This window comes from Nostoc sp. 'Peltigera membranacea cyanobiont' 213, assembly GCF_002245975.1.
GTDB lineage: Bacteria > Cyanobacteriota > Cyanobacteriia > Cyanobacteriales > Nostocaceae > Nostoc.
The window spans coordinates 1-57,671 of the sequence record NZ_NOLI01000003.1 but is presented as its reverse complement, the minus strand read 5'-3'; the positions used below and the strand labels follow the sequence as shown (position 1 = coordinate 57,671).

The window sequence follows — 57,671 nt, the reverse complement described above, 5'->3', positions numbered from 1 at the left end:
CTACGGTAAGCTATGCGTTAGCATAACTTCATAAAAGAAATTTATAATCAATTGCAGAAACTTCTCTTACGCCAGTCAATAAAAGCAAAAAAGGCAGACGCTTTATCTGCCCTCAAGACCTTAGAGTTAAACTCTTACTTTTAGACCTTAATAGCGGCGAGAGGAACCACCATCACCACCTCGTCTACCGCCAGAGGAACCTCCATCAGTCTTGGGTTTAGCTTTATTAACTTTTAAGCTCCGACCCATCCACTCAGCATTATCAAGGGCTTCAATTGCTGCTGTTTCTTGTGCGTCTGATTCCATTTCTACAAAGCCGAAACCTCTCATTCGACCTGTTTCTCGGTCGATAGGCAATTGAACATTTTTTACCGTTCCGTATTCTGCAAAAACGTGCCGGAGGTCATCTTCTTTAACCTCGTAAGATAGATTACCGACGTAAATTGACATATAATGTCTCCAGAATCAGAGGGTGTAGAGATTTAGATGCGGAGAGGTCTGTAATACAAGTATATATAAAAACAAACTACACAGCCGAATTTAATCTTCTATGCATACTTTATCATAAATTGAAAACTTATGTTCATAAGTAACATTATACTTATCTGTTGAGTTAAATATTCCGACAGTTGACGAAATTATTTTAAAATCAACCTACCAGCGATCGCACGAAATTTGAGGTAACAAAAAAATTCAATTACTGACTGATTTCTCTTCCAATAATACTAGTACTTTTTAAATTTTATTGGCTCAATATTTCGAGAGAGGGTAATTAAATAAAACCAGTGCGATCGCTTGTAACGTAAAATTAGTTTTCATCCGGCTTTTGCTCACACCTTGACACCCATGTATTGCGACTACCTCATCCAAATCCTGACTGCCCGTGTATATGATGTTGCCCAGGAAACACCTCTGGAGTATGCGCCAAATTTGTCTGCGCGGCTAAATAATCAACTCCTGTTGAAACGTGAGGATATGCAGTCAGTATTTTCCTTTAAACTGCGGGGTGCTTATAACAAGATGGTGCAACTACCACCAGATGTATTGGCGCAGGGTGTAATTGCAGCATCTGCGGGGAACCACGCTCAAGGAGTTGCCCTTGCAGCTAATCGCTTGGGAACCAAAGCGATTATCGTCATGCCAGTAACCACACCCCAAGTCAAGGTAGACGCGGTGAGAATGAGGGGCGGGGCGGTTGTGTTACATGGAAACACTTACGACGATGCTTATAGCTATGCCCGTGAATTAGAAGTGGAAAAAGGATTGACTTTTATTCATCCCTTTGACGATCCCCATGTAATTGCTGGACAGGGAACCATCGGCATGGAAATTTTACGGCAATATCAGCAACCCATCCATGCAATTTTTGTCGCAATTGGAGGAGGCGGTTTGATTTCTGGGATTGGGGCTTATGTGAAACGATTGCGTCCTGAAATCAAAATTATTGGCGTTGAACCTGTAGACGCTGATGCTATGTCTCAATCGCTCAAAGCTGGACATCGGGTGCGCTTATCCCAAGTGGGGTTATTTGCTGATGGCGTGGCGGTGCGGGAAGTAGGTGAAGAAACCTTCCGTTTATGTCAGCAGTATGTAGATGAAATTATTTTGGTGGGTACAGACGATACTTGTGCTGCGATTAAAGACGTGTTTGAGGATACGCGATCCATTTTAGAACCAGCTGGTGCATTGGCGATCGCAGCTGCCAAAGCATACACAGAACGAGAACAAATCGAGGGACAAACCTTAATTGCTGTTGCTTGCGGTGCAAACATGAATTTCGATCGCCTCCGCTTTGTGGCAGAACGGGCACAATTAGGCGAACGCCGCGAAGCCATCTTTGCAGTCACAATTCCTGAAGAACGGGGAAGTATTCGCCAGTTTTGTGAATGTATTGGCAACCGTAATCTTACTGAGTTTAATTATCGCATTGCTGATAAAAAAACAGCCCATATTTTTGTCGGCGTGCAAATTCAAAACCGTGCTGATGCTGCAAAGATGGTAGAAACCTTTGAAGCTCAAGGATTTGAAACCCTTGATTTAACAGATGACGAACTAACAAAATTACATCTGCGGCACATGGTGGGTGGGCACTCTCCTTTGGCTCACAATGAATTACTCTACCGTTTTGAGTTTCCCGAACGTCCTGGCGCATTGATGAAATTTGTGACTTCCATGAGTCCCGATTGGAATATTAGTCTTTTTCACTACCGCAACAATGGCGCAGACTACGGACGAATTGTTGTCGGTATCCAGGTTCCCCCCCACGAGATGGGAGAGTGGCAAGCTTTTCTCGATAACCTGGGCTATCGCTATTGGGATGAAAACAAGAATCCAGCATATAAGCTGTTTTTGGGATAGGTGGGTAGTGGGGAAGAGGCAGAGGGGCAGTATAACAATGTCCAATGCCCCATGCCCTATGACCAATTTATTTAACGAGAACTACCCTTCAAGATCAGATTGGAGTCCAAAGTATAGAAGCCAATTTGGTTAGGAACCCTAGAGAATCTACCTGTCCGATAGCCTCTAGATAGTTCATTCAGCACCTTATTTTTGATCTCTCTAATTTCCTGGGAATCTAGTTCTCCATAAATTCCGGCGATGACTTCAGCAACGCTGAAAACTTTACCTGGATTTTGTCGTAATAGAGAGGTGAGAGCATCAATTAAGAATTGACCCTCAAAGGCTTTGAGCATTGGTACTGTTTTTATCGGGGGTACGAAAGGCTTCTTATTTTTGTTTTTGATACTCCTAGAAGCACCATTGCGATTACTGGGGGCTACCAAACTTAAATCCAGAGTATAACAACCTGGCTCATCGGGAATAGTTACCCAATAATTCCTTTCTCTACCTTGGGTAAGGGAAGATTGAACCCTACCTTTAACAACTTTGAAGAGATTGGCATCTAACTCTCCATAAAGCGATCGCACGATAAAATCGATATGACAGACAGTACCTATCTGCTCTTGCAATAGCTGTTTGATGGCTTCCATTCGGGAGATCGCGTGATTATATTGGGGTAGCATGGGAATTTCCGCTACCTTCGTTGAACTATCGTTGTTCTCTGGCGCAATCTTTGCATCTGACGATGTACTGGGAAGTTTTTTGTCTTTTGTATCAACAGCAGCAGAAAAGGAATTATCGATCTCAACCCGATCTAATGTGACTTCTGACTGTAGAGACTCTTCCAAGTTGATTTCGTGGATGTCATCAAGCGGTGATAAAAACCGCAGAGAGCCTTCTTGGGAAACATTTGAGATTTCATCAGCCGCCGTCAGTCTTGATATCTGCTTATTGCTATCAGAATAAGACCAGTTAGACAACAACGCTTCTACATGATCGAGTTGCGATCGCGCCTGCACAAAGAGGCGTTCATACTCTTCTGTGAGGCGAGCATAATAGTCTCGTAATTCCAACAATGGTGAGAGAAAAGTGCCCGGAGGTGGTTCTAGTTGTCCATTTTGAGTCATAAGGCTTTTATCAATTTAAATCGATGTCACTTTTGTAAGACATTGCTCTGGGTTTTGCTTTGTGAGATGTTGGCTGGGATTTCTTCGGCGGTTGGGGAGGCCGACATCTCTCACAATATAAAGGTCGAGGGCCAAAAGTCTCACGCTTTGTCAGATCGTTACACTCTTTACAGACAAACTGGAAAACACGAGTATGAATCTGTCTTTTGTGCGCCCTGACAGTATATTCCCTAACATCAATGAATTTACTTGCCATAATCAGGATTGTGAATTGCCGTCGAATCAATGTCCTATCAATATAGCTATTCAAGCAAATCAAAGTGCATCAGTGTGTGTTTATGTAGAAGTTTTATTCAAATCAGTGAATTTGACATCTAGCATAAAATCCAGATGAACAAATTGAGAGTTATCCCTTGACTATCCTTTCAGCATATAATCGGTGATGAGCAAGCACTAAGACTATTTCTTAGGCGCAGGCAATTTTCATCCCCCTCATCAGAGAAATTGCGAATGGGAAAGTAGAGAATTATTTACAACTATTGATTAGCACATAGTATGTCTAACTGCCCATCATAAAATTACTGCACTCCTCATGGTAGAAGGGTAATGCTTAAGAAAGCCATGATTTATGCCTAAAAAACAACCGCCTCCTAAAAACAGGAAGCGGTGGGCGATCGCTAATCAAAGTATGATTCCAGTAAGTTTTCTCGCTCTACTGCTGACTAGGAGCAGTAGATGGAGCAGCAGGTTGCGATTGAGGTTGTTGGCGTAAACGGCGCAAAGAGTCCCGTAACTTGTTCTGGCTAGTGTTGTTATCTCTTCGCCGCCGCTGATTTGTAGTTGGTTGTGGCTTTGGTGATGAATCGGTAGCCGTTTGCTCGCGCCGGATGCGGCGTAAAGACTCTCTAGCGCTTCCTTGAGTGCGAGTTGTACTAGAGCTTGGAGCAGAATTTTCCCCTCTTTGAGGTTCCAACCGTCTACTTAATCCAGATATTGCCGGTTTTGTGGCTCTAGCTTCGGCTGGTTTTGTAGCTGTAGCTTCATTAGATGAAGGTGCCAACTCTCTGCGCCTACGTCTTGGATTTTCTGGTGTGGAGTTTGCAGCCGTTGTCTGCTGGGTTCTCTCTTGTGCTTGTCTTTCTGCTTGCCGTTCTTGAACTTGGCGCGATCGCCTCGAACCCTTTATTGCAAATTCAGTGGCGATCGAGACTCCTTGTCTGCCTCCTTCTACGGGTTTTAATTTCCACTCACGCGCTTGTCTGGCGGTTTCTTCATCTAAGTCGCGGTTTCCACTAGAACGGGCAATCCGCACATTAGTCACATTGCCTTGGGCATCAGTATCGACAGCTACTTCTACTCTCCCTTCAACACCTCGCCGTCTTGCTGCCTCTGGATACTTAGCATTACATTCGCGGCAGGCTGCACGACCATTACCATTACCTGAAGTGTTAATTTTTGGAGGTGTTGGCGCTATTGGCGCTGTTGCTACTGGCGGACGTTTTTCTGTTTGGTTGCCAATTCCATTACCAGTGCCACTGCCAATGCCACTGCCAATGCCAGTCCCAGTACCACTGCCAGTACCACTGCCGATGCCAGTCCCAGTACCACTACCAATGCCGCCGCCAGTACCAGTCCCAGTTCCTCCACCAGTGCCAGTACCACTGCTTGTACCTACAGCAATACCACTACCTGAACCTAAACCAACACCAGAGCCGCCACCGCCACCACCACCTTGAGGAGCAACAGTTGTCACAGGGACTGCTGGCTTGGGAGCAATTTCCCTGTTAGCTGGCTGTGGATTTTGAATAGTTTGTTGTGGTTGTTGAACTGGCTGTGGATTTTGAATAGTTTGTTGTGGTTGTTGAACTGGCTGTGAATTTTGAATAGTTTGTTTTGGTTGTTGTTGAATTGGCTCAATTTTTGGTCTTTCAATAAATTCTTGTACTGGTTTTTGTACTTGTGGAGCTTCTATAGACTGTTTTTGAACAACTTCGGGTTCTTTCTTGGGTTCTTCTGGAATTTTTTCAAGTGGTTTTTCTGGTTCCGCAGTCGGAGAATCGACGATCGCTAACTCTATCGCTTCATTTTCTTCTTTAGGTACTCTCGTCAAATAATTACTTATGCCTGATGACAGTACGCCGATATGCAGCGCCAGTGAACCGATCAGACTGTAAGTCAGAAAAGACTTGAGAGCCTCAACTTCTTTGGAACGTTGCTCGACAGTAATGCCAGAAAAGCTCATAGCTATTGCTACCTATTCTCACTAATTTAGATATCTTAGAATGCAAGGTTACAAATATCAAGTCAAAAATTAAAATTATTTTGGATAGAGTTACCGAACCCCGAATTAGCAAAAACATCTTTTTGAACCACCATTATCATGATTTTTGGACAAAATTAATTTTTGTTTCAATCAAATTAAATTAATTTATATAAGACAAACAAATAATTAAATAAAAATCATGACCATGATATTTGAAAAAATTATCATTATATTTTATATTTTATTGAGAAAAAGTTTCAGCCTTGAGCTAGATTCTGGTAGTCTGATTTTGTATTGTGGATGAAGTTATAGAGGCACTACATGGGAATTCATAATTTGTTTGCAGCAGGCGGTGTGGTCATGTGGCCCTTGTTGGTGTTTTCGGTATTGGCAGTGGCATTGATGATTGAGCGTGTTAGATTTTGGGTAAGGGTAAATCAGCGTCAAAGCCGTGTGGTGCGGGATGTTTTGAATCTCTACCGACTCGATAATGTTGTCGGTGCAATGGATAAACTTCAGAAAAACGCAGATTTACCACTAGCACGGATTTTTCTTGCCGCTTTGGAATTGGAAGAGCCAAATCCAGAGGAATTTCGTTTGGCATTAGAAAGCGAAGCTCAGGCTGAAATCCCTGTACTCAAACGCTTCCAAAACATTTTTGAGACAATTATTGGACTAGCACCATTGTTAGGTCTTCTCGGCACTGTGTTAGGATTGATAGCTTCCTTTGCCTCCCTAAACCTTGGTGATGTGGGAGGTACTAAAACAACTGGTGTTACATCTGGGATTAGTGAAGCTTTGGTTTCAACTGCATCAGGATTGATAGTTGCGATCTTTACACTCTTGTTTGCCAATACCTTTCGGGGACTGTACCAACGGCAAATTGCACTAATTCAAGAGTATGGGGGACAGCTAGAATTACTCTACCGCCGTCGTTATGAACGAGGAGAAAAAACGTATGCGTCTACAAGATGAGCCAGAACTTCCGTTACAGATCAACATCGTGCCGATGATTGATGTGATTTTTGCGATTTTGACATTTTTTATCATGTCAACTCTGTTCTTAACCCGCTCAGAAGGTTTACCAGTAAATTTACCGAAGGCCAGCACAGCGAAACAACAGCAAGTTCCCACTAAAATTACCATTACGGTAGATGACAAAGAACAGATAAGTCTGAACCGTAAACCAATTGCAGTTGATGATGTGACAGAGCAAATACGTGCTTTAGTTGGTTCTAATCCAAACGTGTTGGTGATTATTAATGCTGATGAGAAAGTTGATTATGGGCGGGTAGTAGCGGTGATGGATCGGGTTCGTAAAGTTGAAGGGGCAAAGTTAGCGATCGCTACCCAAAAATAAAAAGTAGAAATATTTTACATCAGAAGTTCAGAGAGTCAGGAAAATTCTATATTCTGACTCCTAACTCCTTTTTATCTCATGACTACTATCAGCTACGCTTACGCATCTGCAATTCTTGAGATATAAGTTTAAATAATAATTCTTGGTGGGAATGGATAAAAAAGTGGTCGCCGTTGAACTCATGTAATGAGAAAGCAGCGATTGTCTGTTCTCGCCATCCTTGCAAAGCTTCATGACTAACGTCTTGGTCTTGCAAACCACCAAAAGCAGTAATAGGACACTCCAGTGGCTGTTTTTGAGTGTAAATATAAGTTTCTAGAACTGCAAAGTCTGCCCGCAAAATCGGTAGAAATATCTGCATTAGTTCCTCGCTTTCTAACACTGCTTTGGGTGTACCGTTGAGGCTGCGTAGCTCCTTCTGCAAATCAGCGTCTGATAAGATGTGCAGGGGTGGTTTTATGGGTGGCAATTGCGGAGCGCGACGAGCAGAGATGAAGAGGTGAAAGGGAGTAAGACTATACTGAGAGCGAAGTAGACGGGTTAACTCAAAGCTAACTAATCCGCCCATACTATGACCGAAGAAGGCAAATGGCTTGTCTAAGTATGGTAACAGAACTGGTGCGATCGCTTCCACAAGAGGTTCTAATCGCGTCAAAGGTGCTGACTGTATCTGTCTTCCCCGTCCCGGATATTCCACAGCGCAGACTTCGACATTACTGGGTAGATTATTAGGCCAAGTGCGAAAAATTGCCGCGTTACCACCAGCGTAAGGGAAGCAAAATAAACGCAAGTTTGCTTGAGGATTTGGTTGGGGACAGATAACCCAGGAATTGAAGCTTGGTGTAGTTGTCATAAGAGAGCTTAGAGTTGGATAATACAACTTTGCTTTAATTTTTTAAACATATTCACTGATAATCTTATGACAGGAATGGAACCTTGGGCGATATCAGTCGTTAGCGGTGTAGCAGTTCCGATTTTCCAAATCCTTTGTGGAAGCGGTGGTAAGATTCTAGGAATGTTTGGTAAAAGCCTAGACGAAAACACTAGGGAGATAATTTTTGCCGCATCAAAACAATATGTCCAGAACTACGAAGAACGGCATGGTATTCTCAAAGTATTGGGAATGCGCGATCCTGTAAGGTTGGAATCGATCTATACAGCAGTTCAGTTTTTAGATAATGATGCTATCCGTAATTTTGAATCTATTGAGAATTTAGAAGAAGTTTATCGCCAAGCTAAAAGCCGAGGTTTTCAATCTCATGATGGTAAAAAACAAGCAGGAATAAAAGTTGCTAACGATAAACAATATCTGATGGTGCTGGGTGGCCCTGGTGCAGGAAAGTCTACATTTGTGCGGAAGATAGGACTAGAAGCGCTCAAAGGTAAAAAAGGAGGGTTTAAACACGCTTGCATTCCAGTTTTTATCGAATTGAAAAGGTTTGCATCTGGCAATATCGATATTAAAGCATTTATTGCTGAAGAGTTCCGTATTTGTGGTTTTCCATCACCAGATAAATTTACAGTTAAAGCTTTAGAAGAAGGTAAATTACTAATTTTGCTGGATGGGTTAGATGAAGTACCAACAAAAAATTTGACTGAGGCAATTAGCGAAATTCAGAACTTTGTTGATAAGTACGATAAAAATCGTTTTATTTCCTCCTGTCGCACGGCGGCTTATCGCAGCAGTTTTCGCCGCTTTAGCGATGTGGGAATGGCAGATTTTGACGACGATCAAATTCAGCAATTTATTGATAACTGGTTTCATTGTGAAGCAGACAAACAAGCAAAGACAGGCGAGAAATGCTGGGAATTACTGCAAAAACCAGAACATGAAGCTGCAAAAGAGTTGGCGCACACACCTTTATTGCTGACATTTATATGTTTAGTTTATGACCGTTCCCAAAACTTTCCAGATAATCGCAGTGTTCTTTACCGAAAGGCACTACGGATATTGCTAGAAGAGTGGGCATCAGAAAAACGAATTCTCAGAGATGAGATTTATCAAGGACTGCATACAGAATTAGAAGAGTTATTACTATCAGAGATTGCTTATACAGGTTTTGAATCTGACAGGCTATTCTTTTCACAGCGCGATATAGTTGGGCAAATTAAAACATTTTTAGCAAGCAATCTGAATGCACCTCAGCATTTAGATGGGGAATCAGTGCTGAATGCGATCGCAATTCAACAAGGAATTTTGGTAGAACGAGCCGAGGATGTCTTTTCCTTCTCTCATCTAACGCTACAGGAATATTTAACAGCACAATATATTGATGACCATCGTCAAATTGAGAAATTAGTTACTGAACACCTGACAGATAAACGTTGGAAAGAGGTGTTTTTGTTAGTAGCTGGGTTAATGCGCGGTGGTGCAGATGGTTTGCTGCTGCTGATGGAAAAGGAAGCGCAAAAGTATATTAACACTCCGAAGTCACAAGCTTTATTAAACTGGGCAGAACAGGTAACAGTTGGATCGTCAGGGGATTTTAAACCTGTGGGTAAACGCGCAGTTGCTATTGCTATGGGCGACATTATTGCCTATGCCAATGCCATCATATATGACTATCCTATCCCCAATTCCAACGCTATGGCCTATGCCAATGGTATCGCCATTGATAACGCAATCGCTATCGATAACGTCTTCGCCTATGCTATCGCTATTGTTGAAGCTACTAATGGTACTATTGGCGATGCTATCCAATACACTTACAATCTTGAGAAATTAAAAATATTCAATAACATCAAATTTACTGTGCTGATTGCTCAAATGGAAGTACTGAAAGCTAAAGCTCCTGATGAACACAAATCACAAGAAGTACTTGGGGGATTTGCTAAACATCTCCAACAAGCCTTACTTAATGCTTTCAATCTCACCACAAAAATGATCGATTTATCTGAGGAAGAAGCCAAAGCACTCGGCGATTATCTCTATGCAAATCACCTCATCATCCAGTGCAAACAAGCAGCAGTGCGGGTGTCGCCCCAAACCTGGGAAGCGATTGAGGCGCGGATGTTGTTGGTTCTATAGGAATCCGGTTTGATTTCTGAAAAGATACGTAGGGTGTGTTAGCGACAGCGTAACGCACGAAACCCTTGATAGTGGTGTGTTACGAACTTCGTTCTAACACACCCTACATACCTAATTTTGTTCAAAAATCAAATAGGAGTCCTATAGGTGATTAAGCAACAATAGAAAAATGAAAAGCTAGCCAAATAAATAACAATGCAAGCCGATGCATTAACAATGCAAGCCGATGCATTAACAATGCAAGCCGATGCATTAACAATGCAAGCCGATGCATTAACAATGTAAGCCGATGCATTAACAATGCAAGCCGACGCATTAACAATGCAAGCCGACGCATTAACAATGCAAGCCGATGCATTAACAATGTAAGCCGACGCATTAGTATTGTAGGGTATTGCCAAATTAATTAATGAAATGCTGTACTAAATTCTGTCGTTATAAATGCACAAGCTGTTGTTTTCTCTCTTCACCCATATATATCTCATCTTCTCTGTGAATGAACACTTCTGACAATGCCTGATAAGCTTCACTCCAAGCCGCCATCACTTCTTCTGTAGCAGCTTCTCCCAAAACATCTTTCATCGCTTGCAGTAAACTTTCCCCGACAATAGGATATTGCTCTGGTGTAACATGAGTCTGCACATGACGACAGACAATCTTCTCTACCATCGACTTTAAAGCAGGCAAATTATCAATTTGATTGGCATAGCTATAAACTGCTGTAGCTAATCTCGCAGGCTGAGAACCATCTGCTTGAGCCGCCATACTAAATTGTTCTCTAACCTCTGGATGATTTTGAAACATAATTTCATACATCCGAGTTGTGATTTGCTCACCGTTCTTTTTCAAAACAGGTGCTGTAGATTTGACGATATCTATTGTTTGTTGGCTAACCATAGTTTTTCAACCACTTGGAATATTGATTGACTTCACTTTAGTGATTATTCCTATTGGTTACTATGAGCTAGCTCAGTTAAGGAGTAATAAATGAAAATGTAAGAATGCAGGTATGTACATCGATAATTTATCAAGCCGCACCTTAGATGCATACTATCACTATAAAGTCAACAACAAAAGCCTGGGCAGGTGCGATACCTTCTCTACGAGAGGCTACGCCAACGGTGAACTTTCCTGCGGAACGCTGCGCGAACGCTAACGCAGAACCAGCTACAGAATTTCCCTCTACGCAATTGCCAATTATCTCTGGTAAAATCCCAGATGGCTTGCGTGGCACGCTTTACCGCAATGGTCCCGGACGGCTAGAACGCGGTGGCATTCACATGGGACACTGGTTTGATGGAGATGGGGCAATTCTGGCTGTAAATTTTACCGATGCAGTTGCAACCGGAGTTTATCGCTACGTGCAAACCTCTGGCTATCAAGAAGAAGCAGCAGCAGGTAAACTACTCTACGGCAATTATGGGATGACTGCACCAGGGCCAATTTGGAATCAATGGCAAAAGCCCGTTAAGAATGCTGCCAATACCTCAGTGCTAGCACTCCCAGATAAACTTTTGGCACTGTGGGAAGGTGGTAAACCCCACGCCCTCGATTTACAAACTTTAGAAACTTTGGGCGAAGATGATTTAGGGGGATTAACTAAAGGATTAAACTATTCCGCGCATTGTAAGCGTGACAAGCAAACAGGGGAGATTTTTAACTTTGGTATTAGTCCTGGAAAAAATGCGACGCTGAATATTTACAAAAGCGATTCCACTGGACGGATTATCCAACAAGCCGCATACCAGCTAGATGGTGTACCATTGGTGCATGATTTTGTTTTAGCAGGACAGTATATTGTATTTTTCCTTCCGCCAGTGCGGTTGAATGTCTTACCGGTGCTAATAGGAATAAGCAGCTATAGTGATTCTCTAAAGTGGCAACCTAAATTAGGAACTCAGATTTTAGTTATTGACCGAGAAACTCTATCTGTAGTCAGTCGTGGAGAAACCGAACCTTGGTATCAATGGCATTTTGCTAATGGTTATGTAGATGCTAGCGGTTCAGTAATTGTGGATATTGCCCGTTATGAAGATTTTCAAACTAACCAATATCTCAAGGAAGTAGCAACAGGTGAGACTCACACTCCAGCTAAAAGCACACTAACGCGAGTTCATTTGCATCCCCAAACTGGCAAAGTTACGTCAATTCAGCAACTATTAAACGAAAATTGTGAATTTCCGACAGTACCACAGCAAAATGTGGGGCAAGCTTCTCGGTACACATATATGTCAACATCACGTTCGGGAACAGATATTAGCCAAGAAATGTTAAATGCGATCGCTCGTTTCGATCGCAAAACCGAAACTCTCACCGAAGCAGACTTTGGAGAGAACCGTTATCCTTCAGAACCCATCCACGCCCAAGATACCCAAAACCCCGAACAAAGTTGGCTGCTAACCGTCGTCTACGATGGTAATTCTCATCGTAGCGAAGTTTGGGTATTTGATAGCGATCGCCTGGATGCCGAACCAGTTTGCAAACTAGGATTACCTACCGTCATTCCCCACAGCTTCCACGGCACTTGGAACCCAGCTAAATAAGCCTTTCCGTTCCTCCTGCATTAAAACAACAACACTAAGTAAAAACCCATAGCATTGAGCAGACATAATTCATCGCATCCGTTCAATTGAGCGATCGGGTGCGATTAATTATGCGATCGTTATTCACTTACTTTTTATACTGGCTTGTATGCAATATTGCAGAAAACTGTATTGTACTTTGAGGGATGTTTTGCAAAAATTGCAATACGGATAAAAACAGTCAAGCAAATTTAGATTTATTCCGTCCACTAATGACAGCACATGAATCGAGACGAAAAACTGCCTACACAGACTTAGTTTGATATAATCCCAGACTCACAATGTTTTAGCGCAACGGCTGGAACACTCTCATTGCATAAGATCCATCTACAAAGGTTGATTGCTGCAAAGAAATATGCTTAAAAATCGGTTCGTGCTGATAAATTTATGAGAAGTCAATATTTACCTCCAATCACCACTCATGAAAATCTTACTTATTGATGACCACCAATTAATTTTAACTGGAACCTTTAACCTCCTCCAACAACAATATCCAAAAGCCGATATTGTCAAGGTCAAAACGGTATATGATGCTCTAGAAGAGATTGCCACTTCTTCCTTTGAATTGATTTTCATGGATTTATCAATACCAGAAAAAGCAGGGACGATCGCCCAAATTGATACAGGGATAAACCTCCTTCAAAAATTACTCCAGAAATATCCCCAGCAGAATTTTTTGGTGCAAAGTAGTTATGTAAAAGCATTAGTCAGGATAAAATACGAGATTGATGAGCATCAAGGCGGATTTGCGATCGCAGACAAAGGATTATCAGAACAGGAAATGTTAACTCGTGTCTATATAGCAATTCAAGGTGCAACCCACACACAAGACATCAAAAATGGCTTAGAACTAAAGCCAGAGTGGTTAGAAGTTTTGAAATTGGCATTCGAAAAAGGATTAACAGATAAACTAATCTCCGAACAGATGTATAGGTCTGAACGTGCAGTGCGTACATATTGGACAAAAATTCAAGATGTTCTCGGACTTTATCCAGAAGATTGCAAAAAACAGGGAAAAAATATCCGTATTCAAACAGAGATTCTGGCTAGAAAAGAAGGATTAATTGATTAGTTATTTGTGAGCTAGGGTGGAAATTAAAACTAAAAAACCTGCTTATGGTATGGATTAATCGAAGAATAATTCCGGCTGAAATCAAAATTCTGCTCCTAGCATCACTTCCAGGAACAGTATTTTTGATAATTGTAGTAATTGCCCGGTTATGTGGTTTATTGCAAAATTTTGAATTGATGACGTTGGACACATTTTTGCGTTTGCGTCCTCTGGAAAAAACTGATGATAAAGTTGTAATTGTGGGTATTGATGAGAAAGATATCCGCAGTTTAAAAAACTATCCAATTTCAGATAGAGAACTTGCCAAACTGATTAAAAAAATCCAAAAGTATAAACCTATTGCAATTGGTCTTGACATAGTTCGAGATTTATCTGTTGAACCTGGTCATAAAGAATTAGTCCAGGTATTTCAGGACTATAAAAACATAATTGGCATCGAAAAAATATTACCTCCAGATCCAATTTTTGCACCGCCACAACTACCGCCAAAACAAATAGGTTTTTCTGACATAGTAGCAGATAAAGATAGTCAATATCGCCGCTACTTACTTTTGACACCATCACCTCAAAACCCCAACAACCCTCAACAATATAAATATTCTTTTGGACTTCAATTGGCAAAAGCTTATTTATCTGCCCAAAATATTAATATTGAAAATGGGATAATTGACGAATCGACAATCAGATTTAAAACAACAGAAATCACTCCTTTCTCATCTAATTCTGGAGGATATGTCAACGAAGACGATAGCGGATTAAAGATATTAATTAACTTTCGCAATAGTAGTAAACCATTCAATATTTTATCATTGAATGATATTAAAAATGATAATTTCAATCCTAATTTACTACAAGATAAAATCGTTTTAATTGGGATCGTGGCTACCAGTGTTCCTGATTTAGTAAATACTTCTGCAATTGCTACTCAACAAATTAGCGGACAAATCTATGGAGTAGAATTTCATGCTCATGCTTGTTCTCAGATAATTAATGCAGTGATGAACGGACGACCATTGTTAAAAGTTTGGTCGGACGAGTGGGAATATTTATGGATAATAGTTTGGGGTTGTTATCCAATAATTATTTTTTGGTTAACACAATCTTTATGGAAGAATTTATTAGCTGTAGTTGTAGTAACTTTTGCCTTATTTGGTATAGGTTACTTGCTTATTTTATCCGGTTGGTGGATTCCCATAGGAGCGAGTTTATTGACCTTAACAGTAAATGGGTTAGGGTTGAGTGGATTCGCATTCGCTTTATATCAAAACAACCAAGTATTTAAAATTAAAATGAACGAACGCCAGCATACAATTGAATATGCATTTACTGTGATTCATAATGGCCCTCTACAAACTTTAGCAAATGTCTTGAGACAGATGCAGGCTCAAGATTGGTCACATGATGAATTAAAATCACAGTTAGAAAAACTTAATTATGAAATTCGAGAAATTGGCGAATATTTAAAGCTGGAGACTTTATCTCAAGAAGAAAGTCTTCGTTTAGGTAGCGGGTTAAAAATTGACTTAAAAAGCCCGATACATGAACTTTTTTATGTAGTATATTCTAGTACCCTAGAACGATGCGATCTAGAATACTTAAAAAATATTAAGGTGAAAATTCGTATATTTGAACCAGTAGATGAGAAGTATTTAAGTGTTCAGAATAAACAAGAGCTTTGTTTATTTCTGGAAGAAGCTTTATGTAACGTAGGTAAACATGCTAAAGATGTCAAACGCATCGAAGCTATTGGTAAAAAAGATAATGATTCGTATACTCTTAGGATTCAAGATAATGGTTCTGGATTGATTTCATCTTTAGAAAGTAAAGGAACAAAACAACTAAAAAATATTGCCAAAAACTTGGGTGGTAATTTTAAGCGTGAAACCCTCTCTCCCAAAGGAACGGTCTGTGAAATTACTTGGAAGTTAGCAAATACTAAAAGTAGTAATTAGATGCTTTGCAATACTTCTCTGTTAAGACAAAAATAAGGTAGATTACTTTTATGCCCCAATAGGCGATCGTTAAGAGACCATTTATAAAGTAAACCTTAAATTGTAGGGTGTGTTAAAGCAGCGCGTAACGCACCTGAAAATATGGTGCGTTACGGCTGAATTAGACTTTCTCAAACCCTCAAATTATTACACAGCCGTAACACACCCTACTTCATATTTACTTTATAAATAGGCTCTAAATCGGTGCATCTCAAAGAATTCTGCTGTATACAATATTTGTTGGGTGGGCATCGCCCACCCAAAATTATTATCCAGTTACCTCAGCAGTCTTCTTCTTATCCAACTTGAGAATCAACACTCCCAAAGGTGGCAAACACAAATCCAGCGAATAGGGACGACTGTGCAAAGACCAATCATCCGTCCACTTACCACCTAAGTTGCCCATATTGCTGCCGCCATACTGACGCGCATCACTATTGAACAACTCAGTATAAAATCCCTTTTGTGGTACACCAATGCGGTAGTGAGAATGGGGTTGCGGTGTAAAATTGCAAACCACGATCGCAAAATCATCCGAATCCTTGTCACGTCGCATGAAAGAAACTACACTATGACGGTTGTCGCTACAGTCAATCCACTCAAACCCAGGTTCAGCAAAATCCTGAGTGTATAAAACTGGTTCAGAACGGTAGAGATGGTTCAATTCCCGGAAAAACGTTTTTAACTGTTGGTGAGCTTCATTCTGCAATAAATGCCACTCCAAATCTGCCCAAGCATTCCACTCACTCCACTGCCCAAACTCCATACTCATAAACATGGTTTTCTTGCCTGGGTGAGCAAACATATAGCTAAATAAACAACGTACATTAGCTAACTTCTGCCATGTATCCCCCGGCATTTTACCGATGATATTGCTCTTGCCATGCACCACTTCATCGTGAGACAGGGCCAGCATGAAGTTCTCACTGTGGTTGTACCACATACTAAAGGTGATATTGTTTTGGTGGAACTGACGAAACCAAGGGTCCATGCTGAAATAATCCAGCATATCGTGCATCCACCCCATATCCCACTTCAAGTTAAAGCCTAATCCGCCTGTGTAGGTGGGCCAAGATACCATTGGCCAAGAAGTAGATTCTTCAGCAATTGAGAGAATGCCGGGGAAATAGCTAAAGATAGTGTGATTTACCTGACGCAGAAAATCTGCTGCTTCTAGGTTTTCTCTGCCACCATACTGATTTGGCAACCATTCTCCTGGTTCGCGGCAATAGTCGTTATAAAGCATTGAGGCAACAGCATCAACACGAATCCCGTCAATATGATACTTGTCAAACCAAAAGAGGGCATTTGCTGCTAAGAAATTACAGACTTCATGGCGACCGTAGTTGAACACCAAAGTACCCCATCCTTTGTGTTCGCCTTTGCGGGGGTCAGCGTGTTCGTAGAGGTGGCTACCATCAAAGAAAGCTAAACCATGCCCATCTTTGGGGAAGTGGCCAGGAACCCAATCTACAATTATCCCTAGCTCGTTTTGGTGACATTTGTCAACAAAATACATGAAATCTTCAGGGCTGCCAAAACGGGAGGTAGGGGCATAGTACCCAGTTACTTGATAACCCCAAGAACCATCAAAGGGATGCTCCGCAATAGGAAGTATTTCTATATGGGTGTATCCCAATTCTTTGACATAAGGAATAAGTCGCTCGGCTAGTTCCCGGTAGGTAAGGAAACGTGCGCCCGGCTTAAGTTCAGAAACAACAACTACCGGTTCAGTTTCACCATTTGGCAGTTTAGCAGGTTCAGCACTGGAAGCGTGTAGCCAAGAGCCTAAATGCACTTCATAAACTGAGACGGGCTGGGTAAGTGGTTCGGTGCGCCGCCGCTTTGCCATCCAGTTTTCGTCATCCCAACTGTAGGAATCTAAATCAGTGACAATAGATGCCGTTTTCGGGCGGGGTTCCTGCTGGAAACCGTAGGGATCGGATTTTTCGTAAATGTGTCCTTCAAAATTTTTGATTTCATATTTGTAATGCTCTCCCACACCGATTTCAGGAATAAACAACTCCCAAATTCCGGTGGGGCCTTTACGCATTTGGTGTTTCCGCCCATCCCAGAGGTTGAAATCTCCGAGCAATGAAACATTACGCGCGTTGGGTGCCCAAACTGCAAAATAAACGCCTTTAACACCGCCTATTTCCGTGGGGTGCGCTCCCAATTTTTCGTATATTCGGTGATGGTTCCCTTCACTAAACAAATGCAAATCAAAGTCTGTCAAGTTGGGGGAACGGAAAGCGTAAGGATCGTAAGTGACACGCTCATGTTCCCCTTCTTTAATCCGTAACTGGTAGTTTGCCAGTTCTGCGGTTTCAATAGTGCATTCAAAAAAATGGGGATGATGCACTGCTTGCATTGGGTATTCTTTCCGTTGTTCAGGAATAACCACCCACACTGCACTTGCATTTGGTAGGTAGGCCCGCACAGCCCAGACAGTTTTGCCGTCTTGTTGTATGGGATGAGAACCTAGTATTTCAAAGGGATCGTTGTGCTGATTCCAAACGATGCTGTTAACCTGTTCAGGGGCGATCGTGGTCATGGACATGAAGCTACCTACGTGAAATAACGTGATTGACTAAATCTACTTTTTTAATATCTATATATATTCTTTACATTTATTTGCAATTTTGTCGCCACCGTTATCCTACCTCAGAATGGGATTTTGGGTATGGGGCATTGGGAACAGGGAATTGGGAACGGGGAATTGGGGAAATATCTTGACTTTTGAGCCTTGAGTAATTACTAATTTATCAAAAATTTAAAAACGGGAAAAACTGAAATAATGTTTTACGTAGGCGAAGCAAGAAAATCTGTTCCCGAATTTTGGGGTCTAGTTTTGGTGGTGGGACTTCTTGTAGCTGCGCTTGTAATTGAATATATTCGGCAGCTGTTAGGAATCTTCCATCAATTGGCGATCGCGCTTCTATGATAATCTGTGTCCGTAATATTTCTTCTGGTGTATCCTCTGGTGGGGGTAATGCTATGACTACTGACGATCCCCAATAGCCACTCAACACAAAAAAACTTGCAACGATCGCAACTAGACCCAGAAATTTTACCGTTTTTTTCGCTTTAACTCTCCCCATTTCTTGAACTGCGTTCACAACGCAGCATGAAAATCTGTTTTCCCTATGCCCCATTTATATTCCCAATAAAAATCTGGCAATATCAAGGGACATGACCAGGCCTCTCTTAATAGAGAATAGACTACAGGGAATGCTCTTGAGCAATTGCCAGCGATCGCAATAATGTATTTATGTCCTCTCAAAACTCAGGAGTGTAAGCCAATTCTAAACGCTAAATCTGGCTTAGATTTACGGAATTAAACTCCCTTTTACTCGGAATAAGGTTCGGTCAGGCGAGAATTTCAGGCGGACACTTGGTTGAGGGGTAATCCTCATCACCAGTGTCCTTTACTTGCTGCCCTACTTAGCTAATGGCTGATATTTGAGCAAACTCTAGGCTCTGATACACCAATAGGGAGATAAAGGTTTCTAGATGAACCTAATTGATTCAACCTATATGGTGACGAGCGTTGTTACTAAACTGTTTTGGGCATGATTTAAACTAAAGTTTAAAATGCCTTATTTAGGAGTAGCAGTAGGAGTAGCTGCGGGAGTAGCAGGTGTAGTAGCAGGAGGTTTAGCTCCAGCAGGAGGTGCATCAGTTGGTTCACCTGTAGCAGCTGGAGTACTAGTACCACCACCAGCATCACCACCACCGCCTTCACAGGCTCCGAGAATTGTAGCTAGACTTAAGATTACAGCCAAACCAAAGATTTTTGTTTTCATAACTCCTCTTTCACCAATTGTGGCTAGAACAATTTTTCGCCTGTTGAATACGATACCGTATTTATTGCTTTTTTTTAATGCTGTGAGATTACATGCTTAAAAAAACAATCTTTTGGGGTATTCTTTTTCGGATTACGTATCATACAGCCATCTGATTAGTTTCTCTTAACTCAAGAGCAAAAGGGAAATTACCAAATTTTTTAGCAAACCGAGTTATCATAGCAAAAAATTTTATTTTTTTCACGGAGTATTGCACCTTGCTGCCCCGCGTTGCCATACTTTAGGTGCAATACCTAAAGGGCAAGCTGTCCAGTTTCTAATCACTGATTGCAAACATTGGTACAGCTACCTATCAGAACACTTAAAAGGGTGTAGTCTGTTATGTGTGCTTGTTGCACAGAAGTTAATTTTAAACTCAGCAAAAACATCCAATCAAGAAAATCAATCTAAAGTACAGTATTTCCCATCTAAAAAAAATTATGGTAGTTGCTCGTAAATCTGCTGTTTCTACAAGGGGTAATTGGTTCCGGCGAGATTCTATTTTTCCTTTAGGTAGGCGACGCTCTAAGTCTGTGGAGTCAGCAGCACGGAGTGCTTCTACACCAGCTACCCAAGCTACACCCATATCCTCTCAAAGACAACAGCATTCCTCGAAAAATTTAGCGGCTTCTTCCACAAATAAGGTAGTTATGCCCAAATCGTTGAAAGAGTTGGGTAGACAACAAGTGCCAAATCTCAATCAGCAGTCCAGTGCGACTCAAAAGAGTTCAGGGGGAGATTTTCTTCGCCTTCCCACCATGCCTAATTCGGGGGCAGCACCTTTATGGTTGTTGCGCTTGTATACTTTTCATCGTTATTCAACAGTTTTGGCGTTTTTGTTAGTAGCATCGACACTTGCTGTTTATGGATGGACGGTATATTCCCAAGAGCTTTGGAGTAAGTCATATCGCAGACTGCAAAACCTCCAACGTCATGAGCGTCTGCTAACGGCAACCAACGCCACGCTGAAAAATAAAATGGCTAAGGAAGCAGAACAATCAACAGCAGGGCTGGTGTTACCAACTCCTCAAGGGATGATTTTCTTACCTCCAGCATCTCATACTCCTAAGCCAGCATCGTCTAACACAACGTCAAATTCTGAAACGCAACAGCAAACGCTCTCACCACTGGGATATTAAGGTTAAGAGTTAGGAGTTAGAAATTATGGAGTAACTAACTTTATTGGACTTTTGACTCCAAAAAGCAATTTGCTACTGAGTAGGCAATGCAAAAATTACCAAGTAAAACAAAATTCAGAAAGTTTCGGAATCCGGCATTCCAAAAACGACAGAAAGGTTCTAAACGAGGGTTGTTGGAGACACTTGCCTCTAATATCCAAGAACAAACATCCAATACCAAGTCTCGACTGTTCATAGTATGGGGCGCATTAATGGCAGCAGGGTTAGGGTTGGGTATCAACTTGTATAACCTGCAAATTGTCAAGGGGCAAAAGTTAACAGAGCAAGCACGAAACCAGCAAATGGTGAATTTGCGACCTTTTATGCCCCGTCGTCCGGTGGTAGATCGCAATAGTAATCTGTTGGCAATTGACCGTCCTGTATATACTTTGTACGCTCATCCCAAGCTATTTGATAAGTCTAATGAAGAGATGGCAGAGCAACTTGCCCCAATATTGGCAAAAGATCCTGCTGAATTAGTGAAAACTTTTCAAAGCAAAAGAAGTGGAATTATCCTTGCCCCAGCTTTACCAGAAGAAATTATCGATCGCGTGACTTCTTTGCGCTTAAATGGCTTGGAGTTAATTCAAAAATACTCCCGATTTTATCCGCCAGACGATTTAGTTTCTGATGTGGTGGGTTATGTGAATGTTGACCGTCGTGGTCAAGCAGGTGTGGAATATTCTCAAGAGAAGTTATTAGAACGTCCTGTGCAAACGGTGCGGCTCAGTCGCTCTGGGAATGGGGCTGTGATGCCCGATCGTGCGCCTGAAGGTTTTCTGCACTTTGATGATTTGCGGCTGCAACTCACTATCGATAGCCGTCTGCAACGGATTGCTAGCCTTGCGCTCAAACAACAGATGGATAAGTTTGACGCTAAACGTGGGGCAGTAATTGTGATGGATGCGTTGGATGGTTCCTTACTCGCCCTCGTTTCTCAACCTACCTATAACCCTAATGAATACGCTAAAGCTAATATCTCACTATTTAAAAACTGGACGGTAGCGGATCTTTATGAACCGGGATCGACTTTTAAGCCTTTGAATGTGGCGATCGCTCTGGAAAATGGCATCATCAAACCAGATGATATGTTTAATGACTCCGGTTCTATTCGAGTAGCTAATTACACCATCAAAAATGCGATGAATAATGGTAATGGGCGAATCAGCATCGCTCAGATTTTACAATATTCCAGCAACATTGGCATGGTGCAAATTATCCAACGCTTAAAGCCTTCAATCTACTACAACTGGCTAGAACGCTTGGGGCTAGGACAAAAAGTTGATACAGATTTACCTTTTGAAGTTGGCGGTCGCCTCAAAAGTCAAGAAGAATTTATCGCTTCGCCAATTGAACCAGCTACTACTTCCTTTGGGCAAGGCTTTTCTATGACACCGTTACAGCTAGTACAAATGCACGGTGCTTTAGCCAATGGCGGTAAGTTGGTAACACCCCATGTAGTTCGAGGGCTGATTGATAGCAAAGGGCAGATGCATGATTCACCCACTCATACCATCCCCCGCCAAATTTTCTCAGCCGCAACAACCCAAAAAGTTGTGGAAATGATGGAAACTGTTGTTAATGAAGGCAGTGGTAAGGCGGCACAAATTCCCGGATATCGCATTGCTGGTAAAACTGGTACAGCCCAAAAAGCTAGTCCTAATGGCGGCTACATCAAGGGTGCTAGAATGACCAGCTTTGTGGCTATTTTACCAGTGGAATCTCCTCGCTATGTAGTGTTTGCACTGGTGGATGAGCCAAAAGGAGAAAGTGCTTATGGTTCTACTGTCGCCGCACCAATTGTCAAGTCTGTAATTGAAGCGCTGATTCCTCTTGAAGAGATTCCGCCTAGTAAGGCATTTGAGCAACAGCCGAAAGCGCCATAGAGAGTGGGGAGGGGGACAAGGGATTAACAATTCAAAATTCAAAATTCAAAATTCAAAATGAGGCTCTCTACGAGACGCTAAAAGCGAACGCGGACTCGCTTGCCGCCGGCGCTAACAAAATTAAAGACAGTTTCAGATGGGGATTCAATATAATCAGCACCCAGTGCGTAGGCATAGCCCGCCGCAGGCATCGCTAATTCATAAGCAGCTAAAGTATGTTCTGGACGATAGCCGCTCGCGCCTCGGTGGGCAATGATAATTGGAGATGTTGTACTAATAGCCACTGACATCAACTAATCGATATCCTTCACCAACCAGTTTGTCAAAAGTCGCTTGATACTGGGCTGAAGTCAATCCATGTCGCGCTTGCCAAGCTGAACCACCAGACTTTTCCCAAATAGCGGCGTATCGGTTTTGTCCGTTGACATTATAACCACTTACGTCAACTAATCGATATCCTTCACCAACCAGTTTGTCAAAAGTAGCTTGATACTGGGCTGAGGTCAATCCATGTCGCGCCTCCCAAGCTGGGCCGCCAGACTTCACCCAAATAGCAGCATATCGGTCTTGTCCATTGACATCATAACCACTAACATCAACCAACCGATATCCTTCGCCAACTAGTTTGTCAAAAGTCGCTTGATACTGGGCTGAGGTCAATCCGTGTCGTGCTTGCCAAGCTGGGCCGTCAGACTTTTCCCAAATAGCGGCATATCGGTCTTGTCCATTCACGCTGTAACCACTAACGCGAACTAATCGATATCCCTGACCAACTAGTTTGTCAAAAGTCGCTTGATATTGGGCTGAGGTCAATCCATGTCGCGCCTCCCAAGCTGGGCCGCCAGACTTCACCCAAATAGCAGCGTATCGCCCTTGTCCGTTAACATCATAACCACTGACATCAACCAACCGATATCCTTCACCAACCAGTTTGTCAAAAGTTGCTTGATATTGGGCTGAGGTCAATCCATGTCGCGCTTCCCAAGCGGAACCACCAGACTTAACCCAAATAGCAGCATATCGATTTTGTCCGTTAGCTACTGCTTGTCTTCTGACATCAGGAATTCTCTGTAACTGGGCGACATTTTGAGCAATTACCTTTGTATTTGTCTCGGTATTGCTGACACTATTGGCAAGGTTAATGGGAGCCGCAAAAGCGGAACTGAATAAAGTTGAAAGTAACACTGCACTAGAGGCAGTAAATGTTAAAGAGTGGATGAACATATTAGTAAAATAAAACTGTAAATTTGGGCTTCACTGACTAACTAGGTTTACATTTATTTTTTTATGCAACACCCAGCTAGCAATGCTGACAATTGTGGATACCCCAGATTTACAAGTAATTCCTGAATTCAGAATACCGAACTTTTATTTGTATAGCTTTAGCGTAATCTTACTATGTAGTTCTAGCTGATTTTATACTGGCAATAGTGAATGAAAGGCACAATACAAGACCATGAACTTAAATAAGCCTAGTATAAAACACATTCATATTGACGGCCAAAAGATATTATTTCCCAGCCAAGAAGAATGGGAAACTTTGCGATTCAACCCCTTTATTGATGATATGCCACTAGCTGTTTTAGATTTGCTTTGGCCAGCGCTTGAGTTAACTCAAAAATATCCTGAAATTCACTTAGGGCTTGGAAAGATATCAAATTTCAAGAAATGGATGCCATATATTTTTCTAGAAATAGAATCAAACTTTCAAAGAGTCCAGTTAGAAACTTTAAGCTGTAGTTTTTGCAATTGGCGAGGAAAAACAGCTAATCCTATGGATACGGGTCTATATTGTGGTGATGGGATAAATCAGGATCGGTTTACTCTAATGAAAGCTGCTGAAAGATATCCGATACTTCCTTGCCCTTGTTGTGGCGATCGCCTACCAAGACATCCAATTTGGGTAGAATATAATAAAGATTAATTCCTAAAAGCCTTGATTTGACGGGTTAGTTGCGACTATCCAAGCAACAGGCTTCATTATCTTTAAATTCTATTCGCTAGATATTTTGTAATTATTCTAATGACACAGATTAAGCCGGAAGTAAAGCGCACAGAAGAATTGCGCCAGTTATTGCAACAAGCTAGTTATGCTTATTACGTTCTAGATGCTCCAATGATGGAGGATGCAGTCTATGACCAGCTATATCGAGAATTGCAACAACTAGAAATTCAATATCCAGAGTTGACAGCAGCCGATAGTCCGACTCAGCGCGTGGGTGAAAAACCAGCAACGCAGTTTACCTCGGTGCGGCATAATATCCCCCTGTACAGTCTGGAGAATGCATTCAATATTGACGAGTTGCAAGGATGGGATCAGCGTTGGCGGCGACAAGTACCGAAAATAGATGCAGTGGAATATGTCACTGAACTGAAAATTGATGGTTCTGCTTTGGCTCTTACCTACCAAGATGGCATTCTAGTTAGGGGGACAACTAGGGGTGATGGGGTGATGGGTGAAGATATTACCCAAAATGTGCGGACAATTCGCTCAATTCCCTTACGTTTGAATTTTAAAGGGTTAGAAATTTTAGAAAGGGTGGAAGTCCGCGGCGAGGCGTTTTTGCCTTTGGAAGTATTTAAACAAATTAACGAAGAAAGGCAAAAAGCAGGGGAGCAATTATTCGCCAATCCCCGGAATGCCGCAGCAGGTACACTCAGACAACTAGACTCGCGCATTGTCGCAAAACGGCGGTTAGCTTTCTTTGGCTATACCCTGCATATTCCTGGTAGAGATGACACCAGTATTGCCAATACCCAATGGGAAGCGTTGGAGTTGTTAGAAAAGATGGGTTTTCAAGTGAACCCCAACCACAAACTATGTGCCGCGATCGCAGAAGTGGCAAAATATTATGAATATTGGGATACGGAACGCCTGAATTTACCCTACATGACTGATGGAGTGGTAGTAAAGCTCAATTCTTTTAAACTCCAAGAACAGTTAGGGTTTACCCAGAAATTTCCTCGCTGGGCGATCGCATTAAAGTACCCCGCCGAAGAAGCGCCTACCCGTGTGGAAAATATTGCTGTAAATGTGGGACGAACGGGGGCGTTAACACCGTTAGCAGAAATGCGCCCTGTGCAACTGGCGGGAACAACAGTTTCCCGCGCCACTTTACATAATAGCGATCGCATTGCTCAATTAGATATTCGCATTGGCGATACTGTTATTGTCCGCAAAGCTGGAGAAATCATTCCAGAAGTAGTGAGGGTACTCAAAGAACTTCGTCCTGCTGACACCGAACCCTTCGTTATGCCCACCCATTGCCCTGTCTGCAATCAACCAGTGGTGCGAGAATCAGGTGAGGCGGTGACTCGGTGCGTTAATGCTTCCTGTGCGGCGATTCTCAAAGGTTCTATTGAACATTGGGTAAGTCGTGATGCTTTGGATATTAAAGGTTTGGGCGAAAAATGCGTGCATCAACTGGTTGATAAAGGTTTGGTGCGTTCTGTTGCCGATTTGTATAAGTTGACAGAAAACGAAAGCAAATTGTGTGAATTGGAAAGAATGGGGAAAAAGTCAGCAGAGAAATTAGTTGATGCGATCGCTCAATCAAAAAATCAACCTTGGTCAAGGGTATTGTATGGTTTAGGCATCCGTCACGTTGGTAGTGTGAATGCCCAATTATTGACTCAGAAATACTTCACCGTAGAACAGTTAGCCACAGCAAAGCAATCAGATATTGAAGGAATTTATGGTATTGGTGCTGAAATTGCCCAATCTGTATATCAGTGGTTTCGGATTGATGCCAACCAAACTTTGATAGAACGTTTGCAAGCAGAAGGATTGCAATTAGCTGCCACAGAGGAAACAAAAACAGTTGGTGATGCTAATCAAAAGTTTGCAGGTAAGACGTTTGTCGTCACAGGGACATTGCCAACCTTAAAGCGAGATGAAGCAAAGGCTTTGATTCAAAAATCTGGTGGAAAAGTGACTGATTCAGTGAGTAAAAAAACAGATTATTTGGTGGTAGGAGAAGATGCCGGTTCTAAATTAGAAAAAGCGCTCTCTTTGGGAATTACGCAGTTAAGCGAGGCGCAATTTTTAGAGATGCTTGAGGATTGATATCGTAATCCGATTTGATTACTGGAATTATTTCTCTCGTCGGTATTTGTTTTCTTATTAGCAATTTCCATGATTACCTTCATCCACCTAGACTCCCTCATTCTTCATCTTCATCCGATTCATCATCCTCACTCCAATACTGTTGAGGTGCATTTCCATGAACTTCTAAAATCTTTGGTTTTTTGATTTTGTTATCAGGTGGATTAATTACTTCTAACTGCACATCAAACTTCCAGTTGTCACCAAAATCATAAAGATAGGTGATTTTAGTACCCGGTTCTATAGACAAATCACCAATTTGCACTTGGTCAGCAAATGGGGGTATTTCCATATAGGGATGACCTATTTTAATTATGCGACCAAAACGGTCTTTATAACTAAACTCATATAGATGGTCATAGTCAAAGTCAAAAGCATCAAGAATCGTCTCTGCTAACCAGCTTAATGGTTTTTTTGCTGGTATAGCAATGCGTCTCCAAACCTGATGAAGAGACACTTTAAAAATATAAATACCATCCGTGAAGCCTTGTTTTGGAACAAATAAATTATGCTCCCATTCTGGAAAAAATGGTTGAAAATGTGACTGCAACTTTCCAAAAGTTACATTGACTTCATCCTGTAATTCTCCTCGGATACCTAGTGGAAATAGTAATTGCAACAAAGCATCCCCAAAGGGTAAGCGTTGTAAACTAGTAATGCGCCATCCTTTGCCTTCTGTTGCTTTGCCATGTTGAATAGATAATAATCCAAATAACTCTAACAGGGCAACGTTATGCAGACCAGGGTAATAACTAATATCGTGTTGATGTTCGTATTTAGGGAATTTTAAACCTTTCTCTGGTACGCGGGGCCAAAGTTGAATACATCGAAATAAATTCCCAAATGAATCTTGATGTTCGCCCAAAATTTCGTTATTTCCCCAAATCAACCAGGCTTCTAATAAATTGAAATAGCGTTCTGTTGGATTGAGGTTTGACCATGATTGCAAAGTTGCTGCATCTAAAACTAAAACCTGCTTCTTCCCTTGGGATCTAATTTGGGCTATCCCAGAACTGCGTAATAACAAATATAGTCCATTAATGTAGGGGTATGATTTTTGTACGGGGCGTTTGAGTTTAGTTTCAATGGGGTGACTTAACCGAGAATTGAATTCTGATAATACTTTCAGAGGTAGAAGGTTATTAACACTACTAACCTCCACTCCATTTGGTTGTAACAAATCTATCAGAGTTTGAAAGTCACGCAAAATTGTGCCGGGTTGATTTTCATCAATACTGAGTTCTTGCAGGAGTTGTTGTTGCGACTCTGTTAGAGAAGGTAGTTCAGGATTGAGTGTGCGTTCTAACCGCGCAAATAAATCATCCATAAATAAAAATTATAAATTCTCAATTCACAATTTAACCTTCTGTGTAACCATGTGCTATTTATACTATGACTTGACCTAATAAGTATCACAGGAGGTCTATCAAGACCGTAAACTTAATGAGATGTGAATGATAATATTTTCACCTTATAGTTGACAATCCCAGGGATTTGATATGAATAGTAACACTCGTCTACAGATGATTTTAGCTGATACACCTATTGATACAGTATTACCTGCGATCGCTCAACTAAATCTACCTAACTGGTGGTTAGCCGGTGGTGCAGTCCGAAACACAGTTTGGTCTTCGATTTTTGGCAATGACTGTGGGTTAGTTATTAAAGATTTTGATATTGCATTCTTTGATATAGAGGGAAATCGTTCTCAGGAACTAGCAGCAAAGGCGACTCTCACAGAACAATTTCCTCATGACGAGTTTGATGTCAAAAATCAAGCCAGTTTTGCTCGTTGGCGGCTTGGTAGCAGACACTACATTAATACAGAAGATGCTGTTGCAGAGTGGCTGCACACTGCAACAGCTGTCGGAGTTCGACTAGATGCACAAGGCCAATGGCAATTTTTCACTCCCTACGGGTTGAATGACCTGTTTGATGGCATTATTCGACCTACGCCAGCACATACTCATAACGTTGATGCCCACAATAAAGCATCGGGGTTCTTACAAAAATGTCCTTATCTGCGGTTGGCGTAAAAGTTACAATAGCTTTTCCGTTACAAGGGAATAATTACTTTTCAATTTACAACCCTTGGATACGGAATCGCAATGTTAATAATTTTCTCCCACTGGGAATAATTAAATTAGAACCCCTTTCACCATAGGACGGGGGTGATACTAATTTTGTAACTTTTTTGTAACTTGATAGGCAAAAATCAATGCCAAATCCTACTGGATATCAAATCAACTCGACTCTCCACGAAGGAATCCAAACAATTCTTTATCAAACACAAATGCCAAAGACGCAACAGCGAGTTATCCTCAAGTTGCTTAAAAATGAATATCCTACCCTCGAAGCCTTTACCCGCCTTAAAAATGAGTATCAAATTCAGCAAGGTTTAGACCATCCCAACATAGTTAAAGCCATTAGTCTAGAAACCTTTGATAACCGCGTGGGGCTGTTGTTAGAAGACTTTGATGGTCAATCTTTAGCCCAAATTATCCAGACAGAAAAACTTGACTTAATTAACGATTTAAATATTGCTATTCAACTGACTAAAGCTCTAGATTATTTGCATAAACACCAGATTATTCATAAAGATATCAAACCTAGTAACATCATTATTAACTCCCAGACAGGTATTGTTAAACTCACTGACTTTGGTATAGCTTCCCGCCTCAATAAGGAAAATCCCCAATTTAATAATCCTAACTGCGTTGAAGGCACACTTGCCTACATGTCTCCCGAACAAACGGGGAGAATGAATCGTATTCTCGATTATCGTACTGACTTTTATTCTCTTGGTGTAACTTTATATGAAATGCTCACCGATAAAACACCATTTTGTAGTCAAGACCCTTTAGAACTAGTTTATAGTCACATTGCTATTCAACCGATCAACCCACAGCTATTAAATCCAACAATTCCTAACGCCATCTCAGAAATTGTACTGAAGCTGATGGCGAAAAATGCGGAAGACAGATATCAAAGCGCTACAGGATTATTAGCAGACTTAGAATTATGTCTTAACCAGTTAAAAACTAAGGGTAGAATCACTGATTTTGTTCCAGGCCGTTTAGATGTCTTAAGCCAGTTATTAATTCCTCAAAAATTATATGGTCGTGAAAACCAAGTTAATGAACTGCTAGCGGCATTTGAAAGGGTTACATCTGGGACTAGTGAGATGATGCTAGTTTCTGGTTATTCAGGTATTGGCAAATCAGTTTTAGTCAACGAAGTTAATAAACCCATTACTCGCAGACAAGGTTACTTTATTTCTGGTAAATTTGACCAATTAAAGCGAAATATCCCTTATGCTTCCTTAATTCAAGCTTTTGCTTATTTAATGCGGTATTTACTGACAGAGAACAATGAAAAAATAGAATCATGGCGTGAAAAAATACTATCAGCTTTAGGAACAAATGGAAAAGTTATTACTGACGTAATTCCAGAAGTAGAATTAATTATTGGTATACAGCCAGAAGTTGCCCAAATTGGTGCAACAGAATCACAAAATCGCTTCAATCGAGTTTTTAAAGAATTTATCCAAGTTTTCACCCAAAGAGAACACCCCTTAGTTATCTTTTTAGATGATTTACAATGGGCAGATTCAGCAACCTTGAATTTAATTCAACTACTTATAACTGACACTGACAGCAAACATCTATTATTTATTGGTGCATATAGAGATAATGAAGTTAATGCAGCACATCCTTTAATTCAAAAATTAGAAGAAATTAAGAATGCTGGCACAGTTATTAACAATATTGTGTTGCAACCTTTAAATTTAGACAATGTGACTCAGTTAGTTGCAGAGACTTTGCAAGAGACAGAGATTAACCATAATGTAGAATCCAACAGTTTTAACAATAAAATTATTCAATTAGCTGAGTTAATTTCTAATAAGACAGGTGGAAATCCATTTTTTATCACACAACTTATTCAAGCACTTTATCAAGAAAAACTTTTAAAATTTGACTTCATTAATTCTCAATGGCAGTGGAGTCTTGAGGATATTCAAGCAATTGGAATTACCGATAAAAATGTAGTTGAGTTAGTTGCCAGTAGAGTTGAGAAACTACCAAGTTTCACCCAAAATGTTTTAAAATTAGCAGCTTGTGTGGGTGATAGATTTAGTCTTGATGTTTTATCTATAGTCAATGAAAAATCAGCTTCTTTGACAGCCAATGATTTATACTCGGCTTTGCAAGCGGGATTAATTCTACCTTTAAGTGAAGCTTACCGTATTCCTTTAGTTTTTAATCAAGAAGAAGTGGCTGATTTAAATTTCGACACTTCACGGGTTGGTTACAAGTTCTTACATGATAGAGTACAACAAGCAGCATATTCGCTGATTCCAGAAGAACTCAAGAAATCTACTCACTTGAAAATTGGGCAATTGCTTCTACAAAATATCCCAAAAGAGGAAATAGAAGCTAATATTTTTGATATTGTTAATCAGTTGAATGTAGGTATTGTTAACCTAATAAAGCAATCTCAAAAAACTGAATTGGCACGACTAAATTTAATTGCAGGGCGAAAAGCTAAAGCTTCTACAGCTTATGAAGCTGCACTTAAATACTTCACAAATGGCATAGAACTTTTAAATATAGATGCTTGGCAAACTGAATATACATTGACTATAGGTTTATATGAAGGAGCCGCAGAAGCAGCCTATCTAGGTGGTAATTTTGAGCAGATGCAGCAATGGGCTGAGGTGGTGCAGCAAGAAGCCAAAATCCTTCTAGATAAAGTGAAAGTCTATGAAGTACAGATTATCGCTTCTATCATTCAAAGCAAACAATTGGAAGCCATTCAGATAGCAGTATCAATTCTCAAATTGCTAGGAATCAGTTTTCCAGATGAACCGACATCAACTGATATTCAGCAGGGGATGGATGAAATTGCTGTTTCTTTGAAAAGTAAAGCTATTGCAGATTTAATTAACTTACCATTAATGTCCGATCCTAATAAGATTGCAGCTATGAGGATATTAATGGGGGTTCTCCCTGCGGCTTTTCAAACTGCTCCTGCAATGATGCCAATTATTGTCTGTAAAATGGTTAATTTGTCCTTAAACTATGGCAATACGGCTGTATCTGCCTATGGTTATAGTCTTTATGGCTTACTTCTTTGTGGAGTTCAAGGAGAAATTAATTCTGGCTATGAATTTGGTAAATTAGCTTCTAGTTTGGTGTCAAAATTTGATTCTCAAGAACTCAAGGCTAAAATTCTGACGGTTGTTAGCGCTCATGTTATGCACTGGAAAGAGCATATTAGGGAGACATTAACATCATCAATGTCTGGATATACTAGTGGTCTAGAAACTGGAGATTTAGAATATGCTGGCTATTGTGGTTACATTTATCCCTATCATTCATTTTGGTTGGGTAAGGAACTTTGGGTTTTAGAAAAAGAACTTATAGCTTACTGTGAATCGCTGAAAAAAATTAATCAGCGAGTAGCTTTAACTTGGAACTTAGTATATTTACAAACAGTTTTGAATTTGAAAGGTAATTACGAAAATGTAGATTGTTTAATTGGAGAAGCCTACGACGAGCAAAGGATGCTGCCAATTCATCAGCAAGTAAATGACCTTTACACAATTAATCATTTATTTGTCAATAAGCTAATGCTCTCTTACATATTTGGGGAGTATTTTAAGGCTGTAGAATATGCTGCGATCGCAGAAAAATCTTTAGGTGGCGTAACAGGGTTGTTTGTTGTTCCAATGTTCTATTTTTATGACTCTTTAGCACACTTGGCCATATATAATACTGCCAAAGAGTGTGAAAAGCAAGCTATTCTTGAAAAAGTTCAAGCTAATCAGCAAAAAATGGAACTCTGGGCTACTCATGCTCCCACGAATCACTTACATAGATTTTATCTCGTGGAAGCAGAAAGGTATCGGATTTTGGATCAAAAACTGGAAGCAATGGACTACTATGAGAACTCTATTGCCAAATCTCAAGAGAATGGTTTTCTCCAAGAAGAAGCTTTAGGCTATGAGTTAGCAGGAAAATTTTATCAATCTTTAGGTAAAGAGTTAATTCATCAAACTTATATAACTAAAGCCTATTATGCCTATATTCGCTGGGGTGCGATCGCTAAAGTTAAATACTTAGAATCAAAGTATGTTTTTCTAGTAGGACAAACTACTGCTATAGAAACTACCACTTCCAAAATAGATACAATTCACTTTACCACTACCACAACTACTAATAGTAGTTTAAGCGATTTTCTAGACTTTAATGCATTCATCAAGTTTTCGCAAGCGATTACCAACGAAATTGTGTTAGAAAATTTGTTGAGCAAGCTCATCAAAATTTTACTAGAAAATGCTGCCGCCCAAAAAGCAGTGCTACTCCTACTTAAAGATAATCAACTATATATCGAAGCTTCTGGAAATGCTACTGATGATGTCGTGACAGTTCTATGTTCTATTCCTGTTGAAGCTTATCAGGATTTACCCCTCTCTGTGATTAATTACGTTTTTCGCACTCAACAATATCTTGTATTAAATGATGCAATAATTACAGAGCCGTTTAACCTTGATATTTATATTCAGGAATCTAAAACAAAATCAATTTTTTGCTTACCGATAATTTATCAATCACAAATTACAGGGATTATTTATTTAGAAAATAAGTTGTCATCAGGAACTTTTTTACCAGAAAGAGTAGAGGTATTAAAGGTCTTGGTTTCTCAAATGGCTATTGCTATACAAAATGCCCGATTGTATACAAGAGAACAAGATAAATCTAGAGAATTAGAACAGTCAATAAAAGATTTACAAGAGGCCCAACTACAACTTATTCAAAGCGAAAAAATGTCTTCTTTGGGTAATTTAGTTGCAGGAGTAGCACACGAGATAAATAATCCACTTGGTTTTATTACAGGTAGCATAGCCCAAGCAAAAGATACTGTTAAGGATTTAATAGACTATCTACAACTGTACCGAGATAAGTTCCCAAATCCTGGTGTTGAAATTAAAGAAAAAGCTGAAGAAATAGATATAGATTTCCTGCTAAAAGATTTACCAAAAATGATTGATGGTATGACTGTAGGAACGCAGCGGATTCGTAATATTAGTACTTCTCTCCGTACTTTTTCACGCGCAGATACTAGTTCTAAAGTATTAGCTAATATTCATGAAGGCATTGATAGTACTTTGTTAATTTTACAGCATCGACTGAAAGCTGACCATAATCGTCCGGCGATTCAAATCCTTAAAGAGTATGGAAATATTCCATTAGTGAAATGCTATTTAGGACAATTAAATCAAGTTTTTATGAACATTATTGCAAATGCAATTGATGCCTTGGAAGAAGCAAATATCGGTCGTAGCTTTATGGAAGTTCAAGATAATTATCCTAATATTATTACCATCTTAACTAAGGTAGAGAAAGATAATAATCTAACAATTAAGATTCAAGATAACGCAAAAGGAATGCCAGAAGAAGTTAAAGTCTGTATCTTTGAAAATCTATTTACTACCAAATGCGTAGGAAAAGGTACAGGATTAGGATTATCTATCAGTCGCCAAATTATAGTAGAAAATCATGATGGAAGTTTAATTTGTGAATCAGTCTTGGGACAAGGAACACAATTTATAATTTCTATCCCCCTTTTGGAATAATAATCTTTCATAGTACAGACACATTAGCAAAGCTATAGCCGTAGATACCCGAATTACCAAATAATTCGGGTATTTTGTTTATCACGAATGATTCATAATTGCTATAGTAATTACATTGAGTTTTAAAAATATGCTCAAACAAAATTTACTTTCTTGTGAAGAAAACTATGTAAGTATCAACCTTGTTTTTTAATCAAATCAATACATATTCAGGCATGTGCAACACTTAAAACTTTATGTAACTTCTGTTATTATAATGACTGATTATATGCATCAAATCTTGTAGCTTATTTATAATTTACTAGCTGATATCAAAGTAAACTCTAACTAAATGTGCAAGAATTTTAGTCAGGATTTTATCAGCTAAGATATCAGATGTAAATTTAGTTTGCAGCAAGTTAAAAGATGCGAAAATAGTAAAAATTAAGGTGGTTTTCCTGTGGAAAAAAGAAGAGAAGGTGGGCGAATAGTTTCAAAGGCTATCTCGTTTTTGTTAAATCAGATTACATTGATTGTGCTTGCAGTCACTCTTGTGCTGTTTATTGGAGGTAGGTTTGAACTAGCAAGTGCAACTCAACCTAACGCAGAATTAGAAATTCAAAAATTAACATCCTGTTACTCGCTGGGAACTGATGCCATTGGTAGAGGAAATCTCCTAGAGGGAAAAAATATTTATCGGGATTGTTTTACTCAAGATGCAGTTCTCACTGCCATTTTTCCTGATGGGACAACTCAAACAAATTATGGGACAGATGCTTGGGCAGATTTTGTCTATTCAGTATTCCAAGGAAATGGTTATACAGCTACTCAACACTTGATGGGTACGATAAACATTTCAATTGAGAATAATAAAGCAGTGATGACTTCTTATCTCCATGCAACTCACAAACGTTCGGAAACTAGCATTGATGTCGCTAATGGTACTTACGAAGATGAAGTTGTAAACAAAAATGGACGCTGGAAAATTCGTAAACGTACTCTCAAACTCATAGATTTCTTGAATCTCAGTTCACCGACAGTTGATTCTTCAAATGCTAATGCTCGAAGCAGTAATTCCTCAACTACATTTGTAAGACCAAAAATGTCTGGCTTCAATCATTAATCTTTCATACCATATAAGTAAAAAGTAAAAAGTACTCTCTACTTTTTACTTTTTATTCTGTTTTATGTATGAATAAAGAAGTTCGCGTAGGCGTAGCCCGTCGTAGACATCGCTGCGAGGATTTACAATTAAGCATGGACTATTACCGCAACTTCCATTACTTACAATAACGACAGTAATACCTGATTTTGGACAAACTCCTAAACAACTGGTGCTAACGACCCGAAATTCACCCCATAATCCCTCAAGTTTTAAACGAGATTTTAACCAATTCTCTAAGTCTTCGGAAGCCGTTGAGCTTTTGTTAGCTGGACGAAAACTATTTGACCGCTCATTTGCACATTGCGAACACACAAGCACCAAACCAGACTCCCATCGGGGAGAAACGCTAGGAATAGAAATAGAAGTGTCTAGCGGACGAGAATTTATTAAGGGCGATGTCTGCTGAGAATTGGATGCAAACCTCTTGAAGATACGTTGCAACAATCTCTTAATACGCTCGATCAGTTTTTTCATGGGCTACCCTACCTATTTCTCTGATAGGATAGTGGAAATTTCCCGTTTAGTCTGTTCTGGTAGATCGTCTAGTTCCAACAATAATCAGCGTTTCTGAGCAATTTGCTGCAAGTATGCAATTAGCTGTTCTCCTGCGGTGTCAATGTGTCGTTTTAGTAACCTGACAGCAGCTTTTGTATCCTGCTTTTGACAAGCATCTAAGAGTTGATAGTGTTCTTTTTGCGATCGCTCTTGGTAATCCATCTCTACCAATTGTACGCGAACATAGCGATCGCAATTAATATGTAAAGTTTTAATCATCGCCAATAACCGAGGACGTTCAGCAGTGGCGTACAGCGTCGCATGGAATTCCCAGTTGAGTTTTGCCAACACACCTGCATCAGTTGCTTTATCTGTCGCTTCCAGAATCACAGCCGCTTTTTCTATATCTGTTTCCCTGAACTTGGGTATCGCCAATTGCATCGCTTTCACTTCCAAAGCGCTGCGAATCTCACAGATTTCTTGCGCCTCTTGTGCTGTCAACACCGACACAATCGCCCCACGATTTAGATGCAGTGTTACCAATCCTTCTGCTTCTAACTGCTTCAAGGCTTCGCGTACGGGAATGCGACTCACGCCAAACTGAGTGGCGATTTCATCCTGTCTCAGAGATTGTCCTTCCTGAAAAATGCCCCGCAGAATCGCTTCCCGCAAAGCATCGGCAATTAAATCTGGCGTACTGCGTTGTTGTTGCAGCACATTTGCTGCCAAGTCATTTAAGTTCATATTGGATATTGTATACAAAATACGAAAGATTGTATACAATATCCAAAGTAAGTTTTTTAAACATCCCTTCAATACTACGGGAGACAATTATGAGCATCGCATCTCAACCAGACAGAGTTATCATCTTCGACACCACGCTACGGGATGGCGAACAATCACCGGGCGCAACCCTCAATGTAGAAGAGAAATTAGCGATCGCTCATCAACTAGCTCTCCTTGGTGTTGATGTGATTGAAGCAGGTTTTGCCGTTGCTAGTCCGGGAGATTTTCAAGCTGTTAAAAGCATTGCCGAACAAGTTGGAATACCCGACGGGCCAATCATTTGCAGTTTAGCTAGAGCCATTCGCCAAGATATTCATGCCGCCGCCGAAGCTTTAAAAGGTGCGGCTCGTCCTAGAATCCACACAATGATTTCTACCTCTGATATTCACCTAAAATATCAGTTGAAAAAGTCTCGTAGCGAAGTATTGGCGATCGCAGCAGAAATGGTTGCTTATGCCAAATCCTTTGTAGACGATGTAGAATTTTCACCAATGGATGCCAGTCGCACTGAGCCAGAGTTTCTTTATGAAGTTTTGTCAAGTGCGATCGCAGCAGGTGCAACAACAATTAATATTCCTGATACCGTTGGTTACTGCACACCCAAGGAAATCGGCACTCTCATTCAGGGAATTCGAGAAAATGTTCCTAATATCGATGGAGTGATTCTTTCCATTCATACCCAAAATGATTTGGGTTTGGCAACAGCTAACGCTTTGGCAGCAATTGAATACGGTGTGCGTCAGGTGGAATGTACCATTAATGGCATTGGGGAACGAGCCGGAAATGCCGCATTGGAAGAGATTGTGATGGCGTTGCAAGTTCGCAAACCATTTTTCAATCCTTATTTTGGTCGTCCGGTTGATGCCGATACACCTTTGACTAATATTAAGACTCAGGAGATTTACAAAACCTCATCCTTAGTTTCCCAATTAACCGGGATGCTGATTCAGCCCAATAAAGCGATCGTGGGAGCAAACGCTTTCGCCCATGAGTCTGGGATTCACCAAGATGGGATTATCAAACACCGCGAGACTTATGAAATTATGGAAGCTGCTGCGATCGGTTTACCAGAAAATCGGATTGTTTTGGGCAAGCACTCAGGAAGAAATGCTTTCCGTACAAGGCTCAAGGAATTGGGTTTTGAATTGAACGAGGCGGATTTGAATAAAGCTTTCAATCGGTTCAAAGAAGTCGCCGATAAGAAAAAAGAAATCTCAGATTTGGACTTAGAAGCGATCGTTCGAGATGAAACGCAGATTCAAGTAGAAAGTGGGTTCCAAATCGAACACGTCCAGGTAATCTGCGGTGATTGCACTTGTCCAACTGCAACTATTACAATTGTTACCCCCGATGGCAAAATCCTCACGGATGCGAGTGTCGGCACTGGCCCAGTGGATGCGGTGTATCAGGCAATTAATCAATTGGTGCAGATTCCCAATCAACTAATTGAGTTTTCCGTCCAATCTGTGACTGGCGGAATTGATGCACTGGGAACTGTCACAGTTCGCTTGAAGCATCAAGAGCGGATATTCTCTGGACAAGCATCTGATACTGATATCGTGGTAGCCGCAGCTTATGCTCATATCAACGCCCTGAATCGTCTTTATCGTTATTTGCAAACAGAGAGATCCCATTTTGATAAGATGAACCCTGCTGTTGTCTCTGGATAAATTCTGATGCGTTTTTGATACAGCCATGAATCGTTGATGTAGAGACGTAAAATTTTATGTCTCTACAAGAGTTTTGGTTACACTATTAAGTTATGAAGACTTTCTGAATAAGGATTTGAGGCATTTTTGGAAATAAAAAAAACATCGTTTAAATATTCCCGGCATTAAAAATCTGTTGTGCGGTGAAATTAAATTCTGGGAAAGTGGGTGAGAGAATGCGATCGCTCCCACGGAACTGGCTAATTTGGTATTCGCTTTCTACCAGTGAGTAGATCGATATTGTTGGTTGTTTAGTATTACCAATGAATGATTTACCAGCCAGAGCTAAGTAATCTACAATCCAATACTCTTGAATACCAATTTCTTCATACATACCGCGTTTAGTGTAATAGTCGGTGCGCCAATTAGTACTAACTACTTCAATAACTAAAGGAATTGATGCGCCTAAAGTGACCGTGGATTCCTTTTTCCAGAGAGGTTCATTTACCAGATTGGAGCGATTGATAATTAATATATCTGGTGAATAACCCGATTCATTTTCAGGTGGTTTGACTAGTGCAGTTTTTGGAATGAAGTAGGGAAGTTTAAGCCGGTCATATTCGACTGGAAGTTTTGTAGCTAAAAATCCTGTAATCTCTTCATGATCTCCAGTAGGTTGCGATATCTCGATCACTACTCCATCATGTAGTTCATAACGTTTACCTGTGTTGTCTGGGTATCTGGCAACAAATTCACTGAATGTAATTAGTTTTCTTTGTAGGGCTTGAGTCATATATTTCTCCCGTGAGTTTTGAAATTAAGGTAAGGGAAACGCTTTTACACACTATTTTTTCTCATTAGGGTAGTTAAGCTTACCTTCTTTTTCAGCTTGTTCTACGTCACGGCGTAGCAAATAAGCTGCTAAATCGGCAAGGCTTGTGCCCTCAATATCTGCCCATCTTTGTAATTTTTCATGAGTTAAGTCTGGCAACGAAACGCTTACTCTTTTCGACACGGTAGATTTTTTGATAGTTTTGAATAGATCGTACCCCTCAACGAAACTTCGTGATGTTGCTAATATAGCGCTAAACAAGGCTTAAATAGCATCTAACCTGTTCACTATCTCCACCAATGAATTGAATTGTGTCCGACTACTTAAAATTCTCTCTTGGCAAAAAAACTTGACATCAAAGTGCTTCAGTAGTATAGTTGTACTATTAAAGTACTTAAGTGTTGCATAAAACTTTAACACTCCCGACTACGCCAACAGGAGAGCAAAATTAATGAGGCTATCTAAGGTAGACTTGAGCAGTTTAGTAGCGATCGCTCACTCTGATGGATATTTGCAGTTGTTGCTCGATCGAGGCGACGAACTAGAGTTTCTGGAAATTCCTGCACCGATACAAGCTTATGAAGGATTGCAAGAACTGAACGAGGCGATTGCCCAAACGACTGCACTACCCTTTGAAGAAGAACCAATCGCTATGTTACCAGTTAGCTCATCAATGGCGATCGCTGTCGGCTACGATCGCAACGAACAAATTTTGCAAGTTGAGTTTCAAAGTGGATCTGTTTATCAGTACTTAGGCGTAGACGAGGATACTTGGGAAGATTTACATGCCTCTGACTCAGTTGGCAGCTTTTTCAATCAAGAGATTAAAGGCAGATATGACTGCGATCGCCTAGATAATGCAGATTATACTATAGGAATCCGGTTTGATTTCTGAAAAGATACGTAGGGTGTGTTAGCGACAGCGTAACGCACGAAACCCTTGATAGTGGTGTGTTACGAACTTCGTTCTAACACACCCTACATACCTAATTTTGTTCAAAAATCAAATAGGAGTCCTATATTGACTAATTAATAAATTTAATAAATTCTGGGGATTTAAGTCCCCCGCAACTAACAACGTTTTGTGGCGGGAGACTTAAACCCCAGTTGCATTACTTAATTACGAATTACGAATTACGAATTACGAATTATTTTAGCGTGCCCATTGCTGCAAGATATAACCATAAAAAGCATCTTTATCAACCCGATCCATTGCATAAACTTTCCGACCACCAGGAACTACTTTAGTACGCCCCTGACTTAGACCAGTGGTGACAATTTCTGTTTCCCATTCGCGTAATTGATAGAATTCTGGGTGTCCCAAATAAGCCGTTGCTAACACATCCCAAAAATAATAATCTTGAGGGATAACTAGTGCATAACATTGTCCGGCTAAATCAGAGATGGGATAGTGGCGTTGTCGCCCCATTTTTTGCACTAACTCTGATGTGACTGGGACATTATTAGTTAAATCCAAAGGACACATAATAATTTCAATTTGCGTTTTCCACACCCGCGCTGCCGAAACCGCGTCCCAATAAACATTCCATTCGGCGGAACCATCTTGTCCAGGTTCTAAACTTTTTTCCACATTGCCAGGGACATTCAAAGCACCTCCCATCCAAACAATTTTGTGAATCTTGGCTTCAATATCCGGTGCTTTATCCAAAGCTGCTGCAACCGTTGTCAACGGCCCAGTTACCATCAATGTCACGGGGTCTGATGCCTCGCGCAACACCTCGATCGTGAAATCTTGACCTGTTTCTTCAAGCAGAGGCGTAGTGATGGTTTCGCTTTGATTGAGAATGGGAAGATGGTCAACGATAAACGAATCACGGCGATAAAGAGTAGGAAATGGATTGATGCCGCGCACAGTGCTTTCTGCAACCGGGATATGAGAAAATCCCATCAAATCTATAATTTTACGTGTGGCGCTAACAGCCGGTTTGACATAACAATCAGCCGGTGTGACAACAACGCCGAGGAGTTCAATATTATCCATTGTCAACAGCAGCATAGTTGCTAGATAATCATCTACACCGCCATCATGATCCATTAATACAAGTTGTTTTGACATAAAAGGAGAATTAATATGGATGAGTTTATGGAAACTGCAATTCAAGAAGCAAAACAAGGCAGACAAGAAGGTGGAATTCCGATTGGTTCGGTTCTTGTCAAGGATGGCAAAGTTCTCGGCAGAGGGCACAATAAGCGCGTGCAAGATGGCGATCCTGTGACTCACGCCGAAATCGATTGTCTTCGCAATGCTGGAAGAGTTGGCAGCTACAGAGGTACTATACTTTATTCAACCTTAATGCCGTGTTACCTGTGCGCTGGGGCAGTGGTACAATTTGGCATTAAAAAAGTCATCGTTGGAGAATCTAAAACTTTTCCTGGTGCTAAAGAATTTATGGTGTCTCACGGTGTAGAAGTAATCGATCTTAATCTTGACGAATGCGAACAAATGATGGGTGAGTTTATTCAAACTAACCCGGAACTTTGGAATGAAGATATCGGTAATTAGTTAGGAGTTACAATTAGCACCGTCATATCGTGTCCGTATGATTAAGACCGCACGAGATATCTCAGCAGGGGAAAAGAGGGTTTCTGGTTTTTGCACAGATATAGCGATCGCAACTAATTAACCGGACATGATATCAAGGTGACTTTTTTGCCTTGACTAAAATCTTGGCAGTCCAGACATGCGATCCAGCATTTACCCTGTTCTCCTGCGATAATTCTCCCATCAAAAGTCACCTTCACAAAGTTACTCCTAACTTTTAATCTCCAATCAACTCCACTGCATCTCGTCCATCGCAATTTTGTAAGTAAACTTTGACAACTTCTTCTTTAGCAGTAGGCAACTTTTTACCAATAAAATCTGGGTGGATTGGTAATTCTCGATGCCCTCTATCTACTAATACAGCTAAACGAATCACTTCTGGTCTACCGTAATCGTTAACTGCGTTCAAAGCAGCGCGAATTGTTCGTCCTTTGAAAATCACATCATCCACGAGTACAACGGTTTTCCCCGTAAGGTCAAAAGGAATTTCGCTTTTCGTTGGAGTCCGCAATCCAATTTTGTCCAGGTCATCTCGATAAAATGTAATGTCCAAAGCGCCGACTGACACGACTACACCTTCCAACGTCTCAATCTGACGCGCCAACAATTCGGCGAGTAATGCACCCCTAGTATAAATACCGAGAAGCACTAGTTGAGACAAATCACGCGTTCTTTCCACAATTTGAGAAGCAAGACGAGTCAAGGTGCGCCGGATTTCTTCAGATGAGAGAATTTCAACTACTTTGGCAGACATAGCGAATGATAAGTGAGGAGTGATGAGTTAAGAGTTAGGAATTTTTATTCTTAACTCCTAACTTTATATTTATCATTACCTGTTTGGGAGTATTAAGAATATTGCGATCGCTATGCCTAACCATAGTAAAAAACAATATCGAGTCAACTGTAAAGCATTTTGAATAGAAGTTGCAGTAATGGGATAGATAGCATCTCCTAGCAGTGGTTTGTACTTAGCTACCCCACGGTACCAATTTGTACCCCCCATCTGCACACCCAAAAAAGCTGCATAGACGCACTCACTCCAGCCAGAATTGGGACTAGGATCGTTAATTGCATCCCGACGACAAATTCGCCAAACATCTTTTGGTTTACCCGATAACAACGCCAGAGTCACGACAGTTAACCGACAAGGTAGCCAAGTTAAACAATCTTCCAACCGCGCACAGAACCATCCCAAATAAGTATAGGGTGCTTCTCGGTAGCCCACCATTGAATCAAGGGTACTGCTGGCTTTGTATGCTAAAGCCAAGGGAGTTGGCCCCACAATTGGCACAAAGACACCAAAAATTGCATAAAAAAGCGGAGCCATCACTCCATCGGTGGCATTTTCTGCAACCGTTTCTAAAACGGCTCGTAAAATTTCTGCTTGTGAGAGATTTTGGGTATCTCGACCAACGTAATTACTTAAAATCTTCCGAGCCTTTTCTAAATCTCCTGCTGTTAAAGGTTGTAAAACAGCCACTGCTGCTGCTCGTAAACTTCTGCCAGCAAAACAACTAGCCAAAAGAATGCTATCTATTGCAATTCCCAACAACGGATGAATCCATCTGGCACTTTGAATAATCAAAAAACCAATAAGACCGCTACCAATTATTAGGATAATACTTAGTACAATTCCAGCTAGGCGTTGTGCAAAAGAACTTTTACACAATTGGAAAGAAAATTTGGTCAGGCGAGAAATTACCCACCCCATAACTTGCACTGGATGAGGCCAATCCCAAGGATCGCCAATTAAGTAATCTAAAAATGCAGCAATTATTAAGATATAGATACTATTGGTCATAAGTCACGAGTCAAGGGTTAATAGTGAAGGGTCAATATTTAGTTAGACTGTTGACTCTTGACTAAACCACAAAACTAGCTTCTTCTCCAAGAGAAGCTTGCCAACTGCGAGCATCATAATAAAGGTCTGCCAGAGTAATACTGTACAAAGCTTCTTTGAGCTTTTGGTTGAGTCTCTGCCAAAGGCTAAATGTTACCCAATCTTCAGCTTGTGTAGGTGCTGGGGTGTGATGAGGTAAATGGCTAGTCTCGCCAACTGCTTCTAAAATTTGTCCTATAGATATTTGTGCAGGTTCTCTTGCCAATTGGTATCCGCCAATGCTACCACGAGTTGATTTAACTATTGATGCACGACGCATTTCTATTAGTAATTTTTCGAGATAAGGAGCTGGGATATCTTGACGTTTAGCGATCGCTCTCACAGATACAGGCCCATATTTTGGCTGTAAACTCAAATCTAGCAACGCCTTTACACTATAGTGTCCTCTGGTAGTTAGTTTCATTTTGGCAAGCTTTGTTGTTTATCCTTTATCATTTGTCCTTTGTAAATAACCAATAACCAACGACCAATAACTAAGGATCAGTTTTACTTATCATTCTGTAACTCAGTTATCATCCTCAGCAAATAAATAACCTTTTGAGCGTTAGTTTAGAAAACTTAAAACTTCTATAGTCTAGCAGTGATTTACAAACTATATATATAGTTATCAGCATTGCCAGCATTCTCTAAAATAGATTGTCTTGACAATATTGTTAATGGCATAACAATTGTGCATCTGAGTGTAATATACTTGGCTAGGTTGAGATAAAAACTAAAGGAGTATGTTCCTATTAGCTCAACCTCAGCTAAAATAAAATCGATTCCAACACTTCAAACATTCATTTTCGACCTAAGTTGATGCCTAAACTGAAAAAAATTGAACCCCTAGTCGGTGAAGAACTGCTCAAAAAAGTCAAAGAGCTAGAGAGCGAGAGCAAAGAAGACAAAGCCAAGAAGTGCGGCTACTATACCATTACCAAAAATGGTATAGAGCGCGTCAATATGATGAAGTTCTTAAATGCCTTAATTGATGCTGAAGGCATTCAGTTGGACAGTACACCCAGCGCTAATGGGCGCGGTGGACGTAGTGCTAGCTATAGAATTAGTGTGCAATCGAATAATAACTTACTTATAGGTTCAGCTTATACAAAACAGATGAACCTGAAACCTGGAGATGAGTTTATCATCACTTTAGGCAAAAAGCACATTCGTTTGAGACAGGTAGACCCAGAAGATCGGGAAGGTGATGAAACCATAGAAGCCACAGCTTAAATAAATGGTCATTAGTCAATTGTCATTTGTCCTTTGTGAAAACTAATGACCAATGACCAATGACCAATGACTAATGACTAATAACTATATCTGTGGTGGGTAAGACTGGTAAATAGTGACTAAGTGCCTTGCGTGTAACTGCTAAATTGCAGGTCAAGGCAATTTGCTCTTTTTCTAGTAAACCCAAAACGCGATCGGGTTTGTCTCGTGCTACTACTGGTAATTGATGCAAACCTCGAAGACTCATGCGGTCTAAAGCTTCAGATAATAGTTCATCCTGCCATGCATAGAGGATTTCAGTCGTACAAATGTCTATTAGAGTCTGACTGGATAAATTATCTGGAATTTCAGTTAGCGAATTTGGGGACGTTTGCCAAAAAGCAAGGGCATAATTAATATCTTCCAGAGAAAGTATACCAACTAATTGCTCGGCTGCATCAATTACTAAAGCACTCCGGGTGCGATCGCGGATCATTTCCACAGCTGCATCTAACACACCAAGGGTTGCAGGTAACTTTTTTGGAGAAGGATGCATGGCATCTTCTACCAAAATTTGCTGCACAATTTCCGCTTTTTCATCTTTCAATTCCGAAAGACCAATCTGTTGTAGATTAGAGTTAGAGTTAAAAGTTGGTTTAATCCTTTCCACTAGCCAAACACTCAAACCCACAGCTGCCATCAACGGTAAAACAATGCGATAGTCGCGGGTTAATTCAAACAGCATTAAAATAGCCGTTAACGGCGCTCTGACACTAGCAGCTAACACTGCTGCCATTCCTACCATTGCATAAGCTGGGGGAGCTGCCATTTGATCGCAAATAGCGGGGAATATCACAGCCAAAATTTTGGCGTAAGCTGAACCAAAAGAAGCACCTAAAAACATGGCTGGTGCAAACAAACCGCCGATGAAACCACTACCCGCACTAATTGCAGTCATCAGTAGCTTCACCACCAACAGCACCACCAAGAGGGAAAGGGGAAACTCCACATCCTGAAGCATCGCTTCTACAGTTTCATAACCCACACCCAGAATTTGCGGGAAATGCAAAGCAACTGCGCCAATTATCACACCGCCAATAATTGGATGAATCGGCTCAGGAATTCGTCCCAAAAAGGCAAAACCTGGAACCTTCCCAGCAAAGCAGGCTTTTGCTACCCGAATAGATTGAGTATAAGCCAGAGAAACAAGACTCGCTCCTAAACCCAAGCCAAGATAAAGGGGTAATTCCAAAGGACTGCGGACTTGGTAAGCAGGTAAATCAAAAGCAGGTTGTGCGCCCAAACCAATTTGGGCAATTAATGCTGCTACCACCGCCGCTAGCAGTACTACACTTACCGCAGAAGTAGCAAAAGATGTCGCCCCCATCACCACCTCTAGGGCAAAAAATACTCCAGCAATGGGAGCATTAAATCCCGCCGCCAGTCCAGCTGCCGCGCCAGCACCCAACAGCAAACGTTGTCGCTCTTGAGATACATTGAGAATCACAGAGAACAACATCCCAAAATTTGCACCAATTTCTACACTTGGCCCCTCTGGGCCTAAAGAAGCACCGCTCCCCAAGGAAACAGATGCGGCCAGCATTTTTGTAACTGGTCGTAGTGGTCGCTTAATCTCTGTTCCCTGAGAGGCGGCGATGAGAGATGAAAGTCCAGGGCCAAAATCTTGAGTGCGCCATCGCATCAAGCCAACGATTAACCCGCCAAGGGTGGGAACGCAGGCTAAAGTCCAAGCACCCCAGATACCGATTTGACCCATTAAATTTTCCAGCATTAGCTGGTGAATCAACTGGATTAAATAATGAAAGGTGACTACACCCATACCAGCACCACCGCCAATAAGCATGGCTAAAAACAGGACAACGGTTTCTGGCGATGGTTGAAAACGATTAATGAGTTGAGCTAAACGAGTGGAAGGTGTAGGAAAGGCAGGTTGTTCCGTTACCTTCCTCAGTTGAGTGGGAGGCAAGAGAGTCATTGAGAGACGGGGTAAATGTAAGAAAAAATTTAAATTTTTATCTGTTACTTATCATTGTGAGCCATTATTTAGCAACCAGACAAGTAGACTTTATTTGCTTGATTTACAAAGTTTTAGCCAAAAATGTCATTGTGCAAAATTTTTGTGGGGAGAATGGTTAAATGCGAGACAATTGTTATTTGAGGGTCAGCGATGCCTTAGTTGGATATCGCTGTGGCTAGTGGGGAACACTATTCTTTCTAGAGACAACAAAGTTTTTGTGGGCTGGGTGAACGCACCCGCAAACATTAACTAGGAGTCATCCTTGCTTAAATCTAGCTATACTCGTGTTGCGACCATTGAGCCATCCTTGGTAGTAATACAATGTATGTATGATTTATGGCTGATGTCAGACCATACTTGAAAATCTGCTAAGTATCGATCGGAATTCAATATAGCTATTGTTATAGAGCGAGTAAATGGACTAGGCGGACGAGGTAAATGAATATACACACCTTTGATAATCATTATGTTACTTGCCCAATTTGCCAAAGAAATGCTACACCCAAACCAGTTAAAACGCGCATGGGCTTATTTTGTTGCCCCTATTGTCAGGAACGGCTAGTAGTTTGTCAAAGCGGTCATTATGTCCGCGATCCATTTACTTGGAGACAATTGATGATTGCTTCGTCGCTACGTCGTCAAAGCCGACCTTTAGCCAGGATTCTCAGAGATTTTGTCTTGCTAAAGCGCCCAATGGTAGCCTTGGCTGTGGGAAGTGCCATTTTCTTTAGTGCGATCGCCCTAACTCAAGAAAAGACAAGCTACGATCGCCAAATCTTTCCGACAACAGAGAAAGTTAATCAACCAGAAAACAAATCTCAGTAGATGGATTAATTTGGTATAAATCAAACCTTACTTTGATTTTTGTAATATTATAACTAAATACTTTTATGAAACCGTGTCTTATTACCCAAAATAAGACACGGTTTTACATCATGTCCGCTTTAATATCCGCCTTGGTACAAGGAGGCTGGCATCCACCTGTAGACGATCCTCGTCTTTGACGCTTGAACTAGCGATGTCTATAGCTGCCAACATCTTGCAACAACTATAAGACAACGATCTCCTATAAAAAGGTATGGCGCAAAACCACAATTAGAATCATCATCATCTTCCATTTTATAGAAGATAATCTCCTCTCCTAAGCAAGGTTGCACAGATTTTAGCCATATAGTAAGTGATTCTTCTTCTGACTCATCTGGACGGAATGTATCTTGCATCCAAATTGCAAAATCAAGCGGCTCAAGCACTTCAGCGGCATCTTGCATATCTTCCTCAGTCCACCATTCAGGTAAGTAGGAATAATCATAGTCATCTGGATAAAGATTTCGGCAAAGTGTCAATAAATCAATAATTTCGATTTCTGTAGTCTCTTCGTCGCCATCAAATAGTGTAAAGTCTTCAGGTTTTGTAAAAACTCGAATATCAACTACTCCGTGGTTCCAGGTTTTTCTGCGACCTAGTAGTAAATCTAGACAATTCTGCATTATTGGATCAAAACCAAAGTTTGGAATTATGTATGTATCGCCAATTTGGATAGCCTCTTTCGCGTAGGATTTAGCAGCTTCACCATGCTGCTGCATTAGTTTTTCTAACTTTTCAGGACACATATCTGCAACGCCGGTTAAATGCGGAACTCCGACAAATCTAAAGTTTTTTTACTTGCTTAAACTGTGTTAAAAGCTGATTCATAAAAGTTTTACCATCAATTCCTTTTCCCGTTTCAAGTCTTGCGTTTTTCTATGATAGAGCGTTGATAAGTAAGATCCCTGATGTCTTAAGTTGGGTTGATGCTTGAAATAATCTTGCTGAAAAACGGGAAGACTATGGTTACTCCCTAATGGGGGAATTTCCATGAAAATCCTGAACACCAAAATGCTCAATAAATCTCTGCTTAATTTTTTAATTTTGCCTGTCTCTCTAGTTCCCTGGCTGTCTATGGGAATACTGGGAAATTTCCAAGCCAATGCTTTACCAGGGCAAAGTACAGAGGAAGTAGGCACTTGGATTAAAGCACATCCGACACTCCAGCCGAGGAGTGGGGAGAAATTATTTGTGCAAAAGACTGATACTGCTGCTCAAAGATTCACTTTTCAAGCGTCGGTATTGCCCCCTGGTAGGGTGGAATTTTCCAAAGACCGTGGCACAATTCGCAGTGAGCGTATTTCCATGTATGATGCCATTAACGGCATGTCATTTGCGCGTCTCCAGGAATCCTTGCGGGTAATTTATGGCTTGGAGATTTATCAAGACTACGATCGCGCCCAAATAGTGTACGAGTATCCCAACCAGAAGGTAGTTAACTCGGCGCGTCTTGCCAAAACTCCCATCCGGGAAGCTTTAAAGGGAGAATTACGAGTAGGCGATCGCTATGTATATTGGGTGGAAATTGCCCAACCCAAGACTGGCAAAGCTTTTACCGGTCAAATGACGGTTTTTCTCAAAACTGACTTAGACAAGTTAGAAAATGAACTGCAAGTTCGTTAATGGATATTGGGCATTAGGTATTAATTATTCTCCCTCGCTCTCTCATATTCCTTTGCCCCTTATCCCTTCTCATTCAATAAATTACTGAAATGGTGTTCTATAGTTTTCCTAAGCTTATAGGAGCTAGGGTTTGCCATATACCTGAAAAGATACTTTCAGATGCTAAGGAAATTCGGAGCAAATCTTCCTTTAGTAGTGGCGGCCAATCTATGCCAGCTTTACGCCCTGCGGCAAATAGCTGTTGTGCCTTAATGCTTAACTGATAAAGGGCCAAAGCCAGTTCTCGGTCTAGGGTCTTGGCATCTTTAAGGGCTTCAAACACCACTTTCAATGCCAACAAAATTGAGGTGATCTGACCGGGTACCGGCGGTTTACCCTGTTTCATACGCGTTAACAGCGCATCTGGGTTTTCCTCGGTTGTAATTGTCTGATCTATGAGGAGTTTCCGAGCTGTTTCGTAATTCATGTAGTCAGTTTAGCGTACATTTTGCTTCAGCAGTAATACTTAATTAAAAAGTCATAAAGTTGGCTTCTAGTTATTTATAGCAATCTCATTTGATTTGTGAAAAGATATGCTTGGGGAAAATAATGGGGAATTTGCGATGCTCTAGGTTAACCAGATAGACTGACTTATAATAATATCTTTGAAAAATACGTCCCGCTTGGAATCAGAAGCAAAATGATATCACTGAATTTACTAGAAATTGAACGCTCCGTCCGTGCCTTGTCTGTGGAAGAACAACTTTGGCTGCTAGAAAGTATTGCTAGACAAATCCGAGAAGATGAGTATACAAAAGAACAATTGGCTGATGCCAAAAATCCTGAAGAACAACTGCAAGTGATGGTTGATGAGCCAAATATTTCAACAGAAACTGCTGTGGTAAATGATGAGTTTGCAATTTCTGAAATTCTCTGATATGTAAAAGTAAAAATGATGAGTTTGACAGATTTAAAAAGTTAAATATACAGCTTTTATAGATTCTCTCGTTTCTCTCGTTCCCAGTCTCTGACTGGGAATGCCTGATGAGGGGACTGCCGCTTCTTGACTTGCAGCAGAGGTATCAATGTCAAAGCATTAATTGATTTATTGTCAAACTTTTGATTTTAACAAACTCCATAAATATAGTATTTTCTTACAACTAAAATTTAGGATTGCTATAGTTGCCAATCAATAAATACCATAAATATTTTCTGCATTTAGTCTTGGAGATTTATTTTTGTTTCATTTGTCTTTACGATTAAACCCCATTATGGTATAGGGTAGGTAAAATCCGCTCTCTGATGTTGCTAATAAATAGGGCAATAGGGGCAATCTCGGAAAAACAACTTACCAAGGGTGCTCATTACATTGTTTGAAGTTATGTAGCCTTTTGATTACGGCCTATCAACCACTGCGGTAAACTATGCGTTGATTATGATTCTTTCGCAGAGAAGAACACTCGAAAGGAGCGGTTTTTTCAATGTCTCATTCTGTCAAAATCTACGATACCTGCATTGGCTGCACCCAATGCGTCCGCGCTTGCCCTACTGATGTACTTGAGATGGTTCCTTGGGACGGCTGTAAAGCTGCTCAAATTGCCTCTTCACCCCGTACAGAAGACTGTGTTGGCTGTAAGCGCTGCGAAACCGCTTGTCCCACTGACTTTTTGAGCATCCGGGTTTACCTGGGCGCTGAAACAACTCGCAGTATGGGTCTGGCTTACTAAGAAGTTGGTGCCGAGTGCTGAGTGCTGAGACAAAAAGAAGTAAATCAAAAAAACTAATTTCTTGATTCTTCACTCAGAACTCGGAACTCGGCACTTAAGACTTGGAAGTGTGGCAATAGCAAGCACCTTTAGCGTCGTAGAGTGGATACTACCCACTTTGCGAAATCTTAATTTTAGATTGGGGATAAAAATCTCTGGGTATCCAAATCCTAAAAGCCGTATTTGTGCCGTCAGCTTTTAACCTGACGGGTAATCCACTGTAAAAATCCATAACAATACCTAGTGGTTGGGGAGTAATATTACTCCCTTTTTTTATTTGCAAAAAGTCAAGTTTGTGCTGAACACTATACTGGATTTAATCATCCTGAAAAAAAGCGGTGCGAACAATGTGCGGAATCGTTGGATATATAGGCACTCAAGCGGCCACAGACATTTTACTGGCTGGGCTGGAAAAACTAGAGTACAGGGGCTACGATTCTGCTGGAATCGCCACTGTTTGGGAAGGTGAGGTTAATTGTGTGCGGGCAAAGGGTAAACTGCATAACTTGCGTTCTAAACTGGAACAAATAGAAACTCCCGCCCAGATTGGTATTGGTCACACTCGCTGGGCAACTCATGGTAAACCAGAAGAATACAACGCCCATCCCCATTTGGATACGGCAAAGCGAGTGGCGGTTGTGCAAAATGGCATTATCGAAAATTACCGCGACTTACGCGAAGAACTTAAAGGAAAAGGACACCAGTTTGTTTCTGAAACTGATACTGAAGTAATTCCCCATCTCATAGCCGAATTTTTAAAGCATATTCCCCCCTCATCTACCTCATCGCCCTTCTTAAAAGCAATTCGCCAAGCTGTTAACCACTTACATGGGGCATTTGCGATCGCAGTTATTTCTGCTGACTACCCGGATGAATTGATTGTTGTCCGCCAACAAGCGCCTTTGGTAATTGGTTTTGGGCAAGGGGAATTCTTTTGTGCATCTGACACGCCTGCGATCGTTGCTTACACCCGTGCGGTGCTACCTCTGGAAAATGGCGAAATTGCCCGCCTTACACCTTTGGGCGTTGAGATTTACAATTTTGCTGGCGACAGGTTGAAAAAACAACCCCGCCTGCTCAACTTCAATCCCGCAATGGTAGAAAAGCAGGGATTCAAACACTTCATGCTCAAAGAAATCCACGAGCAACCAGGGGTAGTAAGAGCTAGTTTAGACGCTTACTTTAATCCAGTCGAATCTACCGAATCGCCAATCAATCTTGGTTTACCTGCGGATTTTTACACTGATTTAGAACAAATTCAGATTGTCGCCTGCGGTACGAGTTGGCACGCAGCATTAATCGGCAAATATTTAATCGAACAATTAGCAGAAATTTCAACTCAAGTACATTACGCTTCTGAGTATCGCTATGCACCATCACCCATCACGGCTAACACATTGATTATCGGTGTTACCCAATCAGGCGAAACTGCCGATACCCTAGCAGCTTTAACAATGGAAAAAGAACGTCGCCAAGGGAAAGAACCCAAATATCAAGCGCGACTATTGGGTATTACCAATCGACCTGAAAGCAGCCTCGGTCATCTAGTGCCGCATGTCATCAGTACTCTAGCGGGAATTGAAATTGGAGTGGCGGCGACAAAAACTTTTACTGCTCAACTGATGGCATTTTATGCTTTGGCATTGGATTTAGCGGCTCGTCGTCAGACTGTTTCAAAAGACACATTAGATAAAATTATTAATGGGTTGCGGCAGATTCCCAAAGAAATTGAGGCGACTTTGGCAAATCAAGAAAGTTTAACCGAACAGTTAGCCCACGAATTCGCCGAAACCAAAGATTTCATTTTTATAGGAAGAGGAATTAATTTTCCCATTGCTTTGGAAGGAGCATTGAAATTAAAAGAAATTAGCTATATTCACGCCGAAGGTTATCCGGCTGGAGAGATGAAGCATGGCCCGATCGCGCTTTTAGATGCGAAAGTACCAGTAGTGGCGATCGCAATCCCTGGTACTGTGTACGAAAAAGTTATTTCTAATGCTCAAGAAGCCAAAGCTAGAGATTCTCGGTTAATTGGCGTGACTCCCGTCAACGATGGCGAAGCTGCGGAAATCTTTAACGATCTTCTTCCCATCTCTCATGTAGACGAATTACTTTCTCCGATTCTGACAGTAGTTCCTTTGCAACTATTGGCTTATCATATTGCCGCCCGTCGCGGTTTGGATGTCGATCAGCCCCGGAATTTGGCTAAAAGTGTCACTGTAGAATAGTATAATTTTATACTTATTTATCTAAGTATGATGGCTTCTGAAGAAGTTCTATGGCTTGCAGAAGCCATTTTTATGGCAATAATTATAAGTATAATATATTTATAAATACTTAAGTAAATATTAGCTAACATGGGCTGTGGCGTTTTTGTCCCAGTGAAGATAAAGCTCAAGTGAAATAAAGATGCGGGTAATGGATAGCCCACGCGGGAAGGGGGAATTCAAAGCCTCTCGACCTTTCAAAGAGAGGTTTGGAGGGGAGCATTTCACTTTTCTAAAAACACGTTTTGCCCTGGCGAATGGAATTCGCGGCTATACAGACAAAACCCACCTTCGTGGGTTTCAAATTCTTAGAGTCCGCGTAGGCGGACTTCGTTTGTGTAGCCGCGATTTCTAATCGCCTGGTATATTTGCTTAAGCTTTTTTCAACCAGCTAAACATGGCGCGTAAATCTTTACCAACTTCCTCAATTTTGTGTTCAGCTTCTTTGCGACGCATGGCGGTAAATCCTGGTTTACCAGCTTGGTTTTCTAGAACAAATTCTCGTGCAAATTGTCCAGATTGAATTTCGCTGAGAATCTTCTGCATTTCAGCTTTGGTTTGTTCGGTAACAATCCGAGGACCACGGGTATAATCACCATATTCAGCTGTGTTAGAAATGCTGTCGCGCATTTTAGCTAAACCGCCTTCCACAACTAAGTCAACAATCAGCTTGACTTCATGCAGACATTCAAAATAAGCCAATTCTGGTTGATAACCAGCTTCTACCAAAGTTTCAAATCCGGCTTTGATTAAAGCACTCAAACCACCGCACAATACCGCTTGTTCGCCAAATAAATCTGTTTCGGTTTCTTCGCGGAAAGTTGTTTCGAGAACACCGGCGCGAGTACCACCGATACCTTTAGCGTAAGACATGGCGCGATCGCGTGCCTGACCACTCGCATCTTGATAAACTGCAAATAGCGCTGGTACACCTTCCCCACTTTCATAAGTCCGCCGTACCAAATGCCCCGGCCCTTTGGGTGCTACCATCACCACATCTACATTAGCCGGTGGTACAACTTGCCCAAAGTGAATATTGAAGCCGTGGGCAAAAGCTAACACATTTCCTTCTTCTAAATTTGGTTCAATCTCGTTTTTGTAAATCGTTTTTTGAACTTCATCAGGTAACAAAATCATGATAAAGTCAGCAGCATTAGCAGCATCTGCGACATTTTTCACAGTCAACCCAGCAGCTTCAGCTTTTGCTACTGACTTACTACCCGGATATAGTCCCACAATCACATTCAAACCACTATCTTTGAGATTGAGAGCGTGGGCATGACCTTGAGAACCATAGCCGATGATAGCAATAGTTTTTCCAGCCAAAAGGTCTAAATTGGCATCTTCGTCATAATACATCCGGGCCATAGAAGCATCTCCTGTCAGCAAGCATCGTCATTTATTGGCAGGCTTACGATTGTACCCTAAATTGAGTCCCCACAGATTAACTGTCAAACATTGAATTTGTCCCTTTGAACTGGGATTGGGGACAAATGACAAATCAAAAATGACAAATAACTAACCCTGTTACATAAATCGCAACAATACTAGCTTTGAGTTTTACTTCAGTAATACTGGGGTTAAGTTCATCCATCTGAGGATAAATTATGTATACTTCGACTAAATTGCCACGCACATCTGCTTTATTTGTGAGCGCATTATTAGGAGGGTTCATTTTCACCAGTTGCGCCTCTTCCGAGAGGTTAGCAAATAAGGCTTTACCTCCAAGTGCAACCGGTGGCGCAGCAAATCAAGCAAGCAGTATTTCCCAAAAGGCGGAAGCTGCACCAATAAACCGTTCTCGCGCTCAACTAATTAAAAAGGCAGCAATGTCTTTGACTGTCAGTTCTGTAGATAAGACTGTTGATGCTGTTTCGCAAATTATCAACAAACAGCAAGGGGATTTAATCGGGTTGAAACAACAACAACCCAAAACCGATAACCCGCGTTACACAGCAACAATCCAATTACGGATACCAGAGAATCGACTGGAACCTACTTTAGAGGAACTAGCTAAATTAGGCACTGTCGATAGTCGTAATATCACTGCCGAAGATGTGGGCGATCGCCTAGTAGATTTCCAAGCTAGATTAACCAATTTGCGGAAAACTGAAGCCAATTTGCAAAAAATTATGGATCGATCGGGTTCTATTACAGATGTGCTTAGTGTTTCCCAAGAACTGAGTAATGTCCGACAAACAATAGAACAAATTGATGCTCAACTCAAAAGCTTACAAAATCAAGTTGCTTATTCCACCATTACGCTGAATCTAGAAGCAGCAGTTTCTAGCACCAGTCCGCAACCCGCCTTTGGTTTGCAAGTTCAGGAAACTTGGAACAATTCTACCCACTCTTTGAGTGCATTTTCCGTTGGCTTACTCAAACTCGGTATTTGGTTAATTGTTTACAGTCCCTATTTGTTAATTTTTGCTGCACTTGTCTATGGCTTTAAGCTTTGGCGGCAAAATCATTCACCACGTTTGACACAAACACCAGAATCAACTAGTTCTGAATAAAATCGTATAAATACTACGTCTATCATTAGTAAATTTACATAAATAAAGAGCAATTCAAGTAGTGCCAAATCTTATTGTCTGAGGCTCCATCTTACAAAGTTCTATTCATCCTGTAGTTTTGATTACTTTAATCATTCTTCAAATGTAAGAAGCAATACAAAATATATGATGACAAGTTTGATACAAATTTGTTAAGAATAGTAACAATAGTCGGAATACCGGATAATATTTCTTATGGTAAATTCACTTGACAATAATCCACCCCATCAAGTAGTTATTGTTGGCGGTGGTTTTGGTGGACTTTATGCGGCCAAAACACTCGCTAAAGCAGCAGTAAACGTTACTCTCATCGATAAACGTAACTTTCATCTATTTCAACCCCTCCTATACCAAGTCGCCACAGGTGCGCTGTCTCCTGCGGATATTTCCTCACCGTTGCGTTCTGTCCTCAGCAAGAGCAAGAATACGAAAGTGCTGTTGGGAGAGGTGAATAATATCGATCCAGAAGCAAAACAAGTCACTGTGGGCGACGAAGCAATAGCTTATGACACGTTAATTGTTGCTACAGGTGCGAAGCATTCCTACTTTGGCAAAGATAACTGGGAAGAATTCGCCCCAGGCTTGAAAACGGTAGAAGATGCCATAGAAATGCGTAGCCGGATTTTTTCAGCCTTTGAAGCCGCAGAAAATGAAACCGATCCAGAAAAACGCCGCGCTTGGTTAACCTTTGTAATTGTGGGTGGTGGCCCAACAGGTGTAGAGTTAGCGGGTGCGATCGCAGAATTAGCAAATCAAACCCTCAAAGACGATTTCCGCAACATCGACACATCAGAAGCCAAGATTTTGCTATTAGAAGGGCTGGATCGGATTTTGCCACCCTTTGCACCAGAGTTATCACAAGAAGCGGAAGCATCCCTGACACGTTTGGGGGTGATTGTTCAGACAAAAACACTGGTAACGAATATTGAAAATGATGTTGTTACCCTCAAACAAGGCGATGAAGTTAAAGAAATTGCCTCAAAAACGGTATTATGGGCAGCAGGAGTGAAAGCTTCGGCAATGGGGAAAGTGCTAGCAGAACGCACAGGTGCTGAGTGCGATCGCGCTGGACGGATTATCGTTGAACCTGACTTGAGTATTAAGGGACATCCCAATATTTTTGTAGTTGGCGATTTAGCAAATTTTTCTCATCAAAATGGTAAACCCCTACCTGGTGTTGCACCTGTAGCGAAGCAAGAAGGTGAATATGTAGCAGCATTAGTCCAAAAGCGGCTTGCAGGTAACAGTTTACCGCCCTTTGCTTATACGGATCATGGTAGTTTAGCGATGATTGGGCACAATTCTGCTGTGGTTGATTTGGGCTTTACCAAGCTGACAGGTTTCGTTGCATGGCTGTTTTGGCTATTTATTCACATCTACTTCTTAATTGAATTTAACAACAAATTAGTAGTAATGATTCAATGGGCATGGAGCTATTTCACCCGTAATCGTGGAGCAAGATTGATTACAGGAAAAGAAACCGTCACGGAATTTGTAATTAGCGATCGCAACAATTATTCAGCCGATAATAAACAGCCGGTAAATGTCTAATTTGTCATTTGTCATTTGTCATTAGTTATTCTCCCCCCGATCCCTCATTCCC

At 40.9% G+C, this 57,671-nt stretch carries 49 protein-coding genes and 1 pseudogene; 25 read left to right on the top strand and 25 right to left on the bottom strand.

Annotation, left to right across the window (positions count from 1 at the left end):
• Window positions 1-147 precede the first annotated feature (147 nt).
• On the bottom strand, window positions 148-450 hold the full coding sequence (locus CDG77_RS01475) for an RNA recognition motif domain-containing protein (protein ID WP_094327537.1): 303 nt from the start codon (window positions 448-450) through the stop codon (window positions 148-150).
• Between the two features lie 396 nt (window positions 451-846).
• On the opposite strand from CDG77_RS01475, the gene ilvA reads away from it, so the two are divergent.
• Window positions 847-2,358, top strand: a complete 1,512-nt coding sequence (ilvA, locus tag CDG77_RS01470; protein WP_094327536.1) for a threonine ammonia-lyase, biosynthetic — start codon at window positions 847-849, stop codon at window positions 2,356-2,358.
• A 71-nt stretch (window positions 2,359-2,429) separates the two neighbouring features.
• On the opposite strand, the gene CDG77_RS01465 is transcribed toward ilvA, so the two are convergent.
• The 3 genes from CDG77_RS01465 to CDG77_RS01455 all read right to left on the bottom strand — a co-directional run bounded on the left by CDG77_RS01465 (window position 2,430) and on the right by CDG77_RS01455 (window position 5,709).
• A complete protein-coding gene (locus CDG77_RS01465) occupies window positions 2,430-3,467 on the bottom strand; it encodes a hypothetical protein (RefSeq protein WP_094327535.1) in 1,038 nt (345 codons plus the stop codon).
• A gap of 10 nt (window positions 3,468-3,477) precedes the next feature.
• Window positions 3,478-3,723, bottom strand: coding sequence for a hypothetical protein (locus tag CDG77_RS01460; RefSeq protein ID WP_094327534.1), 246 nt, complete (start codon window positions 3,721-3,723; stop codon window positions 3,478-3,480).
• Window positions 3,724-4,179: 456 nt separating this feature from the next.
• Window positions 4,180-5,709, bottom strand: coding sequence for an energy transducer TonB (locus tag CDG77_RS01455; protein WP_094327533.1), 1,530 nt, complete (start codon window positions 5,707-5,709; stop codon window positions 4,180-4,182).
• A 342-nt stretch (window positions 5,710-6,051) separates the two neighbouring features.
• On the opposite strand from CDG77_RS01455, the gene CDG77_RS01450 reads away from it, so the two are divergent.
• Together CDG77_RS01450 and CDG77_RS01445 are read left to right on the top strand one after the other, a co-directional pair.
• A complete protein-coding gene (locus CDG77_RS01450) occupies window positions 6,052-6,705 on the top strand; it encodes a MotA/TolQ/ExbB proton channel family protein (RefSeq protein ID WP_094327532.1) in 654 nt (217 codons plus the stop codon).
• Complete coding sequence (locus tag CDG77_RS01445; RefSeq protein WP_094327531.1) at window positions 6,689-7,090, top strand: ExbD/TolR family protein; 402 nt, start codon at window positions 6,689-6,691, stop codon at window positions 7,088-7,090. Before CDG77_RS01450 ends, CDG77_RS01445 begins: the two co-directional genes overlap by 17 nt.
• A gap of 88 nt (window positions 7,091-7,178) precedes the next feature.
• Here CDG77_RS01445 and CDG77_RS01440 read toward each other — a convergent pair whose 3' ends face one another.
• Window positions 7,179-7,943 (bottom strand): thioesterase II family protein, encoded by a 765-nt coding sequence (locus CDG77_RS01440; protein WP_094327530.1) that lies wholly within the window; start codon window positions 7,941-7,943, stop codon window positions 7,179-7,181.
• 66 nt (window positions 7,944-8,009) lie between these two features.
• Between CDG77_RS01440 and CDG77_RS01435 the strand changes: the two genes are divergently transcribed.
• Window positions 8,010-10,118, top strand: a complete 2,109-nt coding sequence (locus CDG77_RS01435) for an NACHT domain-containing protein (RefSeq protein ID WP_094327529.1) — start codon at window positions 8,010-8,012, stop codon at window positions 10,116-10,118.
• 435 nt (window positions 10,119-10,553) lie between these two features.
• Here the strand turns inward: CDG77_RS01435 and CDG77_RS01425 are convergent, their stop codons facing one another.
• The gene (locus CDG77_RS01425; protein WP_094327527.1) at window positions 10,554-11,015 is read right to left on the bottom strand and encodes a globin domain-containing protein; all 462 of its coding nucleotides are present in this window, start codon (window positions 11,013-11,015) and stop codon (window positions 10,554-10,556) included.
• 146 nt (window positions 11,016-11,161) lie between these two features.
• Between CDG77_RS01425 and CDG77_RS01420 the strand changes: the two genes are divergently transcribed.
• The 3 genes from CDG77_RS01420 to CDG77_RS01410 all read left to right on the top strand — a co-directional run bounded on the left by CDG77_RS01420 (window position 11,162) and on the right by CDG77_RS01410 (window position 15,724).
• Window positions 11,162-12,661, top strand: a complete 1,500-nt coding sequence (locus CDG77_RS01420) for a carotenoid oxygenase family protein (protein WP_094327526.1) — start codon at window positions 11,162-11,164, stop codon at window positions 12,659-12,661.
• A 460-nt stretch (window positions 12,662-13,121) separates the two neighbouring features.
• Window positions 13,122-13,772 (top strand): response regulator transcription factor, encoded by a 651-nt coding sequence (locus CDG77_RS01415; protein WP_094327525.1) that lies wholly within the window; start codon window positions 13,122-13,124, stop codon window positions 13,770-13,772.
• 44 nt (window positions 13,773-13,816) lie between these two features.
• Window positions 13,817-15,724, top strand: coding sequence for a sensor histidine kinase (locus tag CDG77_RS01410; RefSeq protein WP_094327524.1), 1,908 nt, complete (start codon window positions 13,817-13,819; stop codon window positions 15,722-15,724).
• A gap of 307 nt (window positions 15,725-16,031) precedes the next feature.
• On the opposite strand, the gene glgB is transcribed toward CDG77_RS01410, so the two are convergent.
• The 3 genes from glgB to CDG77_RS01395 form a co-directional block, all read right to left on the bottom strand.
• A complete protein-coding gene (gene glgB / locus CDG77_RS01405) occupies window positions 16,032-18,323 on the bottom strand; it encodes a 1,4-alpha-glucan branching enzyme (RefSeq protein ID WP_094327523.1) in 2,292 nt (763 codons plus the stop codon).
• Window positions 18,324-18,528: 205 nt separating this feature from the next.
• A complete protein-coding gene (locus tag CDG77_RS01400) occupies window positions 18,529-18,864 on the bottom strand; it encodes a hypothetical protein (protein ID WP_181154537.1) in 336 nt (111 codons plus the stop codon).
• A gap of 498 nt (window positions 18,865-19,362) precedes the next feature.
• A complete protein-coding gene (locus CDG77_RS01395; protein WP_094327522.1) occupies window positions 19,363-19,569 on the bottom strand; it encodes a hypothetical protein in 207 nt (68 codons plus the stop codon).
• A gap of 479 nt (window positions 19,570-20,048) precedes the next feature.
• On the opposite strand from CDG77_RS01395, the gene CDG77_RS01390 reads away from it, so the two are divergent.
• Both CDG77_RS01390 and CDG77_RS01385 read left to right on the top strand, forming a co-directional pair.
• The gene (locus CDG77_RS01390; RefSeq protein ID WP_094327521.1) at window positions 20,049-20,747 is read left to right on the top strand and encodes a hypothetical protein; all 699 of its coding nucleotides are present in this window, start codon (window positions 20,049-20,051) and stop codon (window positions 20,745-20,747) included.
• Between the two features lie 86 nt (window positions 20,748-20,833).
• Window positions 20,834-22,672, top strand: coding sequence for a peptidoglycan D,D-transpeptidase FtsI family protein (locus tag CDG77_RS01385; RefSeq protein WP_094327520.1), 1,839 nt, complete (start codon window positions 20,834-20,836; stop codon window positions 22,670-22,672).
• Window positions 22,673-22,815: 143 nt separating this feature from the next.
• Here the strand turns inward: CDG77_RS01385 and CDG77_RS01380 are convergent.
• Window positions 22,816-22,962: pseudogene (locus CDG77_RS01380) on the bottom strand (glycerophosphodiester phosphodiesterase family protein); the annotation flags it as partial.
• A complete protein-coding gene (locus tag CDG77_RS01375; RefSeq protein WP_094327519.1) occupies window positions 22,946-23,896 on the bottom strand; it encodes a hypothetical protein in 951 nt (316 codons plus the stop codon). The pseudogene CDG77_RS01380 and the gene CDG77_RS01375, both read right to left, overlap by 17 nt.
• Window positions 23,897-24,128: 232 nt before the next feature.
• Here CDG77_RS01375 and CDG77_RS01370 point away from each other — a divergent pair, with 232 nt between their 5' ends.
• Window positions 24,129-24,596: a hypothetical protein gene (locus CDG77_RS01370; protein WP_094327518.1), complete on the top strand. Its 468-nt coding sequence runs from the start codon at window positions 24,129-24,131 to the stop codon at window positions 24,594-24,596.
• 99 nt (window positions 24,597-24,695) lie between these two features.
• Window positions 24,696-26,738 (top strand): NAD-dependent DNA ligase LigA, encoded by a 2,043-nt coding sequence (gene ligA / locus CDG77_RS01365; protein WP_094327517.1) that lies wholly within the window; start codon window positions 24,696-24,698, stop codon window positions 26,736-26,738.
• A gap of 97 nt (window positions 26,739-26,835) precedes the next feature.
• On the opposite strand, the gene CDG77_RS01360 is transcribed toward ligA, so the two are convergent.
• Complete coding sequence (locus CDG77_RS01360) at window positions 26,836-28,104, bottom strand: plasmid pRiA4b ORF-3 family protein (RefSeq protein WP_094327516.1); 1,269 nt, start codon at window positions 28,102-28,104, stop codon at window positions 26,836-26,838.
• A 172-nt stretch (window positions 28,105-28,276) separates the two neighbouring features.
• On the opposite strand from CDG77_RS01360, the gene CDG77_RS01355 reads away from it, so the two are divergent.
• The 3 genes from CDG77_RS01355 (at window position 28,277) to CDG77_RS01345 (ending at window position 35,518) form a co-directional block, all read left to right on the top strand.
• Window positions 28,277-28,813 carry a nucleotidyltransferase family protein gene (locus CDG77_RS01355; protein ID WP_094327515.1) on the top strand — a complete coding sequence of 179 codons (537 nt, stop codon included), beginning with the start codon at window positions 28,277-28,279 and terminating at the stop codon, window positions 28,811-28,813.
• A 182-nt stretch (window positions 28,814-28,995) separates the two neighbouring features.
• Window positions 28,996-34,416: a trifunctional serine/threonine-protein kinase/ATP-binding protein/sensor histidine kinase gene (locus CDG77_RS01350; RefSeq protein ID WP_094327514.1), complete on the top strand. Its 5,421-nt coding sequence runs from the start codon at window positions 28,996-28,998 to the stop codon at window positions 34,414-34,416.
• 439 nt (window positions 34,417-34,855) lie between these two features.
• Window positions 34,856-35,518: a nuclear transport factor 2 family protein gene (locus CDG77_RS01345; RefSeq protein WP_094327513.1), complete on the top strand. Its 663-nt coding sequence runs from the start codon at window positions 34,856-34,858 to the stop codon at window positions 35,516-35,518.
• A gap of 45 nt (window positions 35,519-35,563) precedes the next feature.
• Here the strand turns inward: CDG77_RS01345 and CDG77_RS35125 are convergent, their stop codons facing one another.
• Together CDG77_RS35125 and CDG77_RS01340 are read right to left on the bottom strand one after the other, a co-directional pair.
• Window positions 35,564-36,034, bottom strand: a complete 471-nt coding sequence (locus CDG77_RS35125) for a (2Fe-2S) ferredoxin domain-containing protein (RefSeq protein WP_104901436.1) — start codon at window positions 36,032-36,034, stop codon at window positions 35,564-35,566.
• Window positions 36,035-36,118: 84 nt separating this feature from the next.
• A complete protein-coding gene (locus tag CDG77_RS01340) occupies window positions 36,119-36,799 on the bottom strand; it encodes a GntR family transcriptional regulator (protein ID WP_094327512.1) in 681 nt (226 codons plus the stop codon).
• An 89-nt stretch (window positions 36,800-36,888) separates the two neighbouring features.
• Here CDG77_RS01340 and CDG77_RS01335 point away from each other — a divergent pair, with 89 nt between their 5' ends.
• Window positions 36,889-38,511 carry a 2-isopropylmalate synthase gene (locus CDG77_RS01335; RefSeq protein ID WP_094327511.1) on the top strand — a complete coding sequence of 541 codons (1,623 nt, stop codon included), beginning with the start codon at window positions 36,889-36,891 and terminating at the stop codon, window positions 38,509-38,511.
• Window positions 38,512-38,659: 148 nt separating this feature from the next.
• Here the strand turns inward: CDG77_RS01335 and CDG77_RS01330 are convergent, their stop codons facing one another.
• Together CDG77_RS01330 and CDG77_RS01325 are read right to left on the bottom strand one after the other, a co-directional pair.
• Window positions 38,660-39,283 (bottom strand): Uma2 family endonuclease, encoded by a 624-nt coding sequence (locus tag CDG77_RS01330; RefSeq protein WP_094327510.1) that lies wholly within the window; start codon window positions 39,281-39,283, stop codon window positions 38,660-38,662.
• 51 nt (window positions 39,284-39,334) lie between these two features.
• Window positions 39,335-39,505 (bottom strand): ribbon-helix-helix domain-containing protein, encoded by a 171-nt coding sequence (locus CDG77_RS01325; protein ID WP_094327509.1) that lies wholly within the window; start codon window positions 39,503-39,505, stop codon window positions 39,335-39,337.
• A gap of 268 nt (window positions 39,506-39,773) precedes the next feature.
• On the opposite strand from CDG77_RS01325, the gene CDG77_RS01320 reads away from it, so the two are divergent.
• Window positions 39,774-40,217, top strand: coding sequence for a KTSC domain-containing protein (locus CDG77_RS01320; protein WP_094327508.1), 444 nt, complete (start codon window positions 39,774-39,776; stop codon window positions 40,215-40,217).
• Between the two features lie 258 nt (window positions 40,218-40,475).
• Here CDG77_RS01320 and CDG77_RS01315 read toward each other — a convergent pair whose 3' ends face one another.
• Entirely contained in the window at window positions 40,476-41,399 is a 924-nt protein-coding gene (locus CDG77_RS01315) for a nucleoside hydrolase (RefSeq protein ID WP_094327507.1), read from the bottom strand.
• A 15-nt stretch (window positions 41,400-41,414) separates the two neighbouring features.
• Between CDG77_RS01315 and CDG77_RS01310 the strand changes: the two genes are divergently transcribed.
• Entirely contained in the window at window positions 41,415-41,846 is a 432-nt protein-coding gene (locus CDG77_RS01310) for a nucleoside deaminase (protein ID WP_094327506.1), read from the top strand.
• 113 nt (window positions 41,847-41,959) lie between these two features.
• On the opposite strand, the gene CDG77_RS38400 is transcribed toward CDG77_RS01310, so the two are convergent.
• From CDG77_RS38400 to CDG77_RS01295, 4 genes are all read right to left on the bottom strand, one after another.
• Complete coding sequence (locus CDG77_RS38400) at window positions 41,960-42,085, bottom strand: hypothetical protein (RefSeq protein WP_262985132.1); 126 nt, start codon at window positions 42,083-42,085, stop codon at window positions 41,960-41,962.
• A gap of 17 nt (window positions 42,086-42,102) precedes the next feature.
• Window positions 42,103-42,639 (bottom strand): bifunctional pyr operon transcriptional regulator/uracil phosphoribosyltransferase PyrR, encoded by a 537-nt coding sequence (gene pyrR / locus CDG77_RS01305; RefSeq protein ID WP_094327505.1) that lies wholly within the window; start codon window positions 42,637-42,639, stop codon window positions 42,103-42,105.
• 75 nt (window positions 42,640-42,714) lie between these two features.
• Window positions 42,715-43,686, bottom strand: coding sequence for an adenosylcobinamide-phosphate synthase CbiB (gene cbiB / locus CDG77_RS01300; protein WP_094327504.1), 972 nt, complete (start codon window positions 43,684-43,686; stop codon window positions 42,715-42,717).
• Window positions 43,687-43,747: 61 nt separating this feature from the next.
• Window positions 43,748-44,188 (bottom strand): Rrf2 family transcriptional regulator, encoded by a 441-nt coding sequence (locus CDG77_RS01295; protein WP_094327503.1) that lies wholly within the window; start codon window positions 44,186-44,188, stop codon window positions 43,748-43,750.
• A gap of 395 nt (window positions 44,189-44,583) precedes the next feature.
• Between CDG77_RS01295 and CDG77_RS01290 the strand changes: the two genes are divergently transcribed.
• Window positions 44,584-44,997, top strand: coding sequence for an AbrB family transcriptional regulator (locus CDG77_RS01290; RefSeq protein ID WP_094327502.1), 414 nt, complete (start codon window positions 44,584-44,586; stop codon window positions 44,995-44,997).
• 70 nt (window positions 44,998-45,067) lie between these two features.
• On the opposite strand, the gene CDG77_RS01285 is transcribed toward CDG77_RS01290, so the two are convergent.
• The gene (locus CDG77_RS01285) at window positions 45,068-46,972 is read right to left on the bottom strand and encodes a chloride channel protein (protein WP_094327501.1); all 1,905 of its coding nucleotides are present in this window, start codon (window positions 46,970-46,972) and stop codon (window positions 45,068-45,070) included.
• A gap of 480 nt (window positions 46,973-47,452) precedes the next feature.
• On the opposite strand from CDG77_RS01285, the gene CDG77_RS01280 reads away from it, so the two are divergent.
• On the top strand, window positions 47,453-47,839 hold the full coding sequence (locus CDG77_RS01280) for a hypothetical protein (protein WP_094327500.1): 387 nt from the start codon (window positions 47,453-47,455) through the stop codon (window positions 47,837-47,839).
• A gap of 197 nt (window positions 47,840-48,036) precedes the next feature.
• On the opposite strand, the gene CDG77_RS01275 is transcribed toward CDG77_RS01280, so the two are convergent.
• A complete protein-coding gene (locus CDG77_RS01275) occupies window positions 48,037-48,624 on the bottom strand; it encodes a hypothetical protein (protein ID WP_094327499.1) in 588 nt (195 codons plus the stop codon).
• A gap of 265 nt (window positions 48,625-48,889) precedes the next feature.
• Here CDG77_RS01275 and CDG77_RS01270 point away from each other — a divergent pair, with 265 nt between their 5' ends.
• On the top strand, window positions 48,890-49,501 hold the full coding sequence (locus CDG77_RS01270; protein ID WP_094327585.1) for a hypothetical protein: 612 nt from the start codon (window positions 48,890-48,892) through the stop codon (window positions 49,499-49,501).
• A 97-nt stretch (window positions 49,502-49,598) separates the two neighbouring features.
• Here CDG77_RS01270 and CDG77_RS01265 read toward each other — a convergent pair whose 3' ends face one another.
• Complete coding sequence (locus CDG77_RS01265) at window positions 49,599-49,967, bottom strand: hypothetical protein (RefSeq protein ID WP_012409416.1); 369 nt, start codon at window positions 49,965-49,967, stop codon at window positions 49,599-49,601.
• Window positions 49,968-50,180: 213 nt separating this feature from the next.
• On the opposite strand from CDG77_RS01265, the gene CDG77_RS01260 reads away from it, so the two are divergent.
• The 3 genes from CDG77_RS01260 (at window position 50,181) to glmS (ending at window position 53,474) form a co-directional block, all read left to right on the top strand.
• Window positions 50,181-50,417, top strand: coding sequence for a hypothetical protein (locus tag CDG77_RS01260; RefSeq protein ID WP_094327498.1), 237 nt, complete (start codon window positions 50,181-50,183; stop codon window positions 50,415-50,417).
• 544 nt (window positions 50,418-50,961) lie between these two features.
• Window positions 50,962-51,207: a photosystem I iron-sulfur center protein PsaC gene (psaC, locus tag CDG77_RS01255; protein ID WP_015175986.1), complete on the top strand. Its 246-nt coding sequence runs from the start codon at window positions 50,962-50,964 to the stop codon at window positions 51,205-51,207.
• Between the two features lie 386 nt (window positions 51,208-51,593).
• Window positions 51,594-53,474 (top strand): glutamine--fructose-6-phosphate transaminase (isomerizing), encoded by a 1,881-nt coding sequence (gene glmS, locus CDG77_RS01250; RefSeq protein WP_094327497.1) that lies wholly within the window; start codon window positions 51,594-51,596, stop codon window positions 53,472-53,474.
• A gap of 411 nt (window positions 53,475-53,885) precedes the next feature.
• On the opposite strand, the gene ilvC is transcribed toward glmS, so the two are convergent.
• Window positions 53,886-54,881, bottom strand: coding sequence for a ketol-acid reductoisomerase (gene ilvC, locus CDG77_RS01245; RefSeq protein ID WP_094327496.1), 996 nt, complete (start codon window positions 54,879-54,881; stop codon window positions 53,886-53,888).
• Between the two features lie 239 nt (window positions 54,882-55,120).
• Here ilvC and CDG77_RS01240 point away from each other — a divergent pair, with 239 nt between their 5' ends.
• A complete protein-coding gene (locus CDG77_RS01240; protein WP_094327495.1) occupies window positions 55,121-56,029 on the top strand; it encodes a DUF4349 domain-containing protein in 909 nt (302 codons plus the stop codon).
• 234 nt (window positions 56,030-56,263) lie between these two features.
• Window positions 56,264-57,619, top strand: coding sequence for an NAD(P)/FAD-dependent oxidoreductase (locus CDG77_RS01235; RefSeq protein ID WP_094327494.1), 1,356 nt, complete (start codon window positions 56,264-56,266; stop codon window positions 57,617-57,619).
• Window positions 57,620-57,671: the final 52 nt, after the last annotated feature.

Coding starts and splice junctions, on each gene's coding strand:
- CDG77_RS01390 (WP_094327521.1), top strand. CDS start 20,049: ATGGTAGTTGCTCGTAAATCTGCTGTTTCTACAAGGGGTAATTGGTTC.
- ligA (WP_094327517.1), top strand. CDS start 24,696: ATGACACAGATTAAGCCGGAAGTAAAGCGCACAGAAGAATTGCGCCAG.
- glmS (WP_094327497.1), top strand. CDS start 51,594: ATGTGCGGAATCGTTGGATATATAGGCACTCAAGCGGCCACAGACATT.
- CDG77_RS01260 (WP_094327498.1), top strand. CDS start 50,181: ATGATATCACTGAATTTACTAGAAATTGAACGCTCCGTCCGTGCCTTG.
- ilvC (WP_094327496.1), bottom strand. CDS start 54,881: ATGGCCCGGATGTATTATGACGAAGATGCCAATTTAGACCTTTTGGCT.
- CDG77_RS01415 (WP_094327525.1), top strand. CDS start 13,122: ATGAAAATCTTACTTATTGATGACCACCAATTAATTTTAACTGGAACC.
- CDG77_RS01460 (WP_094327534.1), bottom strand. CDS start 3,723: ATGGCAAGTAAATTCATTGATGTTAGGGAATATACTGTCAGGGCGCAC.
- ilvA (WP_094327536.1), top strand. CDS start 847: ATGTATTGCGACTACCTCATCCAAATCCTGACTGCCCGTGTATATGAT.
- CDG77_RS01425 (WP_094327527.1), bottom strand. CDS start 11,015: ATGGTTAGCCAACAAACAATAGATATCGTCAAATCTACAGCACCTGTT.
- pyrR (WP_094327505.1), bottom strand. CDS start 42,639: ATGTCTGCCAAAGTAGTTGAAATTCTCTCATCTGAAGAAATCCGGCGC.
- CDG77_RS01445 (WP_094327531.1), top strand. CDS start 6,689: ATGCGTCTACAAGATGAGCCAGAACTTCCGTTACAGATCAACATCGTG.
- CDG77_RS01420 (WP_094327526.1), top strand. CDS start 11,162: ATGCATACTATCACTATAAAGTCAACAACAAAAGCCTGGGCAGGTGCG.
- CDG77_RS01265 (WP_012409416.1), bottom strand. CDS start 49,967: ATGAATTACGAAACAGCTCGGAAACTCCTCATAGATCAGACAATTACA.
- cbiB (WP_094327504.1), bottom strand. CDS start 43,686: ATGACCAATAGTATCTATATCTTAATAATTGCTGCATTTTTAGATTAC.
- CDG77_RS01330 (WP_094327510.1), bottom strand. CDS start 39,283: ATGACTCAAGCCCTACAAAGAAAACTAATTACATTCAGTGAATTTGTT.
- CDG77_RS01440 (WP_094327530.1), bottom strand. CDS start 7,943: ATGACAACTACACCAAGCTTCAATTCCTGGGTTATCTGTCCCCAACCA.
- CDG77_RS01295 (WP_094327503.1), bottom strand. CDS start 44,188: ATGAAACTAACTACCAGAGGACACTATAGTGTAAAGGCGTTGCTAGAT.
- CDG77_RS01350 (WP_094327514.1), top strand. CDS start 28,996: ATGCCAAATCCTACTGGATATCAAATCAACTCGACTCTCCACGAAGGA.
- CDG77_RS01360 (WP_094327516.1), bottom strand. CDS start 28,104: ATGGATGATTTATTTGCGCGGTTAGAACGCACACTCAATCCTGAACTA.
- CDG77_RS01435 (WP_094327529.1), top strand. CDS start 8,010: ATGACAGGAATGGAACCTTGGGCGATATCAGTCGTTAGCGGTGTAGCA.
- CDG77_RS01450 (WP_094327532.1), top strand. CDS start 6,052: ATGGGAATTCATAATTTGTTTGCAGCAGGCGGTGTGGTCATGTGGCCC.
- CDG77_RS01280 (WP_094327500.1), top strand. CDS start 47,453: ATGAATATACACACCTTTGATAATCATTATGTTACTTGCCCAATTTGC.
- CDG77_RS01395 (WP_094327522.1), bottom strand. CDS start 19,569: ATGAAAACAAAAATCTTTGGTTTGGCTGTAATCTTAAGTCTAGCTACA.
- CDG77_RS01320 (WP_094327508.1), top strand. CDS start 39,774: ATGAGGCTATCTAAGGTAGACTTGAGCAGTTTAGTAGCGATCGCTCAC.
- CDG77_RS01475 (WP_094327537.1), bottom strand. CDS start 450: ATGTCAATTTACGTCGGTAATCTATCTTACGAGGTTAAAGAAGATGAC.
- CDG77_RS01285 (WP_094327501.1), bottom strand. CDS start 46,972: ATGACTCTCTTGCCTCCCACTCAACTGAGGAAGGTAACGGAACAACCT.
- CDG77_RS01355 (WP_094327515.1), top strand. CDS start 28,277: ATGAATAGTAACACTCGTCTACAGATGATTTTAGCTGATACACCTATT.
- CDG77_RS01270 (WP_094327585.1), top strand. CDS start 48,890: ATGCTCAATAAATCTCTGCTTAATTTTTTAATTTTGCCTGTCTCTCTA.
- CDG77_RS01310 (WP_094327506.1), top strand. CDS start 41,415: ATGGATGAGTTTATGGAAACTGCAATTCAAGAAGCAAAACAAGGCAGA.
- CDG77_RS01235 (WP_094327494.1), top strand. CDS start 56,264: ATGGTAAATTCACTTGACAATAATCCACCCCATCAAGTAGTTATTGTT.
- CDG77_RS01240 (WP_094327495.1), top strand. CDS start 55,121: ATGTATACTTCGACTAAATTGCCACGCACATCTGCTTTATTTGTGAGC.
- CDG77_RS01335 (WP_094327511.1), top strand. CDS start 36,889: ATGAGCATCGCATCTCAACCAGACAGAGTTATCATCTTCGACACCACG.
- CDG77_RS01410 (WP_094327524.1), top strand. CDS start 13,817: ATGGTATGGATTAATCGAAGAATAATTCCGGCTGAAATCAAAATTCTG.
- CDG77_RS01465 (WP_094327535.1), bottom strand. CDS start 3,467: ATGACTCAAAATGGACAACTAGAACCACCTCCGGGCACTTTTCTCTCA.
- glgB (WP_094327523.1), bottom strand. CDS start 18,323: ATGTCCATGACCACGATCGCCCCTGAACAGGTTAACAGCATCGTTTGG.
- CDG77_RS01455 (WP_094327533.1), bottom strand. CDS start 5,709: ATGAGCTTTTCTGGCATTACTGTCGAGCAACGTTCCAAAGAAGTTGAG.
- CDG77_RS01375 (WP_094327519.1), bottom strand. CDS start 23,896: ATGTTCATCCACTCTTTAACATTTACTGCCTCTAGTGCAGTGTTACTT.
- CDG77_RS01290 (WP_094327502.1), top strand. CDS start 44,584: ATGCCTAAACTGAAAAAAATTGAACCCCTAGTCGGTGAAGAACTGCTC.
- CDG77_RS35125 (WP_104901436.1), bottom strand. CDS start 36,034: ATGAAAAAACTGATCGAGCGTATTAAGAGATTGTTGCAACGTATCTTC.
- CDG77_RS01400 (WP_181154537.1), bottom strand. CDS start 18,864: ATGGGGAGAGTTAAAGCGAAAAAAACGGTAAAATTTCTGGGTCTAGTT.
- CDG77_RS01385 (WP_094327520.1), top strand. CDS start 20,834: ATGCAAAAATTACCAAGTAAAACAAAATTCAGAAAGTTTCGGAATCCG.
- CDG77_RS01370 (WP_094327518.1), top strand. CDS start 24,129: ATGAACTTAAATAAGCCTAGTATAAAACACATTCATATTGACGGCCAA.
- CDG77_RS01340 (WP_094327512.1), bottom strand. CDS start 36,799: ATGAACTTAAATGACTTGGCAGCAAATGTGCTGCAACAACAACGCAGT.
- psaC (WP_015175986.1), top strand. CDS start 50,962: ATGTCTCATTCTGTCAAAATCTACGATACCTGCATTGGCTGCACCCAA.
- CDG77_RS01275 (WP_094327499.1), bottom strand. CDS start 48,624: ATGTGTCCTGAAAAGTTAGAAAAACTAATGCAGCAGCATGGTGAAGCT.
- CDG77_RS01315 (WP_094327507.1), bottom strand. CDS start 41,399: ATGTCAAAACAACTTGTATTAATGGATCATGATGGCGGTGTAGATGAT.